The sequence below is a fragment of the Methanomassiliicoccaceae archaeon genome (assembly GCA_034928305.1).
Taxonomy (GTDB): Archaea; Thermoplasmatota; Thermoplasmata; order Methanomassiliicoccales; family Methanomethylophilaceae; genus VadinCA11.
Genome location: JAYFOZ010000002.1, coordinates 113,827 through 170,920, shown reverse-complemented (window position 1 = coordinate 170,920; position 57,094 = coordinate 113,827). Strand labels below are relative to the sequence as shown.

Genomic DNA, 57,094 nt, shown 5'->3' with positions numbered 1-57,094 from the left:
GTATAGAAGTTCGTCGGGGCCCCATTCTTCGCCGTCGGATGTGGCATCAGGGTAGCTGAACTCCTCCTGCACGAACGTAAGAATGAACGATGCATAATCATAATTGCCCGCCGTGGCGGCAATGGACATCTCTTCATAATAAAGAGCAGCAAGCTGTTCTTCCAGTTCTGTGACGACTTCGCTATCGGATACAAAAGGGGCGATCAGGTATTCGATGGTCGAGACGTTGCTTATGCTGCGTTTCCCGGTATACTCGGCCGCAGACAGACAGTCGCCGTACTGGAACTTGAACTCCAGCGTGAAATCGATCCCTCCTGTCTGATCGGCCGAATAGGTCGGGTCGAAAGTCCATGAATAATTCCTGACAACTTCTCCCTGGAGGACGAACGTGCCCGAATAAGTGCTGCCGTTGACCTGAACCATCACCGAATAGCGGCCTGGTTCCAGCGTACATGCCATCGTCCTGCCGTCGTCGCTGAGCGTTGCTCCGTCGGGCATGCTATGCCCGGTATAGACGTACGTGTCCACTCCGTCATACTGGTACAATGCCTGGTCCAAAGACCTGATGCCCCAGGTATATCCCCCTAGCGATTCCGCGTTCATCGTTAAGGTCACAGCGCAAGATCCGTCGGTGGGGTCCGTATCGGATGGGTCGGACACTATTGCTATGACTCCCGACCCTACGTCACCATCGGCATAAAGAATATATTCGTCGGCGACAAAGGGATCTCCGCTCGGATTTATCCATACGACATAACCTATAGCGCCGGCGGAAAGGACCGCAATGGTCGCGATCAATGCAATGAGCATGTTCCTTTTCGACTTCTGCGGTGCTTTGGCCTCTGGCTGCCATGGTGCAACCCCTCGATCGATGTTTGCTCCGCACCGTATGCAGAAGCTTGCGCTGTCCTCATTCTCGGAGCCGCATTGCGAGCAGAACACACTCTAACAAAGTCTATACGGCTATTATAAATTTGGCAAAATGAGAAGGACCGCCCGAGATGGAGAGCTATCGGATCGGAGATAGCAGGGACATCCTTAAAAGTGGGATGTTGATTTCCGGGACAATGAGCATAGAGTCGGAAGTGCTGGAAATAATAAAGCCCAAGCAACATGAGATCGAGCGTATCTTTGATGCAGCGAAGAGTCTCAAGAATATGGCTGAGAATTACATCCGGGACAACGATCTTTCGGCCACCGAAGTGCGGTTCGTCGGCTCATTTGCAAAAGACACGTTCCTTTCCGACCCCGACCTTGACATTTTCCTTATGTTTCCCCCTGGTGTTCCCCGCGAAATACTGGAGAGCGAGGGGCTGAAAGCCGGAGAGGACATTCTTCACGGTTCGCGGATGTATTCGGAACACCCTTACACCCGCGGAAAATTCATGGGACTGGATGTGGATATGGTCCCTTGCTATATCCTCGAGAACACCAAGAAGCTGCAGTCCTCGGTGGACAGGACCCCATTTCATACGGAATATGTGCTCTCCCACCTTAAGCAGGAGCAGAAGGACGATGTCCGCCTCCTTAAGAAATTCATGAAGGGGATCGCTGCATACGGTGCAGAACCCAACACCCGAGGTTTCTCCGGATATCTGTGCGAGCTCCTTGTCATCAAGTACGGGAGTTTCAGACAGGTTCTTGAAGCGGCATCCGAATGGAAAGAGGGGGCTGTGATCGAGATAGAAGGCAGAGGGCCGGTATCCGTCGCCCCTATGACCGTCTACGACCCGGTGGATTCCAGGAGGAACGTCGCATCCGCTGTACATCTGGACACGATGTCCCTTTTTATTGTCGCCTCGCGGGCGTATCTTCAAAGCCCGGATATGAGATTCTTCTTCCCCATAGATCGCCACGTGATGACGCAGGAAGAGCTCAGGGGCAAGGCAGAACACCACGGCTCGCGCCTTCTTACGATCGTTTTCAAGAGACCGAACGTGATAGAAGACAACCTATATTCACAGCTGTGGAAGACCCAATACGCTTTGACAAGAAAAATGAACGAGTTCGATTTCACGGTGCTGAGGTCCGTCCATGAGATGGATGACAGAGAGATGAGGATCGTTTTCGAGCTGGAGCGCGACCTTCTTTCTAAAACTTTCAAACACGTCGGCCCCCCGGTAGGCGTTCCGAATGCAGACTCTTTCCTTAAAAAGTGGAAGAGCAACGAGTACGGAGAGCCGTTCATTGAAGACGGAGATTGGAACGTTATAGCCGAAAGGATGTACTTGACCGCAAAAGAAATGCTCTCTGAAGAGGCTGCTATAGCAGGCATTGGACGAGAGCTGGACCCGGAGACCATGACCATAAGGGACCACGAGGACACAATAAAATGTACCCCGGCAGACCTTCTGACCGAGCTTCTTGACCCCCGGATGAGCTGGGAGAACTGACTCAGAAGAAGGGCGGGTTGATCAAAAGTATCGTGATGCCCAGCGCAAGCAGGAAATACATCGCGTAGTTAGCAATCATGCTTTTACCATCGATCATCTCCACTCTGACCTTTAACACTGCCAGCAGTTTCTTCATGAAGACGATTATCAGTATGCATATCAGTAGCCCGACGAGCCACATGCTATCTCCCAGAGTGTATGTAAAGGACCATACGATACCGCTGAGCAACGCCAAAAGAATAACTGCGAAGAACACCTTCGTATTGAACAGCTCTTTGAGAATGAACTCCTTCTCATCGAACTCGGTAGGAGTGAACTCGTAGGTCTCTTCGGGCTCCTCCTTTATTCTCCGTTTCTTCTTTGCCATCGCGTGCTAATCCTAGAACTTAGATATAAAGATTTACGGAGTCCGATTCACCATTTTCGGAAAAATCGGCGACCCCCCATACTTCGGATTAAATATCGACGCCTTGTTTGAGTGTTGGAGAGATACCAATGGTCACCAAAACTCTAGAAGACATACCAGGAGTAGGACCAGCCATTTCAGAAAAACTCCGCGAAGCAGGATATACGGATCTGATGGCCATTGCTGTTGCCCCACCGAAAGAACTCGCAGAACTCTGTGAGATCGGAGAGAAAAAGGCAGCAGACATCATCGAGGGCGCAAAGCTGTGCGCAGACATCGGTGGGTTCGAAACTGGAGACGAAATACTTGAAAGACGCAGGCTTGTAACCAAGCTCACGACAGGCTCAAAGGCCCTCGACGAGCTCATGGGAGGAGGTCTTGAAAGCCAATCCATTGTGGAGTTCTATGGCGAGTTCGGGAGCTGCAAGTCGCAGTTATGCTTCCAGCTCGCGGTCAACGCCACAATGCCCGAGGAATTGGGAGGCTTGGATTCGGATGTAATCATAATCGATTCGGAGAACACGTTCAGGCCTGAAAGAATCGTACAGATGTCTACATATCTGGGACTGGACCCTGAAGCGACGCTGAAAAGGATCCATGTGGCAAGGGCTTTCAACTCCCAGCACCAGGTTCTCCTTGTGGGAAAGGCACTTGAAATGGCGAAAGACATGAAAGTCAGATTGATGATTGTAGATTCGCTGACATCACATTTCAGGGCTGAATACATAGGAAGAGGTACGCTCGCAGAGAGACAACAGATTCTCAACCGCCATATGCACGACCTGTTGAACTTCTCGACCGTCAACAACTCTGTGATAGCCGTTACAAACCAGGTCTCTTCCAAGCCTGATGCGTTCTTCGGAGACCCTACGCGGCCTATTGGAGGAAACATCGTCGGACACACCGCAACCTTCCGCGTATATTTGCGCAAAGGCAAGGCCGGAAAGAGAATAGCCAGACTTGTCGATTCGCCTAACCTGCCTGAGGGAGAAGCGGTCTTTATGGTCACCGAAGACGGTATTAAGGACTAAAACCAATGGGGTTCCAGTGAACCCCATTTATTTTTTTGAACTCTCAGGCGAACTGGGAGAAATGCCCAGAGCAGAGGTCATGAGATGCGCCTTTGCCGAATCGGGAGAGGAGCACGAACCGTTCGCTTCGGGACCTGGCTATGTTGCGCTCGCCGTACCGCCCGAAATCATACCTTTTATGGCCGACAGGCTTGCACTGACACATGGTATAGGCCGTTATCTTGGGTCTTTCGAACCCGGCAGAATATCGGAGGTTCCACCATGCGAACTTCCCTGCGGGACCTTCGCGGTCAGAGCCAAGAGATTCAAGGGCCTGATGGAAGATATCGATTCCCAGAAGATAGTCAGGGAAGTGGGCGCATTATTCTCAAAGAGAAATACAGTCAATCTTAAAGATCCAGATATCGTAGTTAAAATGCTTATGAGCGACCGGGTGCATCTTTTTATCGAAGAGTACAGAACAGAAACGGATCTTTTCGAAAAGAGGAAGGTCGGAGAACGCCCGTTTTTCTCCCCCATATCGCTTCACCCCAAATATGCCAGGGCCCTGATCAATCTTACTGGCGTACGTCGCGGAGGCACGGTCTTGGATCCTTTCTGCGGAACGGGCGGCATAGCCATCGAGGCGGCCCATATGGGCATGAAGGCTATTGTTTCGGACTTCGACCCGCAGATGGTAGCAGGTACGGAAGAGAATATGGATTTTTACGGCCTGAAATTGCACGAAAGCGACGTTCTCGATATCGGAGATATATCAGAACGCTGGTCCAACATCGATGCCGTAGCCACCGACCCCCCCTACGGACGTTCGACCAAAACAGGCGGCGAAGATATAGAGGACATATATGCCAGGGGCCTAAAATCCATATCTGAGGTACTCCGCCCCGGAGGATGCGCAGGAGTGGTACTTCCGCATGAGATCAGTACTCCAAATCTAACTCTCCAGCATATATTCCCGCAGAGAGTGCATGGCTCACTGACGAGACATTACCATATATTCCGCGCGTGATTAACTATTTCAACGTCGAGAACATCAGTCGCGCGTGAACAGGTATCTGAGATTGTTCAGGTTCGGCAACGGCATAATGGGCATGGTCGGCGTAGTGGTCGGCGCCTTCATCGCTTCCGGCCTTGACATTACAGATTATTGGCTTGGCATTTCGATCTCATGCCTGATCGTCTTTATTTTCATGGCGGGAGGAAACGCGATAAACGACTATATCGACAGAGATATTGATGTCGCCGCCCACCCGGAACGTCCCATACCGCGTGGGGAGATAGAACCCGGGACTGCTAAAATCCTCGGCAGTGCCATGATGATCGTCGCGATAATGCTGGGAATCATCACGCTGATAGCCTCAGAGGTACTGGGTGTCCGCTCCTGGGATCTCGCATCCACAGTGATAGTTGTTCTGGCCGCCGCCCTCATGACATCGTATGAGGTGTTTCTCAAACAGCGCGGATTCGTCGGGAACGTCACCATCGCGGTACTGACCGGCATGTTGTTTTTGCTTGGCGGTGCGGTTTGCGGAGACGTCATGACAGTAGTTCCCATAGCGCTGATGGCCATGCTCGTCAACATCGGCAGGGAGATTTCCAAAGATATCGAGGACGAGGACTCCGATGAGGGGAGACGTACTCTCCCTATGATCATAGGCAACACAAAAGCAGCGGCCTTTTCTGCAACATTCTTCCTGATGGGCGTGGCACTGAGCATCTGGCCATTGCTTGCCGGCTCACTGAACGACCTCTATATGTTGGTTTTCTGCGCAGATGCAATGTTTATATATGCCGCCATTATTGTTTTCAGAAACGCACATAAGGCTCAGAGTACTGCAAAGATTGCAATGATCGTTGCGCTTTTAGCTTTCATTGTCGGTGTGATATAATGAACGTCAGACAGTATCTCTTGGACAGGATGAAAGAAGGAACCATACATATGGCATTGCTTGACCCTGACAAGCAGAGACCGGAGGACGCTGGAAGATTGGCGGCGGCCGCAAAAAGAGCAGGGAGCGACGTTATCATGATCGGAGGATCGACAGGCGTCACGTCCGACAACCTCGGTGCAACCGCTAGGGCCATCCGGGAGATGTCCGGGCTTCCCAGCATACACTTTCCAGGAGGGCCGAAAGAGCTCTCGGCCGAGGTCGACTCGATCTTCTTTATGAGCCTGGTTAACAGCACCGACCCATTATGGATATTCAAGGCTCAGGCTTACGCCGCTCCATATGTCAAAAAACTTGGAATCGAGACGCTTTCCATGGGATATATCGTGATCGAACCGGGAATGAAGGTCGGGGAGGTCGGTAAGGCCGATCCGATCAAACGCACAGATATTGACAAAGCTGTAGGTTACGCAATAGCATGCGAGTTGTACGGTATGAGCTTTGTCTACCTGGAAGCGGGTAGCGGAGCTGATAAGCCCGTACCGCCCGAGATGATCTGCGCGGTTAAGAAATCGATCTCGATACCTCTGATCGTAGGAGGGGGCATACGCACCCCTGAAGCTGCCGCTGCCGCGAGGGAGGCGGGAGCAGATGCGATCGTGACGGGGACTTTCATTGAAGAATGTTCAGACATCTGCCGTCTTAAGGACGTGGTCGATGCAGCGAGGGGTCGCCCATGACGGAAGAAAATGCACCGATTTCCCCGCGTGACCCTATGTGGCTTACTCCCGAGGAACGCGGCGCGGGCATCACGAAGGACCTGAAGGTCGCCGCCCGCAGGTTCCTATGCCCCGTATGCGGTCACGAGTTCAGCTTGTTCCAGTCTAGGGCGGTCGCTTGCATCGCGTGCCCCAAGGCGAACCAGAACTGCCCCTACGTCAGGTGTCCTTTCTGCGATAACGAGTTCCCGCTCAATGGATTTTTGGTCCCGGACAAGGAGGGTGCCGTCCACATGAACAATTACGCGGACAGCGTCTTCGACAACTGGATGGACTCCTTCGGCATCACAAGACGCTGATCATTCGACGGTCAGAAGTCCATAGCCCGTTTTCTTGTCTTTCTTCCTGACTGGTCCACTACCTGTCATTTCTGTAATGACCACTTCGGTGACCAGCCAAGCGAAGACATCCTCGCGGAAGCACCCCGTCACAGATCTGCCTTCTCTCCCGATCGACCCATGCATATGGAAGGTAGGCTTTCCCGATTCATCGGGGAAGATCGTTCCGAAACCCGTGACCTCGCTGGGGGCTTCGATTTTGAACTTCAGTGGTTCGATGTTGTTGCATATCGGAACCCTCGGCCCCACAACCAGAACAGAACCTCCGTCTACGCCTCCGACCACGGACACGGTTCCGTAAATGACACCGTGTTCTAAAGAAAATTTCTCAATCTCCTCTCGGATTATCTCTCCCGGATCGAGGCTCAATACAAACATGCGTCCGGGGCGCATCTCTGAATACTTCATAAAAGGTCAGCGGTATTTTCCGTATTTATCTAAGAGCCTGCTGATACGGTCAAACTCTTCCTTGGTGAGTTCCCCTGAATCGAGAAATGTCCTGACGAAATCCTTTGCTTCCTTGGTGGATGTTCTAGACGACTTTGCAATGACACTCGCTAAAAACGACGATGCCTTATCAGGATCCATTGCGGACGCCGTCAGAACTTCGTTCATATCGTACTTGAACGGGCTGACCTTGTGCATATTGAGCATTGACTGTCTCTTAGCCGTCACTTTGGTCTTAGGCTTGAATCGTTTACTGTTCTTTTTGACATTGCTGCTGGGACCTTTATTAGCGCTACCGGTTTTTTCGGTTCCAGGCTTTTTTACCGCATCTACCAAGAATATTACTCCGCCTGAATGACTGAGTGGTATTATTTAAAGATAGCCTACAGACCTTAAGCGGTGCGATGACCCGGTTTCTTATGGATTTGCATCAAATTTTCTGTTTTTGAAAAGGGAAGATGTTTGTCGGCCGATATCGGCCGTAACGGGTTCATTACGAAGACTCACTGTGAAGCTTTGAGCTTCGCTTTCGCCTTCTTCAGAGAGTTCGCGATCAAAATCGTGAATATGATGGCCACGATTGTCACGACTACTGCATAGACGAACAGCCCGATGAGCTCCCCGTCGCCGCCTGCAGGGAAGATTGCGGCGATACTTGTCTTGATCGCCTCGTTCCATGCAAGTGCTGCTACCAGTCCGAACGCTGCTGTGATCAGAGCGGCGAAGGTCTCGAGAACCTGAACCTTGAATTCATTTTTTGCATTCTGTTTGTCTACTGCATCTGCCATTGAGTGCCTCCTTCGGTTCAAAGAACCTGTCTATAAATTCAGTGTTAATTATAATATCCTTTTTACAAAATATATCCTTGTAAGCACGAAAAAGTTTTTATAAAATGAGAAAAAAAATAAATATCCGTCACCGCGGCGATGTTGCTTTATATTCATCAGAATCATGTCTTTGACTGTATATGACCGAAAGAATAGTAAAAAAATTAGTCAGAGGAGTACCTGCCATCGACGGAGCAGGAGTTCATCTGGTCCGGGTGCTGGGACACGACACCGTCTATGATTTCGATCCTTTCTTGATGCTGGACTCCTTCGATTCCAAAAATCCGCGCGACTACATTGCGGGTTTTCCGAGACACCCCCACCGCGGAATTGAGACCGTCACCTACCTTATCAGCGGAGAGATAGACCATGAAGACAGTCTGGGAAACAAAGGAAAGATTCTCTCTGGCCAGAGTCAATGGATGACAGCGGGAAGCGGTATAATGCATCAGGAAATGCCCCGACCTGCCGATAGAATGCTGGGTGTTCAGCTTTGGATAAATTTGCCCCGCAAGGATAAAATGACAGAGTCGAAATACTTCGAGATAACTGAAGAGATGATTGGAAAGAAGGTTGCGGGCGGTGCGACCGTGAGGGTGATCTCTGGAAAGTACAAGGATGTTACCGGAATTAGGCCTCACCACGTACAGGCAACATTCTTGGATGTGGAGCTGAACGGCGGTTCATCGATATCTTTGGACACGAAGCCGGAAGAGAATGCCTTCGTGTTCCTCATAGAGGGGGAGGCCGTCATACAAGGTGACCTCGTTCACGAGAAGACCGCGGTGCTTTTCGGTGATGGGGATTACGTTACAGTGTCCGCTCCGTACGGAAAGAATTCCCGTTTCCTGTTTCTCTCTGCCGAACCGCTCCGCGAACCCATTTCATGGGGAGGCCCCATAGTCATGAACACGGATGAGGAATTACGGAACGCCTTCGACGAGCTCAGATCTGGGACTTTCATCAAGCACATTCCGAAATAAGTGAAAATGAGTGCGGGGGATGGGATTCGAACCCATGAAACCCTAAGGTCTAGGATCTTAAGTCCTATGCCGTTGGCCAGCTTGGCTACCCCCGCTCGGACGAAATAACCGCTTAATATTGATTAATCTATCTCAAAAAATGAAAACATATTATCTTTGAAAGAAATACCCAGCGCGAATGACCTATAAGATTCCGGACGAGGACACTGTTGCAGACTCGATACTCATAGTCATGCATAAGAATCCTCAAGTAAGGTCTCAGGGGGAGCTTACCTATCTCGTAAGAAAGCAACTGTCCGCAACGGACCCGGAGTACAAGGTCAGCGGCGAGCGCATAAGAAGAATCGGTATAAACAGGAAAATAATGGGTGTAGCCATCGATTATAACACTTTGAAAGCATCGAAAATACCTGAGCACTGCCCCGTGTGCAGGAACTCCATGGTCACCATAAAAAACAGGACACTTGACGGAGATGTGATCGAGATGCGGAGGAAATGCTCGGTGTGCCCATACTCGATGGGCTCAAATCCCACTGTTCCGGGAAGATATTGTTTTACTAAGAGGAGGTGATCTTACGGACACCTCCGAACTAAGAGAAATAAAACTACGGGAAGCTTCTGAAAAACTTATCGAGGCTTCCCTGCTTATCAGAGATGCACTGCATATGTCCGGCCTGGAGAAACGCGGAGAGGGCATTGTCTCTGCCGTAGAGCATTACACGACACTCAACGGCGACCCATGCAGCATCCCCAATATCATAAGAGATCTGGATGACGCCCAGGATGACCCCTGTTGGACCCGCCCCTTGATATCTATAAAGCGGTCGGACCGGAAAGATATATGATTGTTGCAATATATGGGTTCAAGGGATCCGATGAAATTTTGGGAATTCGCAAAGGTCAAGGGTACTAAGATCAGAGTAGATCAATGGCTTTCTGACACGATGGGGCTCGTGGACGGCGGGTGCGTATACAGCACGCTTTTCAGATACCCAGCAGAGGGCCCCAAGGACTATGAGATAATTCTGTCGATGTTCCCTCAGGAGAATTACCGTACTCTCACCCACATAACCATCTATATGAAGGATGTCCCGGGGTCCAGCGCCCAGGCGTCCGGGTTCCTGGCCGAACGCGAGATCAACATTCTGAACTCCGTCTCGCTGAACGGAATTTCGGACACGGTGATAATCTGGAAGATAATGGCCGATCTCAGCTTCGCCGGGGAGGCCGATCTCCTGTTGGAAGATTTCGAACAGAGGAAGAGCAACAACGACCCATCCGTTTCGTTGATCGACCACATAGTTACCAAACCCGCCGAGATAGGCCGCCTTTTCCGCTCCGATACTGAATATCACACGAAGGAAGAGGTTCGCCGCGCAGAGCCCTGTACTTTAAGGGGAGGCGTCTTCGATACGGACCCCGGATACGGAGATATACTCAGAGATATAGACGGGCGGGACGTCATGGTGGTAGCAGACGCAGATTCCTGGATGCTTTCGGTCACATTTTTCAAGCCGGGGACCAACCTGATAAAATTAGTGTTCGAGGTACCTGACAATCCGGGGTCGATGAGACAGGCGTTCGACCTACTTGCAGGAAGGAACATCAATCTGATATCGGTGTTCAGCAAGATCAAAATATGCTACCAGAGGATGCTCCTTGAACTCGTTGCCGACATCGGCACCAGTAGAACTTCCGCAGACGAGCTACGCAATGTGCTACCTAAAGAGTTGGAAACCCTTAATGGCATATTCGTCCTTAAGGAAATCAAAGAGCTAAGCTGATATGGGATTCATGGATATTCTTGCGAAAACTGCCGGAGACATCCAAAGCCTCAAAAGAGGACGGGATGCACTGGTCGCGGAAGCGATAGATCTTGCACTTTCTATTCATGGAGAAAGGGTCCTGTGTTGCGAAGGAACCGACTACGGATTGCCGTCCGTATATGCCTGGAGGGGCCCGGGGCCCGTCAGAGCCTCTGATGTTCCCTCGATATTCATGAAAGGAAACGAGACGGGAATCGACAATATGCTGAATCTCGGAACCGACGCTTCCATGGCGTTTGACGTGCTGGCATCCATCGCCGGCATTGATATTGTCCCTGACTCTTGGCTTGATGCTTTCGGGATGGGACTGATCAAAGGAACAGTGCCGGGAATCGCATTATTCATCGGCAAGCCGAATTCCCGTTCCATTGATGAGGTCCGCGAATGCGTCAGTAAAGGTTTGATAGTTATCCTGTCGGACAAATATTACGACATGGAGTTAGAAGGGGACAATGTCCTCAGACTTAGCGGGATAGAGGCCCTGGGCGTAAATGGGTTGGTCTCCCGTGTAGCTTTAAGGTTTGGCGGTGCGGAACCGGGCAACAAGACCTCCGTGGCAAAATATCTTAAGAAAAAACCAAAGCTGATCGTGATACATACCGGCAGGCTTACTATACTCGATGTGACAATAATCTTCTCTGCCGCCGTTGCCGGCGCATTTATCGTATCCGATTCCCTAGGATTTCCGAGCATTCCTAGACTTTCCGAAAATCTTTATGAAAACATGGCCGCCGGAGCAATGGCCGGTCGCGGGATAATATTCCCAAAAAGCGGATGCATCCGCTCTGGATCCGCCTTCGAGAATGAACGCATAAGGAAGGCTGATGCCCGTCTCGAGTTCGGAGGGCCCGATGCTCCCTCCTCCTATGAGATTGCAATATCGTCCGGAGAAGCAGAGGACGGCAGAGTTAGAATCGTAGGAAAAGATATTCAGGAATTGGAACAGGGAGGTCACCACCTATCTGTCGAAGTCTTTTTTTCCGGCGATGTGGACCCTGTGATGGAACAGGCGGTCGAACGTCGCATCCATTTCGCGTTGAGTCGTACCGAGGGGGTCTGGCACAGCGGACAGAGAGATAATATGTGGATGCGCGTCGGCAATGTCGCGGTGGACAAGGGGCTTACATTCGAAGAACTGGGACATAATATCATTTGCGATATCAAGGACAACTTCGCAGCGGTGGCAGAATCGGTAGAAGTGAAATTCTCTTCCGATCCTTCGGATGTTTCATCGGGAATCTCGGAGGCGAGGAGACGTTACGAAATGCGGGACTTCAATATAGTCGGCCTCACCGACCAGAATGTAGATTCGTTCTACACATGCACTATATGCCAGAGCTACGCCCCGGGCCATATCTGCATTATCTCGCCGGAACGTCCGAGCGTATGCGGTTCAGTGACCTGGACGGATGCAAGAGTTGGAGGCGAGCTTAATCCGGGAGGCCCTCAAAGACCTTTTCCCAAGGGGGTCCTCCTTGACGCCGAAAAGGGAGAATGGAGCGGTGCAAATGAAGTTGTAAGCAAAACATCCATGGGATCGATACAAAGGGTCTGCATGCACAGTGTTGCAGACTCGCCTATGACCACATGCAGCTGCATGGAAGTTGCCGTTGTTTTATCTGCCGACCGCAGATCCATTATTTTGCTTGACCGTTCAGACTTGGGAAGGAATCCGTCCGGATATTCGTTTTCCGACGTCTCTGCGATTGTTGGAAGGGGCGGACAGCACCCTGGATTTATGGGAATCGGAAAGCATTACATCTTGTCCGGCAGTTTTCTGAGGGGGGACGGGGGACTGGAGCGCATATCGTGGATCAGCTCGCGCCTCAAGTCGGTTCTGGGGGAACCGTTGCGCAAAGCATTCAACGTTGCCGGAGGAGCGGAACTTTATTGTAAGATCGCCGATGAAAACGTCGCTGAGGATGCTGGGTCTTTGGAAAGATGGCTTTACGAAAAAGAACATCCATCAATATTCATGAGACCTCTCTGACAATAAGTGCCAGCAGTTTGTTTATTGATTTCCCGAAGGGCGTATCGTCGGGTACATCCAGCACTTCGGACTCCATCGCGGATTCTGTTATGAAGAGATCGCGGGGGAAGGCCAACGTTTCATTGAAACCCGCTTCTGCCGCCGCGTCCGACAGTCTTTCGGCAAGCCCGCCGGTAACATTGTTCACTATGAGGATCTTCCTTCCGATCTCTATGCCAACCTCTTCGGCAAGCTCGGAAAGACGTCCCGCAGTTTTGATGCCGGTGACCGTCGGATCCGAAACGAAGAGGAACACGTCCGCCTGCGGAAGGACCTTTCGGGACATGTGCTCCATTCCAGCCTCGTTGTCTACGACCGTGAAATCATAATTCGGGATCAGTTTGACGAAACATTCCTTAAGGGCGCTGTTGATAAAGCAATAGCAGCCCTCTCCTTCCGGCCTTCCCATGATCAGAAGGTCTACGGATTCTGTTTCCGTCATAGCCCTCTGAACCTGGTCGTATACATATTGCTGCTTGCTCAGCCCGGATGGCACCTTGCTTGGGTCCGCTATTATCTCATCCCTGAGCTCGCCGATTGTTCCTTTTTTTTCAATCCCGATCTTGTCGCACAGGTTGGAGTTCGGGTCGGCATCCACTGCCAGAACAGAACCTCTGACCGACAATTTTCTCACCATCTGTGATGCTATTGTGCTCTTCCCTACGCCGCCCTTCCCCGCTAACGCAATGATTGTCATTATATCACCTGAAAAATTTCTTCTTGATAGGCGGGAATATTCCATCCTTCCTGTTTGGCAGATAGTACGCGTCGCGGAATTCCGTTTCGTATATCTCGTTGTGCGTGTCCATTACCCTGATTCTCTTGCGCACTTCGTCGGCACGGTTCCTGACATCCTCCGAAAGCAGGACGTTCTTGGCATATGTCATTGATGCATTACCCAGGTAGTCGTACTTTTCGCGGTCTGCATCCGGTAACATTCCTATCGATATCGCATTATCGGCATTGATGAAATTTCCAAAGCTTCCCGATATCACTATCTTAGATACATCTTCGGGTTTTGTCCCTTCATATTCCATCAAGGCACGCACGGCTGCGAACACCGCGGCCTTCGCCTTGATCACTGATGCTATGTCGCTTTCGGTAACGTATATCTTGTCGGTTAGGGGGAAAGCTCTCCCCTTCTCCGACTGGAAAACCTTCGCTTTCTTCGTGAATTTACCATCGGCGTCCACCAGGCCGTTACGGAACATCTGTGCCAGAAGGTCTATTAGGCCCGATCCGCAGATACCGGTCGGAGGGATTCCTCCGATCACGGTGTAGTTTAGACGTTTGCGCCTGAACATTACGCTGTCTATAGCCCCGATGGACGGGGTCATTCCGAACGTGACATTACCTCCCTCGATGGCTGGCCCTGACTCCGAAGCGCATACTGCCACCCCTTCCCTGTTGCCAAGTGCCAGTTGCACGGTCGACCCCAGGTCGACAAGCAGGATCTTCATTTCTGAAATGTCCATGTTGGATCCGATTATCCCGCCGATGAGATCTCCGCCCACCTCATCCGATATGTCCTTTACCGCATAGGTCGGAGCATCTTTAGCTATACTGAGCCCCAGTTCGGTGCCTCCGAGGCAGAAGGGCCCCTCCGCCATGCTGCAAACTTCCGTGAGCGATTCCATTAGGAAGGGTTTTCCGGATATTACCGCGGCCTTGATATCCTCTGGGTCGTCAACGAATATGTACATGAGATCGTTGATACGGTCTATCGCCGCTTTTCTGAGAACTTCATCTCCCATTTTTTCTGCATACGCTCTGCGCGACCCGAGATCGTCCCCGGCGAACGACTGCGGGTTGTCCCCGACGGTCGAATATAGCTCGTTGCCCTTCTTTAAATCGAGGATACTGACCGCTATCGCTGCCGTTCCGAGATCGACCGCGAGACCCAGCTGTGTCTTTCCGCGCGCCTTTACCACCGGCAGGAGCTTTCCTTCGTATGCCTTCCTGCGGTCCTCCCCGGCGACTATCCGACCGTCCTCATCGAGCGGAAGGAATACATCGATATCGTTCGTAACGTATTTCTGGCATGCGAGCACGCGCTCCATACCGTTGGGGTCCGGGGATTTCTTGTCCATCGGCGTTTCCGTTACGTATACAACGCAACGTCCGCAACGTCCCTTGCCGCCACAGGGCAATTTGATATCTATGTCTGCCAGTTTTGCGGCATCGACTATCTTCTGTGTTCCGTCCACCACAACCTCTTTGCCAATCGGATAGAAACGGACGATTCTCGGAGCCATGCCGGAATATTGTAATTCTTTTATTAATCACTGCACTTCACACCGTAACCGATAATAGAGCACGTGGCCATACCCTTTTCATGAAGATAGGGGGATTCATAAAAACCACGCTTTCTGACTGGGACGGAAAGGTCTCCTGCCTTGTCTTCCTTGCCGGTTGCAATTTTTCCTGCCCTTACTGCCACAATCCCGAGATTGCAAAAGGGACATGCGAGCACGTGGATGTGGATGAGGTCATTAGATATATCGCCGAAAACAGCGATTTCCTCGAGGGAGTGGTCATTTCCGGAGGGGAGCCTACCTTGAACGGGGACCTTTACCAATTTCTGAAAGAAATCAAGAAAATGGGCCTCGGGATCAAAATCGATACGAACGGCAGCTCTCCGGAAGTGCTGGACGATATAATCGGTGCCAAGCTCGTCGACTATGTTGCCATGGACATAAAAGCCCCGCTCGCAATTGATAAGTACAGGCAGGCGACGGGCGGATACGGCGATGTCGACGCTATAAAGAGGAGCATCTGCCTGATAATGGACTCCGGAGTTGGATATGAGTTCAGGACCACCGTATACCCCGGAGTCCTGTCCCATGAAGATGTCGTGGACATAGCCAGGTCTGTGAAGGGTGCGGAACGATTCTGCATCCAGCAGTTCCGTCCCAAAATCACATTGGACCCCGAAGCGGGCAAGGTAAAACCCTATTCCGTAAAAGAGCTCAGGGCTATGCACGACGCGGCCAAGCCTTACGTGAAGAGGGTCTCCGTAAGAGGGCTTTGATCACGCCAGGAATTTCCCTATCGCTGCGTCCAAGGCCGGAAGCATCTCTTCGGTGCCTTTGTTCACGTTGATGTGCGGAGCATCGGCGAATTCCTCGAATTTTGCCAGTGCGTTGACGTCCTTTGAGAATATCGATGCAGACTGCCCGCATTCTGTGTTCATTAGCTCTTCCATCGCTTCGTCGAAGTTGGATACGGATACTATTGTCAATATGGGCAGCCCCGTGTCGAAGCTCCCGAGCTCACAGTCGTCGGTCAGCCCGACGACGATTGCGGGAGTCACGTAGCTTCCGTTTTCAAGGCCCGGGCCTTTTACCCTTCTGCCTCCGAATATAACATTGTCTCCAGCTTCCACTATGTAATTCTCGAATCTATCGAGATCTTCCTCGCTCATCAGCGGACCGGCCGTGATGCCGGGTTCCGCCGGGTCCCCGACCTTGATGGACTTGGCGGCCTCCTTTATCGCCGAGATGAATTTATCCCTCTCATCGTTCGTTACGATGACCTTGGAGCATGAATGGATCCTTTGGCCCGAGCTCCTGAAAGCCGATTCGATGATGTTCGAAGCGACGTTCCTGAGGTCTCCCGGCCTGTAGACCATGATCGGGTTCATTCCCTTGATCTCGTTTATGAACTTCAGCCCATCGTCGACGGGCAGGAAGATCAGCTCCTCCATCCTGTCCCCGCTTCCCGATGCCGCGAGCCCCCTGACGGTCATATCGTCTACCAGCTCCCTGTCCGATTCCGGACCGCGGGCTACCGTGATATTGAATACGCCGACAGGCAGACCGGCCGCCGTGAGGATGCTGTTGAACATGAACATCGGCATGGGGCAGTCCTTGGACGGAACGCTCACTACCGTATTCCCTGCTATCATCGCGCATGACGCGAATCCGGCAGGCGATGCCAGGGGCGAGTTGTGCTCCGATACCACTCCCCATACTCCGATGGAAGAACCCTTATGGCCGTCGGCATCGCATGCCTGCTCTATGACTTCAGCAAGCCTGTCGGCCTCCGCTAGACAGTCCTTTACAACCATCCCTGTACTGATCATGACACATGCCGCTAGCCTGTATCTCTGAGCCTTGACCCTGTTCAGGACGTCGCGGAATATCTCCGCCCTTTCGGAACGTGTTTTGGACGACCAGCCCTCTGATGAACCGGAGGCTGCGCTGACTGCCGCCGCCACCGTCCCCTTTTCAGGCATTTGGAAATTACCGAATATTATCGACCTGTCGATGGGGCTTGTGAGCTCGTAATCGTTACCGGATGCGATCATCATGCCGCCGATAAAACTGGGATAGCCCTTCTTTTCGGTCCCTAGGAGGCCGTCCAATGCTCTCTGAAACAATTCATTCTCGTTGGCGACCTGTACGTTCTTCTTGGAATCCGGCATGTTCATGATAATAAGATGCTCTATGTTAATCTTTATTATACGTTTCCGCGAGCGTTAAATATAGTAACGATATTAGTCGAAAGGCTGGACTCGTAGTCTAGGGGTTATGACGTTGCCTTCACACGGCAAAGGTCGCCGGTTCAAATCCGGCCGGGTCCACCATTTTTACTATTTTATTTTTCAACCGGCCTTCGCTTCGTGAAAAAACAGAGAGTGATTTTGCCGGAGGGTCGGAAGGAGGAGGACCGAACGCATATAGCAGCTCTCCGGCGATGTCCAATCAATATGGACATATCATCCATCCATAGTGATACGAGTATTTATTTTATTGCATATTGAGCCTTGATAAAAAGTGGGCCCGGCCGGGATTGAACCGGCGATCTTCGCCTTGTAAGGGCGACGTCATAACCACTAGACCACGAGCCCGCGCGACAATGAACATTGCAATAGTATTAAAATAGCACGGAAAGAGAGTCAGCTTTATTAGTAGAAAGAGGTATTGCCGTTCCGCGCGACCGTAGTCCAGTGGTTAGGACGGATGCTTCCCAAGCCTCTGACCCGGGTTCGAATCCCGGCGGTCGCACTTATTTTCCTAAATCCAGGAACTTTTAAAATCAACATATTTTATGACGATCCCCTATTGTTCTGGAGTGAGTATTGTTCAAACGCAACATCACAGAGACAAATATGCAACAGATTACCTTTTTTGCAAAGGTGTTTAACCTGATGATTCGTGGTGTGGAGATGATTTGGCAAGATATGAAGCACCAGAAATATTAATTGATGGGGATGATGAACCACAACCACTTGCTGTAGTTTTCGCGGTGTTTGTTATTTGGGGAGCTCTTCTCATTGATTGTGCCACAGTATTCAACAATGCAGTAGCAACCACATCTGTAGCATGCTATCTCGCAGCAGTGGAAGGCGAAGAAATAAATTGTGGCATTCTATGAGATAAATAAGGTGAGCAAGTGTTATATGTTTTATTTCTTACCGTCTCTGTACTGATTGCTTTGCTCGGCATGCAGTTTTGGAGAGGTAAGTGGCTAGAATATATTACGCTTATAGATCTTAATCGATATGACCGGAAGATCTTATCAAAAATATCTGCGATAGTATGTTTTACTATCGCCCTTGCCTTCTCCCTGTTTGCCGCGGGTGTTCTTCTAGAAATGGTTGATGAATTTGCAATCATTATAATAGCAGTATGCATAGTCACAATTTTTGTTGGATATTATCTTATATTCGCGAAAGCAAAAAAGAACTCCCCTCAATAAACATTGTTAAGCCGTTCCATTTTATGGAACTTTTATTATTTTCTTCATTGAAAAATGTAGTTCTATATCTTAAGTAAATTTTATTCGATCTTACTAATGCTATAAAACTGAAATATGAACTCCATTAAATCAGATTCTATAGAAAATCATAAAAATATCAAGAGAAGCAGGAATCTTACCAAATCCTCGAAAGAAATACTCATGAAAGTGGTAGATATCGGTATTCTTGACACAGACACTATCTCTGATTTTGTACTCGATTACTGCTTGTATCATGAGTTGCGTTACCAGAAGATTGAATTCAATCCTACAGCGAATAGGCATGAAAAGGATTTTGCTGCACTTGGGAAGAAATATCCTCAGAAAAATGAAGCAGAGGATTGACTGAAAAACTTTGTGTGTATTTGTGAATTAAACCCACATTTATTTTTATAACTGTGTTGAGACCCTCAAAGAACTCGCACAGTCCTCTTTATTCTTTTCAATGATATCGATTTGTTCTTTTATTTTCTTCAAATCATCTATCATATCCTGTACATCAAACTCAGCATAAGCAGCTTCAGCAGATTGAGAATGAGGATCAGAACTATATCGACTCATCATCTCATCGACAAAGGTAAAATCTTCATCTCTCACACCTAACATCCTTGGGAGTCTCATGGATCCCACATTGAGATTGTGCCTTTTCACAATGCCGTCGAAAAGAACATCTTCTATCATTAATTCCAATAATCTTCTAATTTTTATCGCGAGATTGATTTTCGCAGAGGGCATTTCTTTCGGAGACAATTTTTTGATTTCTTCCGCCTCTTTGATCAATGTCTTTACATTCGATTTGGCCCCACCTAAGATAAATGATACATCAGAACTTATTAAACCAACTGGTTCAGACATCAATCTCTGACAGTTAAATGATTGTCCTCCTCTTATTGAATGAAGCAGCGATGACATCGTAATCCGGTGTGTAAACACTATGACCTGTCTTTCTTTTGACAACTCTATTATTCTTTTTGCTATTTCTGCCTCATATTTGTTATCCATTGAATTTGTTGGGTCATCAAACACCAGAGGCATCTGTGGAAAATCAACAATGATTTCTGCAACAAATGCTGCAAACGACACAGCCCTTCTTTCTCCTTCACTTAGAACCTCACCGAAAGATAGCCCCTTTGATGAGCTATTTAAATTCTTTAACGATATGCTATGGGCAGAAGAACCTTTGCTGGTTGCTATTTTTAATTCGACCTGGAGATTTTTTGCCCTGATCGACTCCAATTCTTTTTTGAATTGTTCCACAAATTTATCTGTTATCAAGATCGCAGATAAATTCGTTTTCAATACAGAAGTGCTATGTGTATCTGTGTTGAAATTGTTTAATTTTATCATTTTCTTTTTACGATCGAAAACATACTCATTCTGAGAGAACCACTTTCTTGAACTAAGTAATTTTTCCTTTTCTTCAATAACTTGTCTTTGAACAGAAGCCTCATGAAAGATCCTACATTTAGATTCTAATTCGGAGATTACTTTTTCATGAACAGCATTAAACTGTTCTAATGAAAAGATCTTAGTTTCCCTTTCACAATTCTTTTCATTCCTGATTTCATTTGATCTTTCAAATAATCGAACATAAAATATGCGTATATTAGCAATAATACTTTCCGGGACCCTATTTTTCAAAAGTTGTAGAGAGACGCAATCCCACTCCCAAATAGGCTCTGGCATTACATCAGCTAATTCTGTTTGAGCTTTCTTTAAACTTTTCTCTACGTCAGATGTAATATATTCCTCAAAGGATACGAAACGTTTTTGCGCATCATTTGAAAGTGTTTGTTGACATAGAACACATCGCGATCCATCCTCAGTGTTGGGAAATATAATATTAGGATATGCATATTTCTCAGAATAATCCTTTGCAGCTTCCCATAGGGCTTTCCATACGTCGTTTCCTAAACCATTGAATTCGGTACTTCCAAATTCTTCTTCTGCCCGTTTTACAGCAAGTTCAAAAGCTATACATTTTTCCTTTAATTTGATTAAATCGTTTCGCTTTTCATCAGAATATTGATCAAACCAATTCTCCATAATGTCTGAAAAACCATTGAGATAACTGATTGCTGATTCCAGGTCTCTCTCGCTCGCAGATGGATCTGACAAAGATAAAGACAAAACGATTGATTCAAGTTCCGATTCTTCTTCGGGACTGAGTTTAGATTGTTCTTTGATCTCATCTAGTGTCTCAGTGTTTGTGGCTTGTGTGTACAGTTTATGCACATTGGTTTCTTTAAATATCTCAGGAATGACAATGCTTTTTTTAAGTTCAGATTTTTCATTAATGATGTATGATTTGAATAAATTGAAAGATATCGCCATCTCGCCGAGAACCGCCAATAATTTGGGCTCCAATAATATTTCTGCACCGGTTTTCTCATATACGCGATAATAATTAGAATCAAAAAATTGTAATCCGACCATATCTGGGCACACTGCATCGGGGGTCCAATTGAACAATCTTTTTTCATCTGCCAGATATGAAATAGACGCACTAGGCGATTTTGGTTCTTCAAAAACATTACTCCGTACTTTCTTTGCATCTCTGGATCCACAGACATTTTTGAGTAAATTGATAAGTGTTGATTTACCACAACCATTATTGCCAAACAATAAACAAACATTACTGTCTTCACGGAATGTGATTCCCTCTGGATTTTTGATCTTACCTACGTTTTCGATATTATAAATTCCTAAAAGTCGTTTTAAAGAACTGGAATGAACTCCAAAACTGATTTGAGGCCTATCAGTTCTTAATGGTCCACTGTCAATATAAGTCTTAAAATAAGACCTCTGTTCATCTTCAGTCAGGTCTTCATCCATAAGCCTGTTGAATAGATCCTTTTGCCAATCGTCCAAATTACTGAACCATTTTTCATATAACATTGCAGGATCTTCTTCCATTAACATCACATCCTATAAGCACAATTAAGCGAGAAGACGGTTTCACATGGTTAATATACATTCTTTGAAAAACACTGGCAGTTAAAAAAATAATTTATAGAACAAAATATTGTTAAAATATTTGTTTGAATCAAAAGATAAATAGAGAACTTAACATAATACTGCAAGGAGACATAGTGGTCCGAATGATGACTGATGAGGATGCTTGTGAAATTCCGCCAAAAAAAGTATACAAAACAACTATATCTGAACTGATATCTCATGCCGAAACGACTCTTGACAGAATCATCGGTTTTATTAACAACAGCGAAGGAAAAACCGGAATAACCTTGACGATGGTGGGCGTGATCTTAACAATCATTTTCACACTCGGTGGCGAAAACATAATGAAAATGTTTTCAGAAGCTTGGAACAACCTTGAACCGATTACAGGGATGTTTCTCGTTCTATTTTCTTTATCATTTGCCTTCACGCTTTTTGGAATTTACAAACTAACAAAGGTACTCACCCCTAGACTTAGCGTGAAGATACATGAGGATGAGATGTTCGAAAAGGATTCGAAAATATTTTTTGGAAGAATTGCATCAAACAACGAAAGATATTCGCAGTTTCGAAATAAACTTTTAGACTATTCAAATGAAGATTATCTCAATGACCTCTGGTCTCAAATATACATTAATTCTAAAATCTGTACAAAGAAGTTCAACTATTTTTATCACGGCATAAGAATTACAATACCCAGCCTGCTGGCCATGCTGGCGATTACCGTCATATTTGGATTTTTTATTCTTGGGTGATGCATTGGCAGACTACAATTACAAAAAAGGACAAAAACGAGTTAACGAACTTTTGAACCAACCTGAAGAAAATTCAGTTAGAGCTGAAATTCCAAACGACAAAGATTTTCACTTTGATAATGGATATCTTTGCTGCATAACTAGTATATTTGTTGATATTCGAGATTCAACTAAGCTATTTGCAGGTAAAAAATCTACTATTTCAAGAGTGATCAGATGTTTCACATCAGAAACCATAGAAATTTTGAATACTGGAAGTAACATGAAAGAGATTGGGATCAGAGGAGATTGTGTGTATGGTGTCTTTTCAACACCAAATAGAGAAGATATTCATGAGGTTGTTGAAAAAGCAACATACATTAACACTCTGATTCTTATGTTAAATGCGCTGTTTAAAAAGAAGAACATTGCCCCTTTGGCCGTAGGCATAGGGATAGCAACATCACAAGATCTCGTTGTAAAAGCAGGTCGTGAGGGTTCGGGAATAAACAGTAAAGTCTGGATTGGGGAGGCAGTTGTGCAGGCCTCCAACTTGTCATCATATGGCAATAAAAAGGGATTCGTAAACAAGACGATAGTAATGTCGCCAACCACTTATAATAATATTAAAGACACATTCATCAAAAAATATGGCAAAGAAACCATTGAAGATTAGTTCAAATCCGTTAAAGTGAAGGACACACATGCGTATGTATGTAATCTGGAGAATGTAGAAATGAAAAAATGGATAAACAGTGGGATGAAAAACTAAGTTTTAACATCTCATCATTCTTCTTTTTAGGAATTTCTCCATACCTGACGACATTAAAAACTGAAATTCTCTGCTTTGTAGGTACATGAGCCCCGCTAGCGGGGCCTAAATACCGTCGCCCGTCCCCGTACGCCGCATCGATCATCGACTGCGGTGTACTGCGGCCCTTCAGCGTCACCCTCTTCTCTGGTTGCTTCACATCGAACAGCTCCATCAGCTTCCTGTTGCGCTTTGTCACCTCCAAGATCTTCCACTGCTCGCCGCATCCGACGGCGTATACGTTGTCCAGAGACTGCAATGCCGCCCGTGCCGGTTCGTTGCTGTTCCCTTCTCTGAGCATTCTCGATGTCGTGCACCACACGATCAGCGCCACGAACTTGATCGCCAGGCGTCCCTTCGCCGTTATCGGGTCGGAAACCCTCCATCCGCTCCCGTCCAATTCGTTCTTGAGGGCGTCGAACGCCTGTTCGACGAATGTCCTGCAGTCGTAGCAGGACATCATGTCCTCCCAGGGGCCGATGCCTTTGTAGAACATCACGAACATTCCGTTCCTGTTCATCGAGAACGACAATGCGTTCTTCTCGCGTTCGATCTTAAGCTTACCGTCATCGTCTGCGTTCAGGTCGAAATACTTCGCATAAGGTCCAGCGACCTTCTCCACATCCCTGGCGGCCGAGTAAGGATTCATCTCGTTCGGCCTCTTCTCGGTGTCCATTATCGCTTGGAACGACGTGTTCATGTCACCTGCCGCTTTCCCCGGGCCGTAGCATGCGTGAGCGGCCATCATCTCTCCGGAAACGCCTTTGAGAAGCGCTCGTCGTCAGGCAGTACCAGTTCGTATCCGGCCGTATCGTTGTTCTCCGGGCCGTCGGGACCGCAGTTCCTTTGCTTAGGAACAATAGCGACCTTCGATTCGAACACGGAATATGCGCGCTTGCCGTGGACCATCGGCGAATCCGCGTGCCGTTTCTCCTTCACAAGCATGGACATGAGCGATTTGACGCACTTCGTTCCCTTTTTACCCGGCATTACGGACGAAGGTCCGTTCTCGAGCATGTACTTCAGGTTGTCGGCCGAACCGAATCCGCGGTCCATCATCAGTGTGCAATCGCCGCCTTCAGCCCGCGTACGCGTTCCGCTGTGCGTTCCAGCGTCTTCACGTCCGCCATGGAAACCGGGATACGGCTCGAACATCGCCGGCACCCCGCGCTTATCGGTCACAAGGCCGATGTTCATCTGCCTCGTCTTCTCGTTGTCGCGGTCATGTCCCCATTCCGCCCGCCCCTTGATACAGCCGTTCGTTGACGCTGACATGATATCGTAGCTCAATGCGTCGTTCGTCCTCTTCGATCTGGATTCGAACGGTTCCTCCAGACATCCGAACGAACCGCCCATGGTCTTGGCGAGCTCGCTCATGCGCGGAGAATCGAATCCGGCCCTGACGCCTTGGAGCTCCCTGATCGGACAGCCGTCGACCGTGTCCTCGGTGGACGAGAGCGGACCTCCGGAAGGCGCCTGCGAGACGGCGCAGGCGAGGGCCTGCTCCCCTGCGGGACCGTATGATCCGAAGAGGTCCCCGCGAAGCCCGATACGCTCGGCGATGTTGAGAAGAACGTACGAACCGCCGGATCGTCTTCCGATAAGCGAGTCGTCATCCAATATTTTATCGGCCGAACCCCCGTTTTTCTTGGGAATTATTTTTCCGGTCTCTTCGTCCAATACGCCGAGGCATTCGTTGACGGCATTAGGATACTTGCCACCTGGCTGATAGACAGATGCGCTGGCGTATGCGTACTTCTTTCCGCGTCGCACATAGAGCACTTCGGGCACATACTTATCTTGCAGGTATAATATGTAATGCCCTCTCTTTATATGCAGCAGATAAATAAGCAATCGTCGATATATAAAGAAAAATGTAGCTATACAGGCTACCTGCAAATCATCCGAGAATTTCAGTTTTAAACTGGAAAATTGACATATTTCAAAAATGCTGGTTAGGGCTATTGTGCAACCCGGCGGTCGCACCAATTTTATTTACCGTGATATGGTTAAATCTTTATCGAAGCCAGAACATGTACCGCTGATGCTTTATGTTGGAGATTGACAGTTCAAGGGGAGAAGGCGGCGGACAGATGGTCCGTACCTCGGTCGCCCTTTCCGCCGTCACCGGCATTACGGCGCACCTTACCAGGATCAGGGAGAATCGCCCCACCAACGGATTGTCCAAACAGCACTGCGCCGCAATAAGCGCCGTCGCAGAGATGACCGGCTCTCAGGTCGAAGGGAATTTCACCGGATCCTCCGAGCTTATTTTCAGGCCGGGGACCGAACAGAAAGACAGTATCGCTCTGAACATAGGTACCGCAGGCAGCATCACTCTGGTCCTTCAGGCCATTTTACTTGCGGCCAGGAATCACAGGGAAGGAGTAACGGTCGACATAAGGGGAGGGACCAACGTACTCTGGGCGCCGCCCATTGACAGCTATCAGCAGGTCCTCTTTCCGTTGCTGGACAGAATGGGCGTGCACACCCGGGTGGAGATAGAGGAGAGAGGATTCTACCCCAGAGGCGGAGGCCATGTCATTGCGACCCTCGACCCCATAGGAAATATCGCTCCGATGAACCTGGACGGGCTGGGCGAACTGGTATCGATACAAGGCATCTGTTTTGCTCAGAACCTTTCGGACCACATCAGCAGAGAGATGGTGCGTTCGTGCGTCAGGGTATTGAAACCGATAGCCGACGCCGAAATAGAGATGCAGATAACGCATGGAGACTCGAGGGGGGCGGGCATATGTCTTGTGGCCGACTTCGAGAACGGGAAACTCGGAAGCAACGCGCTCACCACCAGGGAATATTCGGCCGAGAAGACGGGCGAAGATGCCGCCAACGACCTGATACAGGAAATACAGAGCGGTGCGACCGTCGACGTCCACACGGCGGACCAGCTGCTCCCCTACATGGCAATGGCCGAAGGGAGAAGTTCTTTCAAGGTTTCGAAGATCAGCAGACATCTGCTGAGCCAGATGGACACTCTGGAATCCTTCCTGGACGTCAGGTTCGGAGTGGAGCGCAGAGACGAAATATATCATTTCAGCGTAAACCCGGGGACAAAAAATGAGACCGTACATACAGATTAATTGCGCCATGTCGGCAGATGGAAAAATAGCGGGCAGCGACCGCAGGCAGGTTATGATCTCTTCGTCCGATGACAAAAAACGCGCTAAGGGCCTCCGTAAGGAGTTCGATGCCATTCTCGTCGGAGTGGGCACGGTCATATCGGACGACCCGCACCTTACGGTCAAAGACCTGGACTATGACACGAATCCTATCAGGATCGTGCTGGACCCCCACGGGAGGACTCCCGATTCGGCGATGGTGTTGGATGAAAGGGCTCCGACGGTCATGGTCACGCTCGATTCGTGCGATCGCGAATGGGACTGCGAAGAGACGATCCGCACAGGCGCTGACGATATAGACCTCGGGGACCTGATGGAACAACTCTACGAAATGGGAATCGATAGGTTGCTCGTCGAGGGTGGCGGAGAGACCATATCATCGTTCTTCCGCGCGGGCATAGTGGACCGCTACACGGTATTCGTAGGCGGACTCATCATCGGAGGGCGGGAATCGCCGACGCCCGCGGACGGCGACGGATGGGTTGCGGACGGCGGAATAGCTCTGACCCTCGAAAAAAGCGAGACCTTTGGCAACGGGGTCCTGCTGGACTTCGCCGTAGCCAAGAAATCCTGAGCCCGCGGTTTACGGGGCTTTATTGTCGAGGACGAATCTAAAATAATTGTTCTCCGGCCCAAACACTTCGCTCGAGACCACCGTGAAAGACATCCCGTACACCATCTCCAGCGCCTTGGCGAAATAGCCAACGGCATACATTCCCATAGTTTCGGCGGCCCCCTTGCTGACATTTAATTCGGAATCGATGATCAGCGTCAGCGGATTGAAAGAGAATACAGTGACCTTGCCCATGTTTGCAAAGGAATAATATTTGCGGATATCGTCTATGACCTCTTCGATCGGGCCTTTCTGAAACCTTCCGCCGATGGCCTGTGCGTGCACGCTCCCCATTATCTTCGACATGGGGCCCAAGGACAGCCCCACGCTGTCCATCGCCACATACAGGAAACTCACCATGTAGTTGCTGATGCTCTCGGGTTCGTCCGCCATATCGGCGAAGATCTCCTTCGACTTCGCGAGCGATTCCGAATCGGGAGATTTGGTCTCGGCAAGACGCACGGACGAGATGGAATACGTTTTCCTTCGGTTGTCGTCCGGGTCCTCCCTGGATGTGATCACGCCTTCCTTCACCATGCTGTCCAGATGCACCGAGAGAGTGGACTGCGCCTTGCCCGTTATCTCCACCATTTCTGTCAGCGAAAGATTCCGTTTTGAAAGTTCGTCCAGGATGCGCACCCGAACGCCGTTGGAAATATGAACCAGCCCTTTACCTGTGTGGTATAGGACAAACTCCCCCGCCATAGTATCGCTCATCATCGTGGCTAAGTGTTGTGACTAATAATAAGTCTTGGTGGGCCGTTCTGAATTCGGATGCTCGCAATTGATTTAACATAGCCCGAGCATGTGGCGATGTGGTAATATGAAGGTTAGATGCAGTTCCGGAGAGAAGGACATCCGCGCGGTCTGGTTCGAGGATGGCAAGGTCGTGATGATCGAGCAGAGAAAGCTTCCTGGGAGCCTCGAGTTCGTATACTTCGATGATTACAGGGAGGTTGCGGAGGCCATCCGGAACATGACCGTAAGAGGGGCTCCCTCGATCGGAGCCTCTGCCGCATACGCAATGTGCCTCGCCTCTCTGAAGGAGGAGGATCTGGATAGCGCTGTAAAGAACATAAAATCCGCCAGACCGACAGCGAACGACCTGTTCTACGCCGTAGATTATATGTATGAAGCTCTGGCCGGCGGGTCCGACCCTGTCGAGGCCGCAGAAGCATATGCACAGTCGATGGTGGATAAATGCACGGCAATAGGAAGGTTCGGCGAGCCGCTGATCAGGGACGGAGCAAAGATCATGACGCACTGCAACGCCGGTGCGCTTGCAACGGTGGACGTGGGCACGGCTCTCGCACCCATGCGTGCCGCCCGCGATGCAGGAAAGAAGTTCTTTGTCTATGTGTCCGAGACCCGCCCGCGCCTTCAGGGCATGCAGCTTACAGCATGGGAACTCGTGCAAGAAGGCATAGAGCATGCGATAATGCCCGACGGAGCTTCTGCCCATTATATGTCGAAGGGCGTCGACCTGATAATAACCGGTGCCGACAGAATTGCGGCCAACGGCGACTTTGCAAACAAGATAGGGACGTTGGACAAGGCCATCGCGGCGAACCATTACGGAATACCGTTCTATGTTGCCGCCCCTGTTTCAACATTCGACTTTTCAACAAAGACCGGAGAAGACATTGTCATAGAGGAAAGAGACGAGAGGGAAGTCACCGAGATCGGCGGCTTAAGGATCGCGCCCGAGGGATCAAGGGCGCTCAATCCAGCCTTCGACGTGACACCGGCCGACCTTGTGTCCGGATTCATAACCGAAGAAGGCATTTTAAGGCCTGACGAAATAAAGAAGGTGCTTAAGTGAACGAGCGATTCGGACGCGAACTTCTCGTACGTTTCTGCAAGATGCTGTACGACAGGCAGATTACTGTCTCTGCGGGCGGCAACATGAGCCTGATGATCGGCGACAGCGAGGTTCTCATTACGCCCAGCGGAAGGAACAAAGGACTGATTGAGCCAGAAGACCTGATACTTATGGGAACCGACGGTTCCGTGATATCCGATGGAAAACCATCCATTGAAAACAAAATGCATCTGGCACTTTACAATCTGAACCCAGAGACAAAAGCCGTGGTCCATTGTCACCCCTTGTACTGCACATCTATCGCAGTAAAGGGAAAGAATCTCAAAACGGAACTCACGCCCGAAGGCGTAATCCTCCTGGGAAAGGTTCCCATGGTCCCTTACTTCACCCCCGGGTCCCAGGAACTGGTCGACGCCGTTGCCGCACACCATGAATCCAAGGCCATCCTCATGGCCCGCCACGGGGCCATAACCCAGGGAAAGACAATCGAAGAAGCTTACAACAGAATGGAAGAACTGGAATTCCAGGCCAAGCTGCAGATGATCACGGGCAGAGCCAAAATCCTTCCGTCCTCCGAGATCGAAAAACTGTCCAGGATGTGAGTGCTTGGCGATACTGGTCACTAAATGGTTCGGAGTGTTTCTATGCGACGAGAAATCCGAAAGAGTTATGGACAGCATACCGATGCCGAAAGACCCGGACGAGAACGCCGAGAAACTGGCGCTCATCCAGAGAGGTAATATTCTGCAGGAGGAGAGGGACCTTGCCGCCAAGGCCGGGAGGGTCGCCGTATCTGAGAGAAGGCAGTCCGAGCTCGGAAGGCCGGAGATGTACGACTCGTCTTTCATTAAACCCGAGAAATACGGGTTCACGCCAGAAATGATGCACGAAGTGATGATACGCCTCGGAAAACTGAGGACGTCGGAACCCGTGCCCAGGGACAGGAACCTCGTCCAGGCCATCCGATATATGGACAGCCTGTATGAAACATGCAACCTGATCGACGAGAGGCTTCATGAATGGTACGGGATGCATTTCCCGGAGCTTGCTGACATGTCGAGCGACAGAAAATACTCGGACCTGATAGCCAGGCATGGCGAGAGGGAGGGGATCCTGGAAGAACTCGGTTCGGACGTCCAGTCCATGGGCGCCGATTTCGAATCTGCCGACATGGACGCAGTCAGAGCTCTCGCACAGAATCTTTCGGACATGTACGAAGAGAGGGAAAGGACAGAGGAATATATCGAATCTATCGTGAAGATTACCTGCCCCAACATGTGCGCCCTGCTCGGCGGACCGTTGGCCGCGAGACTGATTTCGCTCGCCGGGGGATTGGAGAGGCTCTCTTCGCTTCCATCGTCCACAGTACAGCTTTTGGGTGCGGAAAAGGCGATGTTCAGGCATCTGAGGTCTGGAAAAAACCCGCCGAAACACGGTGCGATCTACCAGAACCCGTCCGTCCACAGGGCCCCCTATTGGCAGAGAGGCAAAATAGCCAGATCTCTGGCGGGAAAGACGCTGACCGCGGCAAAGATCGATAATTACAAGGGAGAATTCCGCGGCGACCGGCTCGCTGAAGAGTTTAATGCCCGCGTAGATGATATCAAGCGCAGATATCCGGAAGCTCCGAAGAAAAAGAAACAGAATGTGTCTGGCAACAAGAGGAGACGCAAACCTAAAAATTCTGCTCGCTGAGCGACTTTACTTCCTGACATCCATGCCCAGAGTTATCATCTGGGCTATAAATTCGGGATAGGACACGGCTTCGCATCCAGTATCCGACATGTATACCGGGCCTCTGCATACAAGCGAAGCTACCGCCGCGGACATCATTATCCTATGGTCGTCCAAATGGTCGACTGTTCCCCCTTCCAAGATATCTTTTCCCCTTATGATGCAACCGTCCTCGGTCTCTTCGGCGTCTGCACCTAGCGCCCTCAGCATCTTCACCGTGGAAACGATACGGTCGCTCTCTTTGAATCTGAGCTGAGGTGCACCGTAAAGCCTGCTGGTACCCTTGGCCGTACTTAGGAGCACGGCGATCACCGGGAACAGGTCCGGAGTGGGGCCCATATTGATGTCGGCGGCCTCGAGCCTGCCGGTTCCGACAGTTACCGAGCCGTTCCCGCTTGAAACATCCGCTCCCACTTCCTCCAGGATGTCCACGATGCGCTTGTCGCCCTGCGGGTCCCCCATGTCGAGGCCCGAAGCGGTGACCTTTCCGCCCAGAGCGCCTGCGACCAAAGGGAACGCGGCCGAAGAAAAGTCGGCTGGCACTTTGTAATCTTTAGACCTGTACCCTCCAGCGCCTATGTGTATGGCATTTTTCGAAACAAGGACTTCCGCACCGAAATGCTGCATCATGGATTCGGTTATCCTTACGTATGGTGCTGACACGAGCTCGTTCCTGATCTCTATCTCCGTGTCCCTCTCCAGCATTGGAGAGGCTATCATCAATGACGATACAAACTGGGAGCTGATGTTGCCTTCTATCTTCACGCTACCTCCGCGATTCGGCCCTTCTATGGTTACCGGCGGGAGGCCGTTGTTCGACGTGCACGAAACGCCCATAGAGCTTAGCGCATCTAGGAGCGGTCCCATCGGCCTCTTCCTTATGGATTCGTCTCCGGTTATCGTCACCCGAGAATCGAATATCGATGCGATTCCGGAGAATATGCGCATGGTAGTCCCGGAATTGGCAACATCGATCGTTCCGACGGGCGCATGCAGATTTCCTCCTGTGACCTTTACTCCGCCCGTCACATCCTCTGCCGATGCACCGATGGAACGTACGGCCCTCAGCGTGGCCTTGGTATCATCGGACAGCAACGGACCGTGGATCTCGCTCGGACCTTCGGCCAAAGCTGCGATAAAAAACGCCCTGTGCGTATGGCTCTTTGAAGGTGGAGGAGACACTCCGCCCTCCACGTGTCCGCCTCTGAACTCCAGCACTTGATCTCACCTGGCCTTGTCAGAATTTCCTTATGCTCTTCATTGCCTCTTCGACGCTGGCGCCTCTGAGCACTATATCGGATATGGCGCGGGTTATCCCTTCCACGTCCTTATGCTGGAATATGTTACGGCCGATAGATACGCCGCGGCCTCCTGCCTCCAGCGAATCCTTGACCATACTGAGCATATCGTAATCGGATGCCATCTTGGGCCCGCCCGCGATGACGACCGGGGCCAGTGTGCCTCTGACTATCTCCCTGAACGAATCTACGTCCCCGGTATAGCTGCACTTCACTATGTCCGCGCCGAGCTCCGTTGCCACTCTGGCACCGTGAGCTACGTATTCGGGTTCATAGGAGTTCTTGATCTTCGGTCCGCGGGGATAGGCCATAACAAGCAGGGGCATCCCCCATTCCTCGCACTCCCTCGAAAGGTTACCGAGGTCCCTGAGCATTTCGGGTTCCGTCTCGGCCCCGAGGTTGATGTGCATAGACACTGCATCTGCTCCCATCTTCAGCGCCTCTGAGACTGTAGCGACCAGCACTTTGCTGTTGTTCGTATCGCCCATGTCGGTGGATGCGGAAAGATGTAGGATCAGACCAATGTCCGAACCGCTTGCACGGTGACTAAAACGAATCAGGCCCTTGTGCATCAATACTGCAGTGGCTCCTCCGTTTGCGACGGCGTCTACGGTTTCCTTCATATCGTAGAGGCCTTCAGTGGGCCCTATGGATATTCCATGGTCCATTGGGACTATGACGCAGTTCCCGGTCTTTCTGTCAATAATCCTTTCCATTCTAACATTCTTTCCGAACATCATGGTAAGCACCTGTCAATTATCCAATACGCTATTAAAGCTTGCTAATTACATATTCTGCATTAAAATGGCCCAACAAATGTGCCAGCATATAATTCCGATAATAATATGGCCGATTATATCCTGGACCTCATGGTCTCGAACATGCCTTTGAGGCCTGTCCAAAGCTCGAAGGCGCGTGCGCCCTGCATCGCCAACATGTCTTCCCCGGTCGCTATCCTGCATCCTTTGTGCCTTGCGGCCGCAATGAGCTCGGTCTCCATGCCATATACCATGTCCATGACGGTATGCTTTCCCGTGATACCGTTGATATCCGCCGGGTAATCTCCTCCCCCGTACATCCCTATGGGGGTGCTGTTGACCAGGATATCATATTCGGAAAGTTCTGCGGACCCCTTTGGAACCGATCCTATGCCGAATTCCGACGAAAGGCGTGAAACGGTACGGTCGTTCCTGCCTGTTATGGTAATGTCCGCACCGTTCCTCTGAGCTGCGATGATACATGCCCTCGCGGCCCCCCCTGACCCCATGAGAAGCATCTTCTTTTCCTTCATCTGGCACTTTATATTGAGGAATGCCGCTTCAATTCCGTCTATATCGGTATTGTATCCTTTGAGTCTGCCCGAGGTGTTCACTATGGTGTTCACCGCACCGGCCATCTCGGCATCGTGGTCCAGAGAGTCCAGATGACCGATTATCGCTTCCTTGTAAGGTATGGTTACATTCAGCCCGCGGATGTCGTATCCTCTGATACAATCGCCTATACTTTCCAAAGACATAGAACGGAAAACCAGATATTTTCCCGAAATGCCGCTCTCGGCGAACGCAGCCTCGTGCATCGCCGGTGACCTGGAACGTTCCAACGGGTCTCCGACGATCCCGGTTATCACGCATTCTTCCCCCAGCATCCTCATCTCCCGGAGGCTGAGCTGACCCGGTGCGGTGGGTTCGCTGACATATGCAAATGTGAAGCTGTTGCCGAGTATCTTCTGACGTATCCTGGTCACAGTGCCCAGTGGACCCATTCCAAGGAGCACGTGCTCTTTCTTCAGAGCCCGGGAAGCCTCGAGGATGCTGGACAGGTCGACGAAATCCCTTACCATGTATGCTCCCTTGGAAATATCCGAAGACATTGCGTTGAGCATGACGGATATCTCCCGGCCGGTGGGGGTCTTGTCGAAATCATGTACCGAAGAAATCGTTCTAAGGGGAACGTCTGGTAGATCTTCCGTGCCTATGTCGATGATCCCGTTGAAGCCCTCGGGCAGCAAGGAAGCATCGAACCCGTCCCTGAAAGTCACCAACGTCTCTATGCCTCCCGTGTCGGGCACAGAACCGAAAAGATCCGTCCTGACCTCTATCATGTCGGCATCCGAGGCCTCGTAGATGTCCGATGGCCTGCCCAGGGAGGCGCAGATCTTCATCTCAGATTTCCCTCAGGGTCTCCTCTATCTTCATTCCGAAATGACGGCCCCCGCTCTCTATTTTCGCGAGCACCCGGTCGCCCGGTTTGATGTCCGTGACGGACACGGCCCCCTCTGGAGAGACCAGCTTGACCGTCTCTGCGTTCTGCAGGATCGTGGTGTAACGATTCTTGCCGTCTGCCACCTCCACCAGAATCATGGGTCTGACCTCGATCTTACATCTTCCGACGGACGAGATCCTGGTACTGCCGTCCCTGTTGACTATCGCCACGGGCTCCCCGGATTTCAGCTCCCCGAGGTACCTTGTCTTTCCCCCGGGCGCCATGATGTACGCATGCACGGCTCCGGCGTTGACCCTGAACGGCCTCGGCGCAACATATCCGCTGTCCTCGCTTTCCGACTGTACCAGGAACAGGCAGTTGGCCTGGGAACCGATCAGCATTCCCTCTCCGGGAATCATTATGCTTACGGTATCGACACAGACCCGGTCGCCCATCTCTATATTTTTAACGTTGACTACCTCGACCTCGGACAGCTCCACGTCCGAAGACCTTGTGAAGAGGTCTGCGAAAGACCTCAGTTTATCGGGATCCGATACTGCGACCACGATGCCGTCGACGCCTTTCTCCATCGTCTTAAGGTATAGCTTGGCACTTTCCGTGTCCGAAGCGGTGGCGAACACCCTGGTGCCGGTCCCCGAGAACTTTGCGATCAGATTCTCCAGCGGTATTATTGTCCAGTCCGATGACGAAAGCACCACCACAGAACATTTTCCCGCCAGCGACATTGCCCTCTCCTGGTCCTTAGGCGAGCTTATGTCCACGATTACAATGTCGTCGCCGGCGGTTATCAGCTTGATCTTACCAAGTGAAGAGAAATCGAAGTCCTCCGGCCTGACTATTGCTGCCGTTATACCCGATTCTATCGCACTGATGAGCATCTCTTTCCTATCCTCTTTGGACTCCGGAAGGTCCGCCCTCACCCAGATCTCTTTTTCCATGTAACTCGCCTCCCCGCTGTGTGACGTTCCATCACATACCGGCCGGGAACCATGCAGGCATGTTGTTAAAAAACTTATGAACGCTCAGCATGGTTCCAAGAGGGCGAAGTCCGTCAAGTTGTCCGGGTCGTCCTCTACGTTTTCTTTCAGAAGGATAAGACCGTAATGGAGCCCGGCGGCCATTCCGCATATGACCGCCGTATCTCCTGGGAGCCTGCCGTCTGTAAGCATTTCTGCGGCGAGCGCCGTGTCCTCGACCTCCAACCTGTCGGCGCCCGGGAATAATTGGCTGATATTACGGTACGTCTGTCCCAGCGCCTGTACATGGGATGCGACCGCAGAGATTTTTGCTCCCTTCCTCTTTACGAAAACGCAGTGGTGGATCGGCATGCTGAACTCTTCGATCTTCCGTACATTGCCCAGCTTCATCGCCTTCTCCGTCTCGAGGACCGGGCCTGCGACCATGTTCCTGACCGCGACCACTCCGTAGTCTATGCTACCTGAAAGGATCGCCCTCACAACTCCCTCCGAACTGACCAGAGGGACCAGTTCGGCATCGATATTTCTTTTCCCGGCTATGACCTGCGCGGCCTTTTCCGAATTGGAGAGCGGTATGCCCATATACCCAATCTTCTTCATCGACCCGAGATAAAGATTATGGATTAAAACTTGACCTATGGTCTTCCTCTTTGAAAAGTATATTAAATTGAAAGGTCGTCGGGGGGCTCAGTACTATGCAGTCTGTCAGGACCGTTTTCTATATACTCCTATGTCGGAGAGAAATAGATTGGCGGCCGACCGGCTGACTGGAGGAATTCCTATGTGGGAGAGTAAAGAAATCAGAGAGCTCAAAGAGGGCCGTTACATCAACATTGACGATGAGCCTTGCAAAATCACTTCGATCAGCACATCCAAACCGGGGAAACACGGATCCGCAAAGGCGAACATCGAGGCCGTGAGCATTTTCACCGGTGCCAAGAAGTCCCTGTTCGGACCCGTCGGAACCAAGGTCCAGGTACCTGTCATCGACAAGAGAAAGGGCCAGGTCTTGACATTGAACGGCGGAGAGGTTCAGATTATGGACCTTGAGACGTTCGAGACGTTCAGCATGCCTATAAACGAGGACCACACCGGCACTCTGGAAGAGGGCGGGGAAACAATGTACCTCGTGGCAATGAACAGATACAAGCTGATGTAAGGCTGATAAAATGCCTTTCGGGCTTTCGTATGCCGGAGCAGAGACGGAATACAGCGAAGCAGATGCTTTCCTGTTCGGGGTTCAGTACGACCACACCGCATGTTTCAGAGCGGGAGCCCGGGAGGGTCCGAATGCGATCAGACGGGCCTCCTATAATTTTGAGGAGTTCCACTTCGAGCACGGCCTGGACCAATTTATGCCGACCGTACATGATTACGGGAACGTAGACGATTTCGTAATGCCCGAAGATATGTTTTCGGAAGTGGAATTCGCATTGGGTCCCGCCATAAGGGATGAAAAATTCATTATCGCGCTCGGCGGGGAACATTCTATCAACGTCCCTATTGTCAGAAGCCTCCCCAAGGATACGGCGCTCATCTCCATCGACGCGCATCTTGACTCCAGGGACGAATATTTGGGGACACCGTTCAGCCACGCATGCGTTATGCGAAGGGCCGCCGAGCATCTGGGCCTTGAAAACGTTTTTGTGCTTGGCGTCAGGGCCGTAGGAAAGGAGGAGCTTGAAAGAGACGACGCCGTTCCATTCATCAGTTCCTACGAGATAATGGAGGGCGGCATCGAAAGTGCCGTTAAGAAGGCGCTAGACAGTGTGAAGAGCGAACGCGTCTACGTTACGTTGGATATAGACGGCATCGATCCCGCATATGCGCCCGGAACGGGTACACCAGAGCCTTTCGGACTGCTCCCGATGGACGTAAAGAAGGCTATCGGCATGGTGGGCGACAGGTTATGCGGGTTCGACGTCACCGAGGTAAGCCCCCCGTACGACCCGTCGGGCATCACATCCATACTTGCTTCGAGGTTCGTGAACGAGGCCCTCGCTGTTCACGGCAAAAGCCTCAAATGATGCTTTCGTTTTTACGTTGAACAGCTCAGATGGCCTTCGGTTTCTGCTTCGCCTTTTCGGTCGGCTTGACCTCTGGAAAATTCAGCTCCGCATCGGGATCCAGGAACCTCGCGACCTTTCCCTCGAACATGTTGGCACGCTCGATGGATACGTCCTCATCCTTGGATTCCGAATATATCCTGAATATGGGTTCGGTGCCTGAAGGCCTCGCGAGCACCCAGCCGTTATCGAAGATTATCTTCAGACCGTCGGTGCTGTCCATTATGCCGTCGGTCACCGTCTTCTTGAGATAGTTGATGACCACCTGCTTCATGTTGTCGGGGCATTCGATCTTCCTCTTCTGAGTATAGTAGACCGGGAGCTTACCGACCTGCTTGGATAGGGGCCCGTACAGCGCTATGGCCTCAAGCATCTTGGCAACCGTCATAGCTCCGTCCCTGCAATACTGCTGTTGGGGGAATATCAGTCCGCCGTTCTCCTCGCCGCCAAATATCGCCTCGTATTCCTTCATCTTCCTGGCTACTATCGGCGATCCTACAGCGGTGTATATCAGGATCCCGCCTGCCTCGTTGACGACCTCCTCGACCATGGACGATGAGCTTATCGGCGTGACGACCTTACCCTTCTTTTTGGAGAGCTCGAGTTTGGCCAAAAGTGCCAGGCTCTTGTCGCCGCTTACGAATTTTCCTCCGTCAGTTATGAAAACGCAACGGTCGGCGTCCCCGTCGTGGGCGATTCCGATGGATGCCCTGGTATTCTTCGTGAGTGAAATTAAGTCTGCCAGGTTCTCTTCGGTCGGCTCGCTCGGACGTCCGGGAAACTCCCCCTGTGCGTTGCAATTGATTGTGACCGTCTGAATGTGCAGCTTCTTCAACAGAAGCGGAGCCGTCTCGTATGCCGCGCCGTTGGCGCAGTCCAGACATGCGACGATGCCTGCTTTCTTGATTAGGTCTGTGTCAACGTGGGAAAGCACCGAGTCTATGTACGCCTCTCCGGCTTCGTTAACATGGTCCATTGTCCCGGCCTCGTCCCATTTGCACGTATGAATATCGGTGGCATAGATCTCCTCGATGAGGGTCTCCTCTTCGCGGCTTGCCTCCGTCCCATCGGCAGAGATGCATTTGATACCGTTGAACTGGGGCGGGTTGTGCGAGGCAGTGATCATTATGCCTCCGTTCACCTTGTCATGCGTCTTAACGTAATACTGTAAAGCAGGTGTCGGGACCATTCCGAGGAACAGCACATTGACCCCGACGGACATGAGTCCGGAGGATATCGCGGTGCGAAGCATATCGCCGGACGAACGGGTGTCGGTTGCGACCGCGACCGTCCCCTTCATCACCTGTCCGATTGCCTTTCCCATCTGAAGCGCGAGCTCCGATGTCAGGTCTTCATTGACCACTCCTCTTACACCGTTTGTCCCGAACAATCTTGCTGCCAATTAATTCCTCCTTGCGGCTATGAATATCGATATCATGTCGGCACATGCCTTGACGGTATCAGAGGCCTCCTCGATGCCGTGCAACATGTCCCTTGATAGGATGATCCCTCTGACGTCCATATCTGAAAGGTGTATCCTCTTGATGCCTTCGAAGTTCATCTCGTCTATTACGCGCTCCTGGTCCTTCACGGACTCTATGCCTCTTACGGCCTCCTCGTTGTCGTGCGAGTGGAACGCGTCCATGACTCCGATGAGCATCTTCAGCTCGTTCTCCATTTCGGAGGCGGTCCTGAACAGGAATAACCAGATGTCCTCGGGAATGTATGCTTTGGTTTCCTTTGCGACCTGTAGGTGGATCGATGATTCTTTTGACCAGTTCGCCACGTGGTCCAATGTTCTGACGAACTGCAGAAGATTCTCTCTGTCCTGGGCGCTCAGGCCTGAACGGATGACCTCTGTGGACAGTCTGTCTTCGATGCGGTCCGCATCGCGCTCGCTCGTGACCAGACGGTCGACGCACTTCATGGCCTCGGCTCCGTTCTCTTCACCCATGGCACTTATGGCCATCTTCAATTCGATGACCGCGTCCATTACGGCCAATGCGTGGTCCCTCGCCCCGTTCTCGACGGAGCCTGACTTTTTATTTCCGAACCAATCGAGAAGATCTTTCGAATTGCTCATGATATGCTGCCTCCCTTGCCTCACACGGTCCCGCGAACGGACGGTCGTCGCACGGGGCCGAACAGATGGCCCTTAGACCTGCAAAACAGTATTGCCCGCTGTGTATTATAATAAGCCCTCTGAAGAGAACATCACACCAGCGAGATGCTGACGACGTTGCTGCCGCGGAGGATTATGCTGTTCATGCGCCTTTCTTCCCCTGCGGGATCCTTGACAGAGACCTCGTCGAGCACCATGTTCATGTACTCATCGAAAGAGGTCAGTTTCCCCTCTATGATCTTTCCGTCTTTGAGCTGAAGAACTACTTTCTTTTCTACGGACTTTTCGAGTAGGGCTAGTGGCAATACCATTGTAATCCCTGCGTGCTACACATTCGTTCGATTTAAATCTATTCGCCGACCGTCCGGCCATTGCGTCCGTCCAGTGTAAAATAAGGACCCATACCGGGAATAATACGGCCGGCCTTTCGGGCCTCGTCCTTCGCTGTTGTCCCGGACCGCGGGCTATCAAAACGCTTACCGGGCCAGAAGGCCGACCTTGGACCGATGATATTATTTAACGTTGGCCCTGCAGGAAGAGATAGGAGATGGGATCATTCCTCTTCTTCCGGGAGGGCCTGGACCTTAGGTGAGTTCCTGGCCTGTCCGTCTATCCACGTCTTTATGGCGTCCTTTCCGGAACCGGTTATCCCGAAATACTCCTTGAACCGTTTCGTGGTTGTCAGCTCGAGGGTCTGGCCCTTCTTCCTGCCGCTGACGAAATCGCGTTCCATCAGATCCTTCACGTCCTCGTATGTGCGCGACCCAAGCACCTTGAACAGCTCGGACTGAAGCACCGGTTGATTGTAGGCAATGGTGCTCAGGGTCCTCATCGTTCCGCCGCTCATATCGGCCTTGGAGAACTCTCCCGTGAAATCGGCGAACTCCGAACGGAGCATCATGCGGTATTCGGAACCGAACTTGGCTATCGTGATCGCCGAGTTGCGCGAATCGTATTCCCTCCTGAGGTCCATCACGGCGTACCGCACATCTTCCTCCGGGATCCCGGTCTTTGCGGCCATATCGGCGATCTTAAGATTGCCCGCGCTGGAGAACAGTGCCGCCTCCACAGCGCCTTTGACATCCAACTCAGTTCACCGCCTCGGCCGTCATGCGCCCGGTGGCGTCATTCTCCGAAATGCCATCGATCAGCATCTCTACAAAAATATCGCCCAGCGGAAGCTCGGACTGCCTGACCCCCAACTTCCCCTCTCTGACGAGGTGGAGCACCGAACAGAACACCTTCAGGTTGTGCATTATGTCCCTCTTGTACAGATCGTTGATGCATATCTCGCCGGTACCGAGCTTCTCGATGCTCTTCCAGACCGCCTCGACATCCTTTTCGTCGTCCTCTTCGTGGGCCTTGTTCTCGAACTTTCTTGGCTGCTTATCCTTGATAGCCTCTCTGACGCGGTCCCTCTCCTGCTGGATCGCTATCTCTTCCCTTGCCTCCTCGAAAGCGTCGATGAGCTCGTACATCGTTACCTGACGGGTGGGCTCCCTTGCGAACGCCTCCTTGAACGAGACCTGCGGGACGAACATCCCTTCGTCGTCGTAGAAGAAGTCTTCGGGTATCTCGAGCTCCGGCTCCCGTGGCTCTTCGGACCTGCCGCGGGTGGCGTCCGACTGCATTCTCAGGACCTTCCATGCCATGAGCATCAGCTTTCCGGCCACGATCATGTCGAACCTGTTCTCGGCGACCTTCGCCGAATACAGCCTGACAAACTCAGAAAGATCGATCTCCCAGGGATCGATGCCGTTCTCGATCACGAGGCTGAAGACCGACCGTATGGACTCGTCTACCGGGTCCCCGAGCTTCTCGCCGCCATCGGCTTTGGAAAGAATGCTCATGTAGCCGTTTATCCTCTCTGCATTTTCGGCGCTTTCCGTTAGCGCCTTGTGGAACAGCAGATGCTGCTCCATTTCCTCGTACTGCGTGTTCCCATCCACTTTTATTCCCCCGTTCGTTCCTGTGCCTTTACGGCATCCTCTTCGTACTTCGATACCTCCGCGAAATCGGGCTGGATTATTATCCTGCTTATGCCCGACGGCGGCCTTGTGACGCCTATCAGATGATCGGCCATCGCCAGCGTGACCTTCCTCAGCGAAACCTGTATGAACTGAGCTTTCGAGGAGCTCTCCCTTACCATCCCTGCGACCATCTCCGCGTTCACTGCGTCCAGGAACATGTCCACCTCATCGAGCACATAGAAAGGCGACGGCTGGTACTCCTGTATGGCGAAAATGAATGCAAGGGCCGTGAGCGATTTCTCTCCTCCGGAAAGCGACTCCAGCCTCAGAAGCTTGCCGTTCTTAGGCTTGGCGTTGATCGACAGCCCCCCGAGGAACGGATCTTCATCCACTTCCAGGCCCATGAACGCCTCTCCGCCCCCCGACAGCTTGGCGTATATCTCCCTGAAGTTTCTGCCCACCGCCTCGTAGGCCGTCATGAACAGGCCCTTCTTCTGTCCTGTCAGGGATTCCGTAAGGTCTGTGAGCTCCTTGATCTGCTTTTTCAGACGCCCGACCTCTTCGTTCAGACCGTCGAACCTCTTCTTCTTCTCGTCGTAATCTTCTATTGCACGAAGGTTGACGTTCCCGATCCTGGATATCATCGATTCGCAGGATTTTATCGTGCGCCTTATCTCCTCTTCCGAGGGCACCGGCATCTCGACCTCGAGATCGATCTGGGCTATCTCCTCTCTGAGCCTCGCGATGTTCTCGTCGATCCCTATTATCGACGCTCTCATGGACGAGACCGTACCTTCCTTGACCTCTATCTTCTCCTGAACGCTGCCGCTCTCGCCGTCGAGACGGTACCTGTTACCCATCAGGGCATCCCTCTGGTTCCTCAGGCCCTCGATGCCCTTCTCCATCCTGGATTCGATGCCTCTGAGGGCCTCTATCTCGATCTGCGATTCCTTAAGAGAGCCTTCGTACGCTGCCACGTACTCTTCGTTCTCGCCGATCTTCACGTTTAATGCTTCGAGCTGCTTCCTAAGTGATTCCGTCTGCTTGCCGAGTCCCGTTATCTCGGCCTCCATGGCGTTCTTCTGATCCCTGTGGCCGGAAAGCTCTCCGTTCAGGGCGTATATACGGTCCCTGACGTTCTGAATGTGCTCCTGGAGCTCGGCAGGCGCGATCTCTTTGATACGTTCCCTGATCTTGGTCCTCTCGCCTCTCAGCAACTCCAGTTCCGCGGACGCTTTGGACAGCTTTGCCTTCGCGGCCCGCAGCTCGGAGTCCCACCTGGCGCACTGTGATTTCTTCTCCTCGAACTCTTCGGAGAGGGTCTTTTTGGTCTTGTTCAGCTCCGATATCTGCGCCTTCAGGCCGCCGATCTTTGACTGGGCGTCCACACCCTGGGCGTTGGCCTTCCTCATCTCGTCGTCGATCCTGCGTATCTCGTCGCGGATGGACCTGAGCTGCGCCTTGAGGGCTTCCAGGGCGTCGTTCGCCTCCCCGAGCTTCTTTCCGACCTCTTCAAGGTCGGACTCGGACGAAGCGCCGAACTTCATTACCGCGTCCTGTCTTAGGGTTCCTCCCACCATCGCACCGGAAGCTTCTATCAGCTCGCCCTGCATGGTGACCATCCTTATCCCGCCCATCAAGGCGCGGGCCGAGTTCAGATCCCTCATCACAAGGGTATCTCCCATGATATACCAGAAAACGTCCTGGTATCTGGGATCGAATTTTATCAGATCTATGGCGTATCCTTCCGAGGACTTTACGGCCATTATCGCCTTCGCCCTCGGCTTCCCTCCGATCATCTTGGTCAGGGGAAGGAACGTCACGCGGCCGAGCTTGTTGCTCTTCAGGAAGTTTATTGCCTCTGCGGCAACATCGTCATCGTCGACGACTATCGCGGTCATCTTCCCGCCGGCGGCTATCGAAACTGCGGTCTCGTACTGCGGGTCCACGGTTGCCAGTTCCTGCACGGTCCCGTGGATGCCGGCCATCTTGCGCTTGTCCCTGAGGGCCAGTATAGCAGATACCGCGGTGCTGCCGCGGTTCATGCTCTCGGACACTTTCTTCTCGGCGGCGAGGCGGCCGTATTCGGAATCCAGCCTGCGTATTGCATCATTGAGCTCGTACTCCTGCCTCTCCAGCTCTGCCTCTTTCCTCTTGGAGTCGAGGATCTTCCTGGAGAAATCCTCCGCCGAAGAGCCTCCGTTATCCTGTTTGACCTGCTGGAGGTTCCATTCCGCATCCTTTATGTCGAAGGAGGCCGACTGGATCCTTTCGTCCATTGTAGCAAGTGCGCGCGCGCCTTCTTCGGCCAGGCTCTCGGCCTTCGCCGCGTTTACCTGCGCTTCGTGCTCCTCGATGCCTTTGGCGTCGATCTTCTCTTCGAGCACTGTGAGCTTGTTCTGAAGTTCAGTGTGCTCTCCGCCGTGCTCGGCCATCTGCTTGCGGATCTTCTCGTCCTCGTCCTTGGCGAGATGGAGCTCCCCCTGAGCCTTGTCTATGGCGATTTTAACATCATTGAGTGAATTGTTCAGGTCCTTGGAGGAATTCTCGTTCTCGGAGATTGACTCCTCGATCGACTCGCGGTAACCGACCTGCCCCGCGATGTCCTCCTTGGTGGATTCGATGCGGTCCCTCTGTGTTGCGATCTTGATCTTGACGGATTCGATCCTGTCCTTGAGCTCCTTGTACTCGGGCCCTACCTTGGCACTTATCTCTTCGTCCTTTTTTACGATGGCCTTTTCGTTCTCGGAGTATTCAGACCTGATCTGCCCCTTCCTTTCCCTGAGCTTTGCTATCTCTTCGGATATCTGGCCTATCTGATTCTGGAATCCTTCGCGCTTGGACTCCTCGATCTGCATCTGTCTGTGTGTAAGCTGGGCCTTGGACATTTCCAAACGCGACTGGGCCTCCAGATACTTCCTGGCATCCTCGCGGTCCTTCTCCAGCTGCCTTATCTGGTTCTCCAGCTCCTCGAGCACTATGTTTATGCGGTCCAGATTCGTCTCCGCCTCTGCCCTTTCCCCGGCGGCGCTCTCGATATCCTGGTCGAAGCTTGCTATGCCCGAGATGCCGTCCAGGATCCGCCTCCTCTCTACGGTGCCCATCTGGACTATCCTTGTGACATCTCCCTGTTGGACCATGTTGTAACCGTCGGCGCTGATCCTCGCCTTGGTGAGAAGGTCTTCGAACTCTGACATTGTGGACTTGCGGTCGTTGACGTAGAAATAGGAGTAATAATCGGTCTTGGCATCGTTGAACCTGACCATCCTGGTCAGGCGGACGATGTCGTCGTCCCAGGGCATCATGCGGTCGGCGTTGTCGAACACAAGCGAGACGGTCATGAAGCTGGCCTTGTTCTTCGTCTTGCCGCCGTCAAAAATGAGGTCCGTCAGCCTTCCGGCCCTGACAGCCTTCGAGCTCTTGGGCCCGAGCACGAACAATATAGCGTCCGTGATGTTTGACTTCCCGGACCCGTTAGGTCCCGTGACCGCCGTATACCCTTCCATGAAAGGTACGATCAGCTTGCCGCCGAACGATTTGAAATTCTCCATTTCCACTTGCTTTAAGTACACGTTACACCCCTAGGCGGGCAACGCGAGCGCTGTACGTGCTCATTGTGCATCCCCATTTGTTCGAGTACGAACGATTATTAAATGTCATAGATAATATTTAAATACAATTATCACTGGCACATCTTTAATGTCCCTCGCCTGGGCAAAATATCGATTTTTGCAACGGACTGGACCACATAATCGGGCCTCACCGCAGAAGTTACCAGATCGCTCTCTGAAGTCTCACCTGTTAGTACCAGGACTGAACGGATCCCCGCATCGTTGGCCATCCTGATGTCTGTGTAAAGACGGTCCCCGATCATCATAGTATCGGAGGGATCTACGTTCATTACACTGGCCGCCATCTCGAGCATCAGACTGTTCGGTTTACCTATCACCGTTGCCTTTTTTCCCGTGAGCGACTCGAACAGCCTGATGAACGGACCTATGTCCACATCGTACGAGTCTTCCGTAGGGCATAGGTCGTCCGGATGTGTGGCCACGAGCTCCGCGCCTGCGGATATCAGATGGTACGCCTCGTTTATCCTGTCATAGCATATGGTGCGGTCGAACGTTAGCAACACTGTATCCGGCCTATCGTCGGTTACGTTGATGCCGTATGAAACGATCTCTTCCCTGACGTCCGGTGACGCCATGAGGAAAACGCGCGCACCGGGTCGGAACTTTTGCAGAAACCTGGCCGTGGCGGTCGCAGATGTGATTATCTCGGCCTCGGAAACGGGAAATCCCATATTACTGAGCCTCCGGTAGTAGAAGTCGCGAGTATGGGAGGAATTGTTCGTTATGAACGCGTACGGTACGCCTGCTTCCTTCAGCCTCGAAATGAAAAGGGAGGCGCCTTCTATGGGCTCATCTCCCCGGTAAACGGTGCCGTCCATGTCCAGAAGTACCCCGGCGACGTCAGTTCCCAGCTTCAAGCTCTCCCCTCGCTGTCCTGATGGTCTCCCTGAGGCCCACCCGGGCCTCTTTGTTGTAGATGCATGCGGCCGGATGGTAGGTGGGTATGAACGCGATCTCTTTTCCGTCGACCGTTATGAAAATCTTCTTGTTGACTATATCGCCCATCTTTCCTTCGTATCCTAGGAGGTCCCTGCAGGCAGATTTGCCTAGGCCGATCACCAGTCTGCATGATGAAAGCTCGCTGTCGAGGAACTTCCTGCATGCGGCCATCTCCTCCTTCGTGGGGTCGCGGTTATTCGGTGGGCGGCATTTCACAGTGTTGGTGATCATTACCTTAGACCGATCGAGGCCTTCCTCCGCCATGATCTTGTCGAGTATCTTGCCCGACCTGCCTACGAATGGCTTACCCTGCAGGTCCTCTGATTCGCCGGGGGCCTCCCCCACGAAAGCTATTCCCGAGGACAGGTCCCCGCTGGGCAGGACAAGGTTGGTCCTTCCTTTGCACAGGGAACAGAGGTCACAGTTCTCCGACGGCCTCAAACACGGCCCTCCAGAATCTCGGACGCCCTGACCAGCGGTCGAAGTTCAACGCCAGCCTCGAAGAGATTTTCCGAGCCCCCTCCCTGGCGGTCGATGACGGAAACTATGTCGGTGACCTTTCCTCCAGCTTCGCGTACGGTCGCGATGGCGGCGATGCTGGAGCCTGCCGTGGTTATAACGTCCTCTATGACCAGCACGCGGTCCCCGACTTCCAGGTCCCCCTCGATCAACTTCCCGGTACCGTGGTCCTTCTTCTCTTTCCGAACCATAACGTAAGGGATACCCGTCTCGAGCGAAAGGGCCGCTGCCAAAGGAACGGATCCGAGGACTACCCCGGCGATCCTGTCGGGGCGGTAACCGAGCTCCGATACCTTCGATGCCATAAGCTTGGCTATGAGCTTCAGGACCCTGGGGTTCGTGCTCGCCTTCTTTATATCTATGTAGTAGGTGCTTTTCGCCCCCGACGCCAGCGTGAAGTCTCCGAACTGCAGCGCTCCGCATTCTATCAGTGCCTTTGACATTTCTCCCATTTGTGTCACCATGGTTCTTTTTTCAGGCCGGCTTTGAATCCGACCATGTTGGCTATCCGGTGTATACCGAACATTATCAGTATCAAGAATATAAGTGCCAGTATGTTCCATCCCTCTATGTAGGTCCCGTAAACCCAGCCGGGAAAGAACAGCGCCGTGACGAGCAACGCTCCTGCAACGAAATCATATTGGTCAAGGATCGGCGCCTTCTGACCCCTTTCCATGCCGAGCCTGCGTTTGATGAAGGCTCCGGAAAGATCGCCGAGCACCGCTCCGAAAGACAGCGCACATACGGTCCCCGCGCATTGCCATAGCTGCCCATATCCCCAGTGGTCTACGGGGTCGAAAACGTGAGAGATCCCAATCAGGATCATGCCCAGAGCTATCCCTGAGAAGGCACCTCCGAAAAAGCCTCTGAAGGACTTGCCATCTCCGAATATCCTTTTGCCCCTCCAAGACCTGCCGAAGTCCATCTTCGTCCCTCCACCGAATACCACGGCAGCGGAGTTGGGCAACATAGCTGGCAAAAACACCCAAAGTCCGACCAGCATTACTGTAACGGCACCCAGAACGTCCATTCTATCCCTGATTCTGGATGGGCGTCCATTGTTTAACCTTTGCTTATCTTCGCATAGCAACTTTGATAATCCACTGTGTGAATCGGAACCCATGCTCATCATGGACACTTCGGCGTTCTTCACGATGGATTGGATCCCCGATGAGGAATTCCTCTGCCCGCCTGGGATAGTGGACGAGCTGCAGAGGTTCAACGACCCGCGTCTCGCTCTGTGGGACGACCGCCTCAGGGTGTCCGACTGCACCAAAACCTCGATGGAAAAGGTGAAGGAAGAGGCGCGAAAGACCGGAGACATCGGAAGGCTCTCGCCTGTGGACCTCTCCGTGCTTGCACTTGCCTTGGACACAGGCGGCACGATACTGACCGACGATTATTCCATCCAAAATGTAGCCAAATCTATGGAGATACCCTATCGGGCGGTGGGCACGGCAGGAATAACGAAAAAGGTCAAATGGAACTACCGTTGCATCGGGTGCGGAAAATGGTTCAAGGAAAAATCCGAAGAGTGCCCCATATGCGGCTCGGCCATGCGGTCCCATCGTAAGAAATGATCAAGGGAATATGCGCTTGCATCTTACCAGGTTGGCCATGCGCCTTTCGCCGAGTATGCGCATGCATATGTCGGTCCTGCGGTCCGAGCCGAATGCGAACGTGTCGGCGAGCTTCTTGTTCAATGCCGCTGTTTTCAGAGGTTTGCCGATCGCCTCCCTGAATTCCGAATCGTAATCCTCCAGAGGCCTGCCCTTGAGTATATGGTCTGCCACTACGTTTCCGCAGATGCGCCCAGATATCATCGCCTGAGGGATTCCCCCTCCGTTGACCGACGCGACCTGGCCTGCGGCGTCTCCGACCACCAGTCCGTTTCCGGAGACCGTTCTATTGATCGGCCCCTCGCTGGGAACGTATTTTCCGTGCACTTCTTGCACGATGTCCAATCCCTGCTTCTCCGCAAACTGCCTGAAATATTCGGTGGGCCTTCCCTTGGAGAATTTGGGTGCGAATCCCACTCCGACGTTTGCGCATCCCGACTTGGGTATTATCCAGCTGTAGGCGCCCGGAGCGATGCCTCCGAAGAACATCTCGATTACAGGCTCAAAGTCACCTTTGGCGACCGATGTGACCGCAGGGTAGAGATTCTTGTTCCGAGGGAGGCCCAGTTCTCGGGAGACTCTGGAGGATGGGCCGTCTGCGCCCACGATGACCTTGTATTCGATCTCGCCTTTCTCGGTCACAGCAACCCCGTTCTCTATCCTTTGGAAACTGCAGTTCGTCACGAGTTCGGCGCCGGCCTTGACGGCCTCCGATATAAGATGTTGATCGAACCTATCTCTGTCGACCGTGCATCCGGTGAACGGGAATTCAGTGGTTCGACCGTTAGGAGATGTGAACCTCATGCCCTCTATCCATCTCGTAACCAATGAGGAAGGGATATCCATCGTATCATCGAGATCCGGCGCGTCGGGAAAGGTGCCGCGTGTCTCCTCCAGACTCGGAACGAGCTCTCCGCACCTGACCGGAAATCCGACCTCGCCGCGCCTCTCGATGATTCTGACCGAGACGCCTTTCTCGGCCGCAAAGCGTGCGGTCATACTGCCGGCCGGGCCGGCTCCGACCACCAGAACATCCACCTTCTCTGTCACGGGATCACTTATCCCTCGTTACGATGTAATCGCCAAGTGCCAGCAGAGCCCTCTTATAGATCGAGTCGCCAAGGATATCGAGATTCTGGCGTGCTTCGACCAGTACCTCCATCGCCTTTTTCTTGCACCTGCTTATGGCGTCGGTCTTCTTTATCAGATTGATCGCCATCTCTACTGTATCGGCGTCTGGCTCATCGGTCTCGAACACTTCGATGATCTGCTTTCCGTAAAGTGGGTCTTCCATGGCATATATTATGGGAAGTGTGGGCTTGCCCTCGATGATATCTGTACCTACAAGCTTGCCGGTGTTATCGGCATCCCCGATTATGTCCAAGGTATCATCGATTATCTGGAATGCCATCCCGGTGGCCATGGCGTAATCCCCGATCGCATCCAGCGTCTGGATGTTTGCATCGGCCATGAATGCGCCCGACTTTGCCGATGCGGAAATTATCTTGGCGGTCTTCCCGTTGATGATCTCCATATAGTCGTCCTCTGTGACCTCGGACTTGTGCTCGAAATTCTTCTGGATGAATTCGCCGGCGCTCATGGATGACGATGCGTCGATGACATATTCGACTATGTCGGGCGATGTGGCACCTATCAGTCTGAAGCCCATGGCGAACATGAAATCACCGGTGATTATCGCCTTACCGATCGTATACTCTTTGTAAAGCGACTTGCGGCCCCTGCGAAGCTCGCCCTGGTCATTGATATCATCGTGGACTAGGGTCGCGCTGTGGATGATTTCGAACGCGGAGCCTATTTCGATCGCCCTCTTGGGATCTCTCCCTCCGCATGCGTAATAAGCCAGGATGCATACGGCGGGCCTGATCCTTTTGCCTCCTGAAGTGATGACATATCTGCACATTTCGGTGAGCTCTCGGTTCTCGGACGTCAGTTCCTTAGCCATTAGGTCCTCGACCCTTTCGAGCTCATCCGATATGCAGTCGTGCCAAAGGTCGGACATAACCTTGAGTGAAGTGTGTAATCTACTTAAGCTTTTCAGAGTTCAATAATCAAAATAGCCAGTGCAGAAGCATAAAGAATAAATTAAAACCTGCCCCCAAAGGGGCAGGGAATGAAATTGTTTGATACCGACTTCAAGGCATAATGGCGGCCGCGGCCTGCGAGCAGTAATATAGGAACGGCTCAGGGAATACACCCATCGCGATTACTCCTAAGACGCACAATACTGCTGCTATCGTGAATGCCACGGGGACCTTGATCTTCTCTTCGGACTCTCCCTTCTCGATGTACATCGCCTTGACTATCTTGGCGTAATAATACAGCGAAATGGCAGAGTTCAGTATTGCCACGAACGCGAGCCACACCCACTGTGCCGATACCGGTTCTCCGAGCCCGGGCACGATTGCGGCCGAGAACAGGAAGAACTTTGCTGTGAATCCCGCCAGAGGGGGTATTCCCGCAAGCGAGAACACACATAGAAGCATCACAGCTGAAAGCAACGGTGCCCTCTTTGCAAGTCCTCTGTAATCCTTGAGGTTCTCTCCGACGCCGGCCGTTATCAGCGCAGCTACGACCACGAACGCTCCGCCCTTCATGAACACGTGCGCGAACATGTAGTAGATTGTTCCTGTCATCGCCCACTCGCTCATGATCGCGATCGCCATAAGCATGTAACCTGCCTGGGCTATCGAAGAGTATGCCAGCATTCTCTTCACATTGCCCTGTACGATGGCCAGTATATTTCCTACGGTCATCGTGATGGCCGCAAGGATCGCGAACACGTACTGGATCGACTCGGTCATGAACGGCTGGGCCGCCTGTATCGTGACGAACATCACGAAAAAGACCTTGATGTATACCACGAGCCCCATTTTCTTGGAGCCTGTAGCAAGGAACAGAGAAACCGGTGTCGCTGCCCCCTCGTACACGTCGGGGGCCCACATGTGGAACGGAGCCGCCGCGATCTTGAAACCATATCCTGCGATCATAGTCGCAAGCGCGATTACGAGGCCTGCGGTGTATCCCTGGGTTGCGAGTGCCGCCGCGATATCCGCGATGTTGGTCGTGCCCGTAAGGCCGAACAGCATAGAAATACCGTATATCGTCAGACCGGAAGAAAGTCCTCCGATGATGACGTACTTGACAGCGGCCTCAGAGGCCCTGGGGTCTTTTTTCTTCATTGCGACCATCGCGTACGACGGGATGCTTACCATCTCGACGCCCACGAAGATCAGTAGCAGGTCGGAAGCTGTTGCAACGAATGCCATTCCCGCCGTTGCGATGAGCATCAGCGAATAGAACGCACCGACGTGCAACTTGGTCGTCTCGCTGCTGGGGCCCGCAATCAGGATAGCAATGAATGCGACGACCTGGAAAAGCAGGATCATCAGTCCCGAGAACGCGTCGTATGTGAACAGGTCGTAATACGTCCCGTTGTAGTGCCCGAGCAGAAGCAGTATGTTGAATACTGCCGCCAGAACCACAAACGCAAGCGATACCGCGCAGGTCACATCTTTTCTCTTGAAGAGAAGGTGAATGCCCGGCATCAGCAATGCCCCTATGATGACAAGCACCATGGGCAGTACCGGGGTCATGCTTCCGAACGAGTCGGTTATCCAATTGATATCAATATCTACCATTTATCACACCCCCGGCATGGCAAAGTTTGCCACGAAAGTCTCGATATAGCCCAGAGCGAAGTCGGGCCAAATACCGAACAGCGCTATGACTATGCACAGCACCGCCAGTGCGAAGCCCTCGGCCTTGCTAACATCGTGCACATGAGACAGATCGACCTTGGTGGTCTCCCTGCCGAACAGCGTTCTCTGCATCGCCCATATGTAAAACCCTGCGTTCAGCATGATGGACAGCAGGCAGAATACTATCAGCCATATCTGTCCCATGGCTTCCGCCGCCACGTAGAACGAGAATATCACTCCGAACTCTCCCCAGAACCCTACGAGACCGGGCAGACCCAGCGAGGCCATGAAACCGATCATCATGAAGGTTGCGAAGGCAGGTAATTTTCCTGCCAGACCGCCGAGAAGCGGAATCTCCCTCGTTCCCAAGGCATGACCGGTGAAACCGCACACCATGAACAGCACTGCGGTAACGAGGCCGTGGGCGAACATCTGGAATATCGCGAATTCGATTCCTATCTGCGCTATTACGGGGTCGGGCGACGCGGCGTACTTGACGTACAGCAGCGATGCGGCGATACCCAGCATGACCATTCCCATGTGGTTGATGGACGAATAGGCCACCATCTTTTTGAGGTCGGTCTGCGCGATACATGCGTAAGCGCCGTAGACTATCGAAATCAAGGCAACGACCAATATTATCTCCGCCCACCAGATTGCTCCGTCGGGTAGAGCGTTGAGTGCGACCCTGATTATACCGTAAGATCCCATCTTAAGCATGACACCTGCAAGCAGGACCGAGCCTCCGGTAGGTGCCTCGACGTGCGCGTCCGGAAGCCATGTGTGGAACGGGACCGCGGGCATCTTGACTGCAAACCCGAAGAACAACAGACCGAACACCAGCACCTGGAATACCTCGCCGAACGATCCAGACGCAGCGTTCACGGCGGCGAACGAGAAGTCCGCAATTACGCCGGGGTTTATTGCTGCCGCCTGGAACACGATCGCGAAGATACCGATCAGCATGACCAGGCTCGCCACATGCGTATAGATGAAGAACTTGATTGCCGAATAGTGCCTTCTGGGCCCTCCGTACCATGATATCATGAAGTACATCGGGATCAGCGTTACTTCCCACATGATGTAGAACAGGAAGTAATCGGCCGACAGGTAGACACCCATCAGACCCAGCTCCATGATCATTATCAGCGTGTGGAAGTAGTTCGGCCTGTCGCTCTCGGATGCCGAGAACACGACGACCAGGAACACCAGCAGAGCGGTCAGCAGGACCATCAACAGGCTGAGCCCGTCTATTTCCAGTATGAACGATATCCTGATGTTTGCGGCGTCGATCCAAAGATAGTTCTCCGAAAGGAGCGCCATATTATCGACGAACATTAGGAGTATCACAAGTACCAGCGTTACACCTGAGAAGGCTCCCGCCACGTACTTTGCGTACTTCTGTCTCTCTCCGCCCATAAAGAGCGTTGCGACTGCCCCTATTAGGGGAATCACCAGCAACAACATCAGTATGGGGATCTCAGCGAAAATTTCGTCGAACACCTTACATCCCTCCCATGAAATAGATAAATACAAGGGCAACGACGAATACCGCCGCTACACCGATCATCACGATCGAAGCATAGTTGCCCACGTTTCCTGTCTGGACGTACTTGGCGCTCTCGCCTGAACCCACAACTGCACTGGAGAGTCCGTTGACGGTCCCGTCGACCACGTTCCTGTCGAAGTAATCGACACCTTTTCCGATGCCGTATCCGAACTTCCAGGAAATCCAGTCGTACAACTGGGGGAACCACCATCTCTTCTCCAGGGCATTGTAGAGCCTGGACTGTCCTTCCTTGTTGAACCTCCCGGGGTTGACCGAGAACTTGCTGTACATGAGGTACGCAATGTATATCCCCAGCAGTGCCAGGACTATGGTCAGGTAGGTGTACGGGTTGGTGAACAGCTCTTCGATGAAGTGCGCTGCTCCGTGACCGTCGTGCATTCCCACTGTGAACGCACCTGTGATCGCATCGGGGGATATGGTTATTATGCCGTCAAGCCCGAACAGAATCAGGAAACCGGAACCGAACGCGAATATCGCAAGCAACATCAAGGGGATGGTCATGGATGCCGGGGACTCGCCGTGCGAGTGCTCGGTTGCGTGACCCTTGGGTCCTCCGAACGTCATGTACCACATGCGGAACATGTAGAACGCGGTCATGAACGCGGTCACGACTCCCAGAACCCATATTATTGCGAATATGTAGCCCTCGGGTCCAAACTCCGACGCCTTCATAACAGACTCGAGCACGAGGTCTTTCGACCAGAAACCGCTGAAGAAGGGGAACCCTGCAATCGATAATGAACCGATCAGCATGGTTATCGAAGTCCACTTCATCTTCTTACCGAGGCCGCCCATCTCGCGCATGTCCTCGGTACCGCACGAATGGATGACCGAACCGGACCCCATGAACAGCAATGCCTTGAAGAAGGCGTGGTTGAACATGTGGAACACACCTGCGGTGTATCCGGCTGCGCCCGCGGCAATAAGGGCCGGGTTGTTTTCCTGCATCCCTATTGCCATCATGTATCCGCCGGCTCCCAGTGCCATTATCATGTAACCGAGCTGGGAAATCGTCGAGAACGCGAGGACTTTCTTTATGTTCATATTGTTAAGCGCCATGGAGGCCGCAAGTATTGCGGTGATTCCTCCGATCAGGCCGACGAGCAGCATGACGTCCGCAGACTGGACGAACAGCGGGTAGCTCCTCGCAACGAGGTACACGCCCGCCTTGACCATCGTCGCCGCGTGTATCAAAGCTGAAACCGTGGTCGGGCCCGCCATCGCATCCGGCAACCAGTCCTGCAGAGGGAACTGTGCGCTCTTTCCGATCGCACCTCCGAAAAGCAGGAGAGTAGCAAGGATTATCAGATTCGAGTCGACAGCGGCTATGGCCGAGGGCTCGAACAGGCTAACGTAGTCCAGGGACTGGAACGCGTACAGAAGTACGAACAGTCCTGCCATGAACGAAACGTCTCCCAGGCGGGTAACTATGAACGCCTTCTTTGCGGCGGAAGCGGCTTTGTCGGAAGCGACATCGCCTTCAGGGTGCCTGAAGCTCCAGAATCCTATCAGGAGGTACGAGCAAAGGCCCATTACCTCCCAGAAGACGAAGGTCATCAGGTAGTTGTTGGAGATTATGAGCCCCAGCATTCCTGCGAGGAAAAGGCTCACTTCTGCGAAGTATCTCCTGTTCCTCTTTCCCTGGTCATGCATGTACCCTATCGAGTAGATGAAGATCAGCAGGGAGATCAGGGAGGAGAACATCAGCATTACGCAAGTAAGCCCATCCACGTAGTATCCCAGTGTGAGCGTGAACCCGCCCGGGATCGTGAACCATGTTACCGCATCCGTCACATAACCGATGCCGCCGTTGTAAGCGGGTCCCGTTAGGAACTCGTACACCACCAGCACGGACAGGACGAAGGATACCAAGGCCCCTATGATTGCAATCAACCCCCCTTCTTTGGGGGTCTTCTTTCCGATCAGACCGATGATAACGAAGAAAATCAGCGGAATCACCGGTATGAGCCATGTATATTCGATGAACATCTTACCACCTCAATTCCGTAAGATCGTCTATGACGGTCGTTTTCTTCATTTTGTATGCGTTGAGCAATATTGCTATGCCCACAGCGACCTCGCATGCTGCGATCGCAACGGTGAACACCACGAAAACCTGTCCCATTATTTCGCCGTTATATGCGGCGAAAGCGACAAGGTTTATGTTTGCGGCGTTCAGGACCATCTCGATGCACATCAGCACGACAATCGCGTTGTTCTTGGTCATTATTCCATATGTTCCTATGACGAACAGTATGGCCGAGAACATGAGGAAGAATTCAATTGGAATCATCGTCATCAACCTCCTCTTTTGCAACGCATATCGCACCGACCATTGCACCGAACATTATCAATGCCAGCAGTGCGACGATGGGGCCATATGTTTCAAACACCACGTATGTAAGCGAACCTGCAAGGAGGTTTCCGCTTCCATCTATCGGGTTGAAGGTAGGCATCGACTGAGGCCAGTCGTAGGTGACAATGTCCCCCCATCCGGTGGCGAACACGGCGAACGTGAGTGCGACCATCACTATGACGGCCGTGACGATTCCGTAGATCGTTCTCTTACTCATCATCGTTGCCACCTCCGGACTTCATGATGTAACGTCTCGTAAGCATTATGCTGAACGCAAACAGTATGGTGATAGCACCGACGTACACGAATAGCTGTATGATCGCCATGAACTCGGCTTCCAGGAACAGGAAGACAACTGCCACGACTACAAACACAAGGGCGAGGTAGAATGCACTGTGCATTGCCTCCTTATCGGTAACCACGAACAACGCAGCGGTTATTCCGATGGCCGCTACGGCCAGGAACATCACCAGGTCACCGTTGTTGCCGAGGTACCCCAGATAGTCGGTGAACTCGTTCCAAATGTTTTGTATTGTAGACATCAGAGCACCTCCTCAATGATTATTGCGTCCTTGGGACAGTCGATTACGCAGTTCTCGCAGCATATGCACTTTTTCGCATCGAACTCCGGAATGAGCTTGGGCTTGCCTTTGGCGTTAAGGCCCTTCTCGACCATCGTAACGGCATCGACGGGACATACCTTCTGGCACTTCTTGCATCCGATGCATAGGTCCTCATCGACGACAGGGTTGTCTATCTCATAGGGGAGTACCCTCCTCTCTGAGCGCCCTGCATCGATATCGGACTGGAGGGTCATCTCCAGATGTACCTCCATTCCGGGCGTTGTGTCCTTGAAATTCAGCCTGCGGGGTCCGTAGAACAGATCTTCCTTGAACAGCTCTGCCAGTTCATATTCGGGCGTCACGGTCATCGCGTTCACCGGGCAGTATTCAGCGCAGTACCCGCAGAAGGCGCACCTTCCGACGAACACCTGCGGCCTCGATACCATCTTGCCATCGTCGTCCGCAACATCGACCATCTTGATGCACCCCGTAGGGCACATCCTCGAACATACTCCGCAACCGATGCACTTATCGAACCTGAGCCCCGGGCGTCCGCGATAATTGTCGGGAATCCACTCCTTCTCGTAAGGATAGAGAATGGTGACGGGCCTGTGGGTTACGGTCTTGAAGAACAGCTTAAGGCTGACCCACATGGGCTTCAGAACCCAAAGGGTCCTCGCCGGGTTTTTCGGATACTTATCTAGATATTTTATAGGCATCAGAAGACACCTCCTACTTTGAGCAATACCGCAATTACCAGGTTGATCACAGACAACGGCATGAACACCTTCCATCCGAGGTTGAGGATCTGATCGATCCTAACACGGGGCAGAGCTACTCTGACCCAGATCATTATGAAGAAGATGAACCAGCCCTTGAGGAGCTGTACGACTTCGGGAAGGAATCCGTTGACGGCATCGGATGCGAACGGAGCTATATTCCAGCCTCCGAGGAACATGATGGATATCATCGCACAGGAGGCGAATCCCCTGAGATAATCTCCAAGCATTATGAGTCCC

61 protein-coding genes and 4 tRNA genes (2 of these 65 running past the window's edge) are annotated in these 57,094 nt (G+C 51.8%); 26 read left to right on the top strand and 39 right to left on the bottom strand.

The window, feature by feature from the left end:
• Positions 1-942 carry the 5' portion of a zinc-ribbon domain-containing protein gene (locus VB016_02620; protein MEA4977432.1) on the bottom strand. The gene continues 393 nt to the left of window position 1, outside the view, so the window shows 942 of its 1,335 coding nt (coding positions 1-942); the start codon lies at positions 940-942; its stop codon lies off the left edge, out of view.
• A gap of 125 nt (positions 943-1,067) precedes the next feature.
• Here VB016_02620 and cca point away from each other — a divergent pair, with 125 nt between their 5' ends.
• Positions 1,068-2,393, top strand: coding sequence for a CCA tRNA nucleotidyltransferase (cca, locus tag VB016_02615; GenBank protein ID MEA4977431.1), 1,326 nt, complete (start codon positions 1,068-1,070; stop codon positions 2,391-2,393).
• A gap of 1 nt (position 2,394) precedes the next feature.
• On the opposite strand, the gene VB016_02610 is transcribed toward cca, so the two are convergent.
• Positions 2,395-2,760, bottom strand: coding sequence for a hypothetical protein (locus VB016_02610; GenBank protein ID MEA4977430.1), 366 nt, complete (start codon positions 2,758-2,760; stop codon positions 2,395-2,397).
• 128 nt (positions 2,761-2,888) lie between these two features.
• Between VB016_02610 and radA the strand changes: the two genes are divergently transcribed.
• The 5 genes from radA to VB016_02585 all read left to right on the top strand — a co-directional run bounded on the left by radA (position 2,889) and on the right by VB016_02585 (position 6,797).
• The gene (gene radA / locus VB016_02605) at positions 2,889-3,830 is read left to right on the top strand and encodes a DNA repair and recombination protein RadA (protein ID MEA4977429.1); all 942 of its coding nucleotides are present in this window, start codon (positions 2,889-2,891) and stop codon (positions 3,828-3,830) included.
• Between the two features lie 61 nt (positions 3,831-3,891).
• Positions 3,892-4,839 (top strand): THUMP domain-containing protein, encoded by a 948-nt coding sequence (locus tag VB016_02600; protein MEA4977428.1) that lies wholly within the window; start codon positions 3,892-3,894, stop codon positions 4,837-4,839.
• A gap of 34 nt (positions 4,840-4,873) precedes the next feature.
• A complete protein-coding gene (locus VB016_02595) occupies positions 4,874-5,719 on the top strand; it encodes a UbiA family prenyltransferase (protein MEA4977427.1) in 846 nt (281 codons plus the stop codon).
• Positions 5,719-6,459, top strand: coding sequence for a geranylgeranylglyceryl/heptaprenylglyceryl phosphate synthase (locus VB016_02590; GenBank protein ID MEA4977426.1), 741 nt, complete (start codon positions 5,719-5,721; stop codon positions 6,457-6,459). The genes VB016_02595 and VB016_02590 overlap by 1 nt, the downstream gene beginning before the upstream one ends.
• Positions 6,456-6,797, top strand: coding sequence for a hypothetical protein (locus VB016_02585; GenBank protein MEA4977425.1), 342 nt, complete (start codon positions 6,456-6,458; stop codon positions 6,795-6,797). The genes VB016_02590 and VB016_02585 overlap by 4 nt, the downstream gene beginning before the upstream one ends.
• Here VB016_02585 and VB016_02580 read toward each other — a convergent pair whose 3' ends face one another.
• The 3 genes from VB016_02580 to VB016_02570 form a co-directional block, all read right to left on the bottom strand.
• Positions 6,798-7,244 carry a PPC domain-containing DNA-binding protein gene (locus VB016_02580; protein ID MEA4977424.1) on the bottom strand — a complete coding sequence of 149 codons (447 nt, stop codon included), beginning with the start codon at positions 7,242-7,244 and terminating at the stop codon, positions 6,798-6,800.
• A 6-nt stretch (positions 7,245-7,250) separates the two neighbouring features.
• The gene (locus VB016_02575) at positions 7,251-7,619 is read right to left on the bottom strand and encodes a hypothetical protein (GenBank protein ID MEA4977423.1); all 369 of its coding nucleotides are present in this window, start codon (positions 7,617-7,619) and stop codon (positions 7,251-7,253) included.
• Positions 7,620-7,786: 167 nt separating this feature from the next.
• On the bottom strand, positions 7,787-8,071 hold the full coding sequence (locus VB016_02570) for a DUF5654 family protein (protein ID MEA4977422.1): 285 nt from the start codon (positions 8,069-8,071) through the stop codon (positions 7,787-7,789).
• A gap of 179 nt (positions 8,072-8,250) precedes the next feature.
• Here VB016_02570 and VB016_02565 point away from each other — a divergent pair, with 179 nt between their 5' ends.
• Positions 8,251-9,093 carry a pirin family protein gene (locus VB016_02565; GenBank protein ID MEA4977421.1) on the top strand — a complete coding sequence of 281 codons (843 nt, stop codon included), beginning with the start codon at positions 8,251-8,253 and terminating at the stop codon, positions 9,091-9,093.
• An 11-nt stretch (positions 9,094-9,104) separates the two neighbouring features.
• Here the strand turns inward: VB016_02565 and VB016_02560 are convergent.
• Positions 9,105-9,188: transfer RNA gene (locus tag VB016_02560), tRNA-Leu, on the bottom strand.
• Between the two features lie 83 nt (positions 9,189-9,271).
• Here VB016_02560 and VB016_02555 point away from each other — a divergent pair.
• The 4 genes from VB016_02555 to VB016_02540 all read left to right on the top strand — a co-directional run bounded on the left by VB016_02555 (position 9,272) and on the right by VB016_02540 (position 12,909).
• Positions 9,272-9,664: a hypothetical protein gene (locus VB016_02555; GenBank protein MEA4977420.1), complete on the top strand. Its 393-nt coding sequence runs from the start codon at positions 9,272-9,274 to the stop codon at positions 9,662-9,664.
• Between the two features lie 94 nt (positions 9,665-9,758).
• Positions 9,759-9,938: a hypothetical protein gene (locus VB016_02550; protein ID MEA4977419.1), complete on the top strand. Its 180-nt coding sequence runs from the start codon at positions 9,759-9,761 to the stop codon at positions 9,936-9,938.
• A 30-nt stretch (positions 9,939-9,968) separates the two neighbouring features.
• Positions 9,969-10,877: an ACT domain protein gene (locus VB016_02545; GenBank protein MEA4977418.1), complete on the top strand. Its 909-nt coding sequence runs from the start codon at positions 9,969-9,971 to the stop codon at positions 10,875-10,877.
• 1 nt (position 10,878) lies between these two features.
• Positions 10,879-12,909 carry a hypothetical protein gene (locus VB016_02540; GenBank protein ID MEA4977417.1) on the top strand — a complete coding sequence of 677 codons (2,031 nt, stop codon included), beginning with the start codon at positions 10,879-10,881 and terminating at the stop codon, positions 12,907-12,909.
• On the opposite strand, the gene VB016_02535 is transcribed toward VB016_02540, so the two are convergent.
• Positions 12,893-13,645 carry an AAA family ATPase gene (locus tag VB016_02535; protein MEA4977416.1) on the bottom strand — a complete coding sequence of 251 codons (753 nt, stop codon included), beginning with the start codon at positions 13,643-13,645 and terminating at the stop codon, positions 12,893-12,895. The genes VB016_02540 and VB016_02535 overlap by 17 nt on opposite strands.
• 4 nt (positions 13,646-13,649) lie before the next feature.
• On the bottom strand, positions 13,650-15,203 hold the full coding sequence (locus VB016_02530; protein ID MEA4977415.1) for an ASKHA domain-containing protein: 1,554 nt from the start codon (positions 15,201-15,203) through the stop codon (positions 13,650-13,652).
• 80 nt (positions 15,204-15,283) lie between these two features.
• On the opposite strand from VB016_02530, the gene VB016_02525 reads away from it, so the two are divergent.
• Complete coding sequence (locus VB016_02525) at positions 15,284-15,979, top strand: anaerobic ribonucleoside-triphosphate reductase activating protein (protein ID MEA4977414.1); 696 nt, start codon at positions 15,284-15,286, stop codon at positions 15,977-15,979.
• Here VB016_02525 and VB016_02520 read toward each other — a convergent pair whose 3' ends face one another.
• Entirely contained in the window at positions 15,980-17,374 is a 1,395-nt protein-coding gene (locus VB016_02520; protein ID MEA4977413.1) for an aldehyde dehydrogenase family protein, read from the bottom strand.
• 86 nt (positions 17,375-17,460) lie between these two features.
• Between VB016_02520 and VB016_02515 the strand changes: the two genes are divergently transcribed.
• A tRNA-Val gene (locus VB016_02515) sits at positions 17,461-17,536 on the top strand.
• A 191-nt stretch (positions 17,537-17,727) separates the two neighbouring features.
• Here the strand turns inward: VB016_02515 and VB016_02510 are convergent.
• Positions 17,728-17,800, bottom strand: a tRNA-Val gene (locus VB016_02510).
• Positions 17,801-17,885: 85 nt separating this feature from the next.
• Between VB016_02510 and VB016_02505 the strand changes: the two genes are divergently transcribed.
• The 3 genes from VB016_02505 to VB016_02495 all read left to right on the top strand — a co-directional run bounded on the left by VB016_02505 (position 17,886) and on the right by VB016_02495 (position 19,035).
• Positions 17,886-17,957, top strand: a tRNA-Gly gene (locus tag VB016_02505).
• Between the two features lie 166 nt (positions 17,958-18,123).
• On the top strand, positions 18,124-18,327 hold the full coding sequence (locus VB016_02500; protein MEA4977412.1) for a hypothetical protein: 204 nt from the start codon (positions 18,124-18,126) through the stop codon (positions 18,325-18,327).
• 438 nt (positions 18,328-18,765) lie between these two features.
• Entirely contained in the window at positions 18,766-19,035 is a 270-nt protein-coding gene (locus VB016_02495; protein ID MEA4977411.1) for a hypothetical protein, read from the top strand.
• Positions 19,036-19,080: 45 nt separating this feature from the next.
• Here the strand turns inward: VB016_02495 and VB016_02490 are convergent, their stop codons facing one another.
• On the bottom strand, positions 19,081-21,606 hold the full coding sequence (locus tag VB016_02490; protein MEA4977410.1) for an AAA family ATPase: 2,526 nt from the start codon (positions 21,604-21,606) through the stop codon (positions 19,081-19,083).
• A 185-nt stretch (positions 21,607-21,791) separates the two neighbouring features.
• Here VB016_02490 and VB016_02485 point away from each other — a divergent pair, with 185 nt between their 5' ends.
• Both VB016_02485 and VB016_02480 read left to right on the top strand, forming a co-directional pair.
• A complete protein-coding gene (locus tag VB016_02485) occupies positions 21,792-22,403 on the top strand; it encodes a hypothetical protein (protein ID MEA4977409.1) in 612 nt (203 codons plus the stop codon).
• A gap of 4 nt (positions 22,404-22,407) precedes the next feature.
• A complete protein-coding gene (locus VB016_02480) occupies positions 22,408-23,058 on the top strand; it encodes a hypothetical protein (GenBank protein MEA4977408.1) in 651 nt (216 codons plus the stop codon).
• 10 nt (positions 23,059-23,068) lie between these two features.
• On the opposite strand, the gene VB016_02475 is transcribed toward VB016_02480, so the two are convergent.
• Both VB016_02475 and VB016_02470 read right to left on the bottom strand, forming a co-directional pair.
• A complete protein-coding gene (locus VB016_02475; GenBank protein ID MEA4977407.1) occupies positions 23,069-23,938 on the bottom strand; it encodes a hypothetical protein in 870 nt (289 codons plus the stop codon).
• Positions 23,938-24,984 (bottom strand): hypothetical protein, encoded by a 1,047-nt coding sequence (locus VB016_02470; protein MEA4977406.1) that lies wholly within the window; start codon positions 24,982-24,984, stop codon positions 23,938-23,940. Before VB016_02470 ends, VB016_02475 begins: the two co-directional genes overlap by 1 nt.
• Before the next feature lie 260 nt (positions 24,985-25,244).
• Here VB016_02470 and rtcA point away from each other — a divergent pair, with 260 nt between their 5' ends.
• The gene (rtcA, locus tag VB016_02465; protein MEA4977405.1) at positions 25,245-26,294 is read left to right on the top strand and encodes an RNA 3'-terminal phosphate cyclase; all 1,050 of its coding nucleotides are present in this window, start codon (positions 25,245-25,247) and stop codon (positions 26,292-26,294) included.
• Entirely contained in the window at positions 26,272-26,907 is a 636-nt protein-coding gene (locus tag VB016_02460; GenBank protein MEA4977404.1) for a dihydrofolate reductase family protein, read from the top strand. Before rtcA ends, VB016_02460 begins: the two co-directional genes overlap by 23 nt.
• 9 nt (positions 26,908-26,916) lie before the next feature.
• Here VB016_02460 and VB016_02455 read toward each other — a convergent pair whose 3' ends face one another.
• Entirely contained in the window at positions 26,917-27,666 is a 750-nt protein-coding gene (locus tag VB016_02455; GenBank protein ID MEA4977403.1) for a winged helix-turn-helix domain-containing protein, read from the bottom strand.
• A gap of 103 nt (positions 27,667-27,769) precedes the next feature.
• Here VB016_02455 and mtnA point away from each other — a divergent pair, with 103 nt between their 5' ends.
• From mtnA to VB016_02440, 3 genes are read left to right on the top strand one after another with little or no spacing between them, the layout of a single operon-like run.
• Positions 27,770-28,768, top strand: coding sequence for an S-methyl-5-thioribose-1-phosphate isomerase (gene mtnA / locus VB016_02450; protein ID MEA4977402.1), 999 nt, complete (start codon positions 27,770-27,772; stop codon positions 28,766-28,768).
• Positions 28,765-29,370 (top strand): class II aldolase/adducin family protein, encoded by a 606-nt coding sequence (locus VB016_02445; GenBank protein ID MEA4977401.1) that lies wholly within the window; start codon positions 28,765-28,767, stop codon positions 29,368-29,370. Before mtnA ends, VB016_02445 begins: the two co-directional genes overlap by 4 nt.
• 4 nt (positions 29,371-29,374) lie before the next feature.
• Positions 29,375-30,463: a ribosomal biogenesis protein gene (locus VB016_02440; protein MEA4977400.1), complete on the top strand. Its 1,089-nt coding sequence runs from the start codon at positions 29,375-29,377 to the stop codon at positions 30,461-30,463.
• Between the two features lie 6 nt (positions 30,464-30,469).
• Here VB016_02440 and aroA read toward each other — a convergent pair whose 3' ends face one another.
• The 5 genes from aroA to VB016_02415 form a co-directional block, all read right to left on the bottom strand.
• Positions 30,470-31,720, bottom strand: a complete 1,251-nt coding sequence (gene aroA / locus VB016_02435) for a 3-phosphoshikimate 1-carboxyvinyltransferase (protein ID MEA4977399.1) — start codon at positions 31,718-31,720, stop codon at positions 30,470-30,472.
• Positions 31,721-31,739: 19 nt separating this feature from the next.
• Entirely contained in the window at positions 31,740-32,540 is an 801-nt protein-coding gene (locus VB016_02430) for a 2-amino-3,7-dideoxy-D-threo-hept-6-ulosonate synthase (protein ID MEA4977398.1), read from the bottom strand.
• A 113-nt stretch (positions 32,541-32,653) separates the two neighbouring features.
• Positions 32,654-33,961 (bottom strand): type I 3-dehydroquinate dehydratase, encoded by a 1,308-nt coding sequence (locus tag VB016_02425; protein MEA4977397.1) that lies wholly within the window; start codon positions 33,959-33,961, stop codon positions 32,654-32,656.
• Between the two features lies 1 nt (position 33,962).
• Positions 33,963-34,961, bottom strand: a complete 999-nt coding sequence (locus tag VB016_02420; protein MEA4977396.1) for a 3-dehydroquinate synthase II — start codon at positions 34,959-34,961, stop codon at positions 33,963-33,965.
• A gap of 84 nt (positions 34,962-35,045) precedes the next feature.
• Positions 35,046-35,600 (bottom strand): prephenate dehydratase domain-containing protein, encoded by a 555-nt coding sequence (locus VB016_02415; protein ID MEA4977395.1) that lies wholly within the window; start codon positions 35,598-35,600, stop codon positions 35,046-35,048.
• Positions 35,601-35,781: 181 nt separating this feature from the next.
• Here VB016_02415 and VB016_02410 point away from each other — a divergent pair, with 181 nt between their 5' ends.
• Positions 35,782-36,159 (top strand): translation initiation factor IF-5A, encoded by a 378-nt coding sequence (locus VB016_02410; GenBank protein MEA4977394.1) that lies wholly within the window; start codon positions 35,782-35,784, stop codon positions 36,157-36,159.
• 10 nt (positions 36,160-36,169) lie between these two features.
• Positions 36,170-37,027 (top strand): agmatinase, encoded by an 858-nt coding sequence (speB, locus tag VB016_02405; protein MEA4977393.1) that lies wholly within the window; start codon positions 36,170-36,172, stop codon positions 37,025-37,027.
• Positions 37,028-37,052: 25 nt separating this feature from the next.
• On the opposite strand, the gene glmM is transcribed toward speB, so the two are convergent.
• The 10 genes from glmM to VB016_02355 form a co-directional block, all read right to left on the bottom strand.
• Complete coding sequence (gene glmM, locus VB016_02400) at positions 37,053-38,468, bottom strand: phosphoglucosamine mutase (GenBank protein ID MEA4977392.1); 1,416 nt, start codon at positions 38,466-38,468, stop codon at positions 37,053-37,055.
• Positions 38,469-39,149 (bottom strand): DUF47 family protein, encoded by a 681-nt coding sequence (locus VB016_02395; protein MEA4977391.1) that lies wholly within the window; start codon positions 39,147-39,149, stop codon positions 38,469-38,471.
• 131 nt (positions 39,150-39,280) lie between these two features.
• A complete protein-coding gene (locus VB016_02390; GenBank protein MEA4977390.1) occupies positions 39,281-39,499 on the bottom strand; it encodes an LSM domain-containing protein in 219 nt (72 codons plus the stop codon).
• 242 nt (positions 39,500-39,741) lie between these two features.
• Positions 39,742-40,275, bottom strand: coding sequence for an SMC-Scp complex subunit ScpB (gene scpB / locus VB016_02385; GenBank protein ID MEA4977389.1), 534 nt, complete (start codon positions 40,273-40,275; stop codon positions 39,742-39,744).
• Position 40,276: 1 nt separating this feature from the next.
• On the bottom strand, positions 40,277-41,137 hold the full coding sequence (locus VB016_02380; GenBank protein MEA4977388.1) for a chromosome segregation protein ScpA: 861 nt from the start codon (positions 41,135-41,137) through the stop codon (positions 40,277-40,279).
• Positions 41,138-41,139: 2 nt separating this feature from the next.
• The gene (gene smc / locus VB016_02375) at positions 41,140-44,730 is read right to left on the bottom strand and encodes a chromosome segregation protein SMC (GenBank protein MEA4977387.1); all 3,591 of its coding nucleotides are present in this window, start codon (positions 44,728-44,730) and stop codon (positions 41,140-41,142) included.
• A gap of 110 nt (positions 44,731-44,840) precedes the next feature.
• Positions 44,841-45,647 carry an HAD-IIA family hydrolase gene (locus tag VB016_02370; protein MEA4977386.1) on the bottom strand — a complete coding sequence of 269 codons (807 nt, stop codon included), beginning with the start codon at positions 45,645-45,647 and terminating at the stop codon, positions 44,841-44,843.
• Positions 45,631-46,170, bottom strand: coding sequence for a uracil-DNA glycosylase (locus tag VB016_02365; GenBank protein MEA4977385.1), 540 nt, complete (start codon positions 46,168-46,170; stop codon positions 45,631-45,633). Before VB016_02365 ends, VB016_02370 begins: the two co-directional genes overlap by 17 nt.
• Positions 46,167-46,700: an orotate phosphoribosyltransferase gene (gene pyrE / locus VB016_02360; GenBank protein ID MEA4977384.1), complete on the bottom strand. Its 534-nt coding sequence runs from the start codon at positions 46,698-46,700 to the stop codon at positions 46,167-46,169. Before pyrE ends, VB016_02365 begins: the two co-directional genes overlap by 4 nt.
• A gap of 5 nt (positions 46,701-46,705) precedes the next feature.
• Positions 46,706-47,278 (bottom strand): CDP-2,3-bis-(O-geranylgeranyl)-sn-glycerol synthase, encoded by a 573-nt coding sequence (locus VB016_02355; GenBank protein ID MEA4977383.1) that lies wholly within the window; start codon positions 47,276-47,278, stop codon positions 46,706-46,708.
• A gap of 91 nt (positions 47,279-47,369) precedes the next feature.
• On the opposite strand from VB016_02355, the gene VB016_02350 reads away from it, so the two are divergent.
• Positions 47,370-47,828 carry a nucleic acid-binding protein gene (locus VB016_02350; protein MEA4977382.1) on the top strand — a complete coding sequence of 153 codons (459 nt, stop codon included), beginning with the start codon at positions 47,370-47,372 and terminating at the stop codon, positions 47,826-47,828.
• Here the strand turns inward: VB016_02350 and VB016_02345 are convergent, their stop codons facing one another.
• The 10 genes from VB016_02345 to VB016_02300 form a co-directional block, all read right to left on the bottom strand.
• Entirely contained in the window at positions 47,829-48,917 is a 1,089-nt protein-coding gene (locus tag VB016_02345) for an NAD(P)/FAD-dependent oxidoreductase (GenBank protein ID MEA4977381.1), read from the bottom strand.
• A 4-nt stretch (positions 48,918-48,921) separates the two neighbouring features.
• Positions 48,922-49,887, bottom strand: a complete 966-nt coding sequence (locus VB016_02340) for a polyprenyl synthetase family protein (protein ID MEA4977380.1) — start codon at positions 49,885-49,887, stop codon at positions 48,922-48,924.
• Between the two features lie 133 nt (positions 49,888-50,020).
• Positions 50,021-51,526: an NADH-quinone oxidoreductase subunit N gene (locus tag VB016_02335; GenBank protein MEA4977379.1), complete on the bottom strand. Its 1,506-nt coding sequence runs from the start codon at positions 51,524-51,526 to the stop codon at positions 50,021-50,023.
• Positions 51,527-51,529: 3 nt separating this feature from the next.
• Complete coding sequence (locus VB016_02330) at positions 51,530-53,089, bottom strand: NADH-quinone oxidoreductase subunit M (protein MEA4977378.1); 1,560 nt, start codon at positions 53,087-53,089, stop codon at positions 51,530-51,532.
• Between the two features lies 1 nt (position 53,090).
• Positions 53,091-55,145, bottom strand: coding sequence for a proton-conducting transporter membrane subunit (locus VB016_02325; GenBank protein MEA4977377.1), 2,055 nt, complete (start codon positions 55,143-55,145; stop codon positions 53,091-53,093).
• A 1-nt stretch (position 55,146) separates the two neighbouring features.
• Positions 55,147-55,449 (bottom strand): NADH-quinone oxidoreductase subunit NuoK, encoded by a 303-nt coding sequence (nuoK, locus tag VB016_02320; protein ID MEA4977376.1) that lies wholly within the window; start codon positions 55,447-55,449, stop codon positions 55,147-55,149.
• Complete coding sequence (locus VB016_02315; protein MEA4977375.1) at positions 55,436-55,732, bottom strand: hypothetical protein; 297 nt, start codon at positions 55,730-55,732, stop codon at positions 55,436-55,438. Before VB016_02315 ends, nuoK begins: the two co-directional genes overlap by 14 nt.
• Complete coding sequence (locus VB016_02310; protein ID MEA4977374.1) at positions 55,722-56,054, bottom strand: NADH-quinone oxidoreductase subunit J; 333 nt, start codon at positions 56,052-56,054, stop codon at positions 55,722-55,724. Before VB016_02310 ends, VB016_02315 begins: the two co-directional genes overlap by 11 nt.
• On the bottom strand, positions 56,054-56,794 hold the full coding sequence (locus VB016_02305; protein MEA4977373.1) for a 4Fe-4S binding protein: 741 nt from the start codon (positions 56,792-56,794) through the stop codon (positions 56,054-56,056). Before VB016_02305 ends, VB016_02310 begins: the two co-directional genes overlap by 1 nt.
• Positions 56,794-57,094, bottom strand: the final stretch of a protein-coding gene (locus VB016_02300) for a complex I subunit 1 family protein (GenBank protein MEA4977372.1). Its footprint extends 872 nt past the window's final position; the window shows 301 of its 1,173 coding nt (coding positions 873-1,173); its start codon lies off the right edge, out of view — the gene reads right to left on this strand; its stop codon occupies positions 56,794-56,796. The genes VB016_02305 and VB016_02300 overlap by 1 nt, the downstream gene beginning before the upstream one ends.

What these genes read in the sequence shown, in the direction of transcription:
- cca (MEA4977431.1), top strand. Translation starts at nt 1,068, where the DNA reads ATGAGCATAGAGTCGGAAGTGCTGGAAATAATAAAGCCCAAGCAACAT.
- VB016_02610 (MEA4977430.1), bottom strand. Translation starts at nt 2,760, where the DNA reads ATGGCAAAGAAGAAACGGAGAATAAAGGAGGAGCCCGAAGAGACCTAC.
- radA (MEA4977429.1), top strand. Translation starts at nt 2,889, where the DNA reads ATGGTCACCAAAACTCTAGAAGACATACCAGGAGTAGGACCAGCCATT.
- VB016_02600 (MEA4977428.1), top strand. Translation starts at nt 3,892, where the DNA reads ATGCCCAGAGCAGAGGTCATGAGATGCGCCTTTGCCGAATCGGGAGAG.
- VB016_02590 (MEA4977426.1), top strand. Translation starts at nt 5,719, where the DNA reads ATGAACGTCAGACAGTATCTCTTGGACAGGATGAAAGAAGGAACCATA.
- VB016_02585 (MEA4977425.1), top strand. Translation starts at nt 6,456, where the DNA reads ATGACGGAAGAAAATGCACCGATTTCCCCGCGTGACCCTATGTGGCTT.
- VB016_02580 (MEA4977424.1), bottom strand. Translation starts at nt 7,244, where the DNA reads ATGAAGTATTCAGAGATGCGCCCCGGACGCATGTTTGTATTGAGCCTC.
- VB016_02570 (MEA4977422.1), bottom strand. Translation starts at nt 8,071, where the DNA reads ATGGCAGATGCAGTAGACAAACAGAATGCAAAAAATGAATTCAAGGTT.
- VB016_02565 (MEA4977421.1), top strand. Translation starts at nt 8,251, where the DNA reads ATGACCGAAAGAATAGTAAAAAAATTAGTCAGAGGAGTACCTGCCATC.
- VB016_02555 (MEA4977420.1), top strand. Translation starts at nt 9,272, where the DNA reads ATGACCTATAAGATTCCGGACGAGGACACTGTTGCAGACTCGATACTC.
- VB016_02550 (MEA4977419.1), top strand. Translation starts at nt 9,759, where the DNA reads ATGTCCGGCCTGGAGAAACGCGGAGAGGGCATTGTCTCTGCCGTAGAG.
- VB016_02545 (MEA4977418.1), top strand. Translation starts at nt 9,969, where the DNA reads ATGAAATTTTGGGAATTCGCAAAGGTCAAGGGTACTAAGATCAGAGTA.
- VB016_02540 (MEA4977417.1), top strand. Translation starts at nt 10,879, where the DNA reads ATGGGATTCATGGATATTCTTGCGAAAACTGCCGGAGACATCCAAAGC.
- VB016_02535 (MEA4977416.1), bottom strand. Translation starts at nt 13,645, where the DNA reads ATGACAATCATTGCGTTAGCGGGGAAGGGCGGCGTAGGGAAGAGCACA.
- VB016_02530 (MEA4977415.1), bottom strand. Translation starts at nt 15,203, where the DNA reads ATGGCTCCGAGAATCGTCCGTTTCTATCCGATTGGCAAAGAGGTTGTG.
- VB016_02525 (MEA4977414.1), top strand. Translation starts at nt 15,284, where the DNA reads ATGAAGATAGGGGGATTCATAAAAACCACGCTTTCTGACTGGGACGGA.
- VB016_02520 (MEA4977413.1), bottom strand. Translation starts at nt 17,374, where the DNA reads ATGCCGGATTCCAAGAAGAACGTACAGGTCGCCAACGAGAATGAATTG.
- VB016_02495 (MEA4977411.1), top strand. Translation starts at nt 18,766, where the DNA reads ATGAACTCCATTAAATCAGATTCTATAGAAAATCATAAAAATATCAAG.
- VB016_02490 (MEA4977410.1), bottom strand. Translation starts at nt 21,606, where the DNA reads ATGGAAGAAGATCCTGCAATGTTATATGAAAAATGGTTCAGTAATTTG.
- VB016_02485 (MEA4977409.1), top strand. Translation starts at nt 21,792, where the DNA reads ATGATGACTGATGAGGATGCTTGTGAAATTCCGCCAAAAAAAGTATAC.
- VB016_02475 (MEA4977407.1), bottom strand. Translation starts at nt 23,938, where the DNA reads ATGGCCGCTCACGCATGCTACGGCCCGGGGAAAGCGGCAGGTGACATG.
- rtcA (MEA4977405.1), top strand. Translation starts at nt 25,245, where the DNA reads ATGTTGGAGATTGACAGTTCAAGGGGAGAAGGCGGCGGACAGATGGTC.
- VB016_02460 (MEA4977404.1), top strand. Translation starts at nt 26,272, where the DNA reads ATGAGACCGTACATACAGATTAATTGCGCCATGTCGGCAGATGGAAAA.
- VB016_02455 (MEA4977403.1), bottom strand. Translation starts at nt 27,666, where the DNA reads ATGATGAGCGATACTATGGCGGGGGAGTTTGTCCTATACCACACAGGT.
- mtnA (MEA4977402.1), top strand. Translation starts at nt 27,770, where the DNA reads ATGAAGGTTAGATGCAGTTCCGGAGAGAAGGACATCCGCGCGGTCTGG.
- VB016_02430 (MEA4977398.1), bottom strand. Translation starts at nt 32,540, where the DNA reads ATGATGTTCGGAAAGAATGTTAGAATGGAAAGGATTATTGACAGAAAG.
- VB016_02425 (MEA4977397.1), bottom strand. Translation starts at nt 33,961, where the DNA reads ATGAAGATCTGCGCCTCCCTGGGCAGGCCATCGGACATCTACGAGGCC.
- VB016_02420 (MEA4977396.1), bottom strand. Translation starts at nt 34,961, where the DNA reads ATGGAAAAAGAGATCTGGGTGAGGGCGGACCTTCCGGAGTCCAAAGAG.
- VB016_02415 (MEA4977395.1), bottom strand. Translation starts at nt 35,600, where the DNA reads ATGAAGAAGATTGGGTATATGGGCATACCGCTCTCCAATTCGGAAAAG.
- VB016_02410 (MEA4977394.1), top strand. Translation starts at nt 35,782, where the DNA reads ATGTGGGAGAGTAAAGAAATCAGAGAGCTCAAAGAGGGCCGTTACATC.
- speB (MEA4977393.1), top strand. Translation starts at nt 36,170, where the DNA reads ATGCCTTTCGGGCTTTCGTATGCCGGAGCAGAGACGGAATACAGCGAA.
- VB016_02395 (MEA4977391.1), bottom strand. Translation starts at nt 39,149, where the DNA reads ATGAGCAATTCGAAAGATCTTCTCGATTGGTTCGGAAATAAAAAGTCA.
- VB016_02390 (MEA4977390.1), bottom strand. Translation starts at nt 39,499, where the DNA reads ATGGTATTGCCACTAGCCCTACTCGAAAAGTCCGTAGAAAAGAAAGTA.
- pyrE (MEA4977384.1), bottom strand. Translation starts at nt 46,700, where the DNA reads ATGGGAGAAATGTCAAAGGCACTGATAGAATGCGGAGCGCTGCAGTTC.
- VB016_02355 (MEA4977383.1), bottom strand. Translation starts at nt 47,278, where the DNA reads ATGGACGTTCTGGGTGCCGTTACAGTAATGCTGGTCGGACTTTGGGTG.
- VB016_02350 (MEA4977382.1), top strand. Translation starts at nt 47,370, where the DNA reads ATGCTCATCATGGACACTTCGGCGTTCTTCACGATGGATTGGATCCCC.
- VB016_02340 (MEA4977380.1), bottom strand. Translation starts at nt 49,887, where the DNA reads ATGTCCGACCTTTGGCACGACTGCATATCGGATGAGCTCGAAAGGGTC.
- VB016_02335 (MEA4977379.1), bottom strand. Translation starts at nt 51,526, where the DNA reads ATGGTAGATATTGATATCAATTGGATAACCGACTCGTTCGGAAGCATG.
- VB016_02325 (MEA4977377.1), bottom strand. Translation starts at nt 55,145, where the DNA reads ATGTTCATCGAATATACATGGCTCATACCGGTGATTCCGCTGATTTTC.
- nuoK (MEA4977376.1), bottom strand. Translation starts at nt 55,449, where the DNA reads ATGATTCCAATTGAATTCTTCCTCATGTTCTCGGCCATACTGTTCGTC.
- VB016_02315 (MEA4977375.1), bottom strand. Translation starts at nt 55,732, where the DNA reads ATGATGAGTAAGAGAACGATCTACGGAATCGTCACGGCCGTCATAGTG.
- VB016_02310 (MEA4977374.1), bottom strand. Translation starts at nt 56,054, where the DNA reads ATGTCTACAATACAAAACATTTGGAACGAGTTCACCGACTATCTGGGG.
- VB016_02305 (MEA4977373.1), bottom strand. Translation starts at nt 56,794, where the DNA reads ATGCCTATAAAATATCTAGATAAGTATCCGAAAAACCCGGCGAGGACC.